Annotated in this window: 43 protein-coding genes, 2 tRNA genes, 3 rRNA genes and 1 pseudogene (2 of these 49 only partly in view); 17 read left to right on the top strand and 32 right to left on the bottom strand. The window is 62.7% G+C overall.

The window, feature by feature from the left end; translation table 11 throughout:
- From HWV67_RS25650 to radA, 3 genes are all read right to left on the bottom strand, one after another.
- Nucleotides 1–767, bottom strand: partial view of a FecR family protein gene (locus tag HWV67_RS25650; RefSeq protein WP_175653286.1) — the 5' portion only. The gene continues 238 nt to the left of window position 1, outside the view; the window shows 767 of its 1,005 coding nt (coding positions 1–767); its start codon is at nt 765–767; its stop codon lies off the left edge, out of view.
- 68 nt (nt 768–835) lie between these two features.
- On the bottom strand, nt 836–1,339 hold the full coding sequence (locus HWV67_RS25655) for an RNA polymerase sigma factor (RefSeq protein ID WP_175653287.1): 504 nt from the start codon (nt 1,337–1,339) through the stop codon (nt 836–838).
- An 83-nt stretch (nt 1,340–1,422) separates the two neighbouring features.
- Nucleotides 1,423–2,793 carry a DNA repair protein RadA gene (gene radA / locus HWV67_RS25660; protein WP_175653288.1) on the bottom strand — a complete coding sequence of 457 codons (1,371 nt, stop codon included), beginning with the start codon at nt 2,791–2,793 and terminating at the stop codon, nt 1,423–1,425.
- Between the two features lie 168 nt (nt 2,794–2,961).
- On the opposite strand from radA, the gene mscL reads away from it, so the two are divergent.
- On the top strand, nt 2,962–3,375 hold the full coding sequence (mscL, locus tag HWV67_RS25665) for a large-conductance mechanosensitive channel protein MscL (RefSeq protein WP_175653289.1): 414 nt from the start codon (nt 2,962–2,964) through the stop codon (nt 3,373–3,375).
- Nucleotides 3,376–3,612: 237 nt separating this feature from the next.
- Here the strand turns inward: mscL and HWV67_RS25670 are convergent, their stop codons facing one another.
- Complete coding sequence (locus tag HWV67_RS25670) at nt 3,613–4,389, bottom strand: ferredoxin--NADP reductase (RefSeq protein ID WP_175653290.1); 777 nt, start codon at nt 4,387–4,389, stop codon at nt 3,613–3,615.
- Between the two features lie 236 nt (nt 4,390–4,625).
- Here HWV67_RS25670 and HWV67_RS25675 point away from each other — a divergent pair, with 236 nt between their 5' ends.
- Together HWV67_RS25675 and HWV67_RS25680 are read left to right on the top strand one after the other, a co-directional pair.
- Nucleotides 4,626–5,330: an autoinducer binding domain-containing protein gene (locus HWV67_RS25675; RefSeq protein WP_175653291.1), complete on the top strand. Its 705-nt coding sequence runs from the start codon at nt 4,626–4,628 to the stop codon at nt 5,328–5,330.
- 99 nt (nt 5,331–5,429) lie between these two features.
- Complete coding sequence (locus HWV67_RS25680) at nt 5,430–6,554, top strand: methyltransferase (protein ID WP_175653292.1); 1,125 nt, start codon at nt 5,430–5,432, stop codon at nt 6,552–6,554.
- A gap of 48 nt (nt 6,555–6,602) precedes the next feature.
- On the opposite strand, the gene HWV67_RS25685 is transcribed toward HWV67_RS25680, so the two are convergent.
- Genes HWV67_RS25685 through HWV67_RS25695 form a run of 3 tightly spaced genes read right to left on the bottom strand, consistent with a single transcriptional unit; the run spans nt 6,603 to nt 9,216 of the window.
- On the bottom strand, nt 6,603–6,758 hold the full coding sequence (locus tag HWV67_RS25685) for a DUF2474 domain-containing protein (protein ID WP_095159914.1): 156 nt from the start codon (nt 6,756–6,758) through the stop codon (nt 6,603–6,605).
- Nucleotides 6,759–6,771: 13 nt separating this feature from the next.
- A complete protein-coding gene (gene cydB / locus HWV67_RS25690; protein ID WP_175653293.1) occupies nt 6,772–7,779 on the bottom strand; it encodes a cytochrome d ubiquinol oxidase subunit II in 1,008 nt (335 codons plus the stop codon).
- A 3-nt stretch (nt 7,780–7,782) separates the two neighbouring features.
- On the bottom strand, nt 7,783–9,216 hold the full coding sequence (locus HWV67_RS25695) for a cytochrome ubiquinol oxidase subunit I (protein ID WP_175653294.1): 1,434 nt from the start codon (nt 9,214–9,216) through the stop codon (nt 7,783–7,785).
- 380 nt (nt 9,217–9,596) lie between these two features.
- Between HWV67_RS25695 and HWV67_RS25700 the strand changes: the two genes are divergently transcribed.
- From HWV67_RS25700 to trmA, 3 genes are all read left to right on the top strand, one after another.
- The gene (locus tag HWV67_RS25700; RefSeq protein ID WP_175653295.1) at nt 9,597–10,829 is read left to right on the top strand and encodes an MFS transporter; all 1,233 of its coding nucleotides are present in this window, start codon (nt 9,597–9,599) and stop codon (nt 10,827–10,829) included.
- Nucleotides 10,830–11,008: 179 nt separating this feature from the next.
- On the top strand, nt 11,009–12,304 hold the full coding sequence (locus HWV67_RS25705; protein WP_175653296.1) for an NCS2 family permease: 1,296 nt from the start codon (nt 11,009–11,011) through the stop codon (nt 12,302–12,304).
- Nucleotides 12,301–13,386 (top strand): tRNA (uridine(54)-C5)-methyltransferase TrmA, encoded by a 1,086-nt coding sequence (trmA, locus tag HWV67_RS25710; RefSeq protein WP_175653297.1) that lies wholly within the window; start codon nt 12,301–12,303, stop codon nt 13,384–13,386. The genes HWV67_RS25705 and trmA overlap by 4 nt, the downstream gene beginning before the upstream one ends.
- A 35-nt stretch (nt 13,387–13,421) precedes the next feature.
- Here the strand turns inward: trmA and HWV67_RS25715 are convergent, their stop codons facing one another.
- Nucleotides 13,422–14,576: an alkaline phosphatase family protein gene (locus HWV67_RS25715; RefSeq protein WP_175653298.1), complete on the bottom strand. Its 1,155-nt coding sequence runs from the start codon at nt 14,574–14,576 to the stop codon at nt 13,422–13,424.
- Between the two features lie 163 nt (nt 14,577–14,739).
- Between HWV67_RS25715 and HWV67_RS25720 the strand changes: the two genes are divergently transcribed.
- Nucleotides 14,740–15,600: a shikimate dehydrogenase gene (locus HWV67_RS25720; RefSeq protein WP_371929339.1), complete on the top strand. Its 861-nt coding sequence runs from the start codon at nt 14,740–14,742 to the stop codon at nt 15,598–15,600.
- Between the two features lie 33 nt (nt 15,601–15,633).
- Here the strand turns inward: HWV67_RS25720 and HWV67_RS25725 are convergent, their stop codons facing one another.
- Complete coding sequence (locus HWV67_RS25725; RefSeq protein WP_095159922.1) at nt 15,634–16,302, bottom strand: TetR/AcrR family transcriptional regulator; 669 nt, start codon at nt 16,300–16,302, stop codon at nt 15,634–15,636.
- A gap of 168 nt (nt 16,303–16,470) precedes the next feature.
- Nucleotides 16,471–18,387 carry a 3-dehydroshikimate dehydratase QuiC gene (gene quiC, locus HWV67_RS25730; RefSeq protein WP_175653299.1) on the bottom strand — a complete coding sequence of 639 codons (1,917 nt, stop codon included), beginning with the start codon at nt 18,385–18,387 and terminating at the stop codon, nt 16,471–16,473.
- A gap of 289 nt (nt 18,388–18,676) precedes the next feature.
- On the opposite strand from quiC, the gene HWV67_RS25735 reads away from it, so the two are divergent.
- Complete coding sequence (locus HWV67_RS25735) at nt 18,677–20,017, top strand: MFS transporter (RefSeq protein ID WP_175653300.1); 1,341 nt, start codon at nt 18,677–18,679, stop codon at nt 20,015–20,017.
- A 67-nt stretch (nt 20,018–20,084) separates the two neighbouring features.
- On the opposite strand, the gene HWV67_RS25740 is transcribed toward HWV67_RS25735, so the two are convergent.
- The 3 genes from HWV67_RS25740 to HWV67_RS25750 form a co-directional block, all read right to left on the bottom strand.
- A complete protein-coding gene (locus HWV67_RS25740; protein WP_175653301.1) occupies nt 20,085–20,945 on the bottom strand; it encodes a DMT family transporter in 861 nt (286 codons plus the stop codon).
- Between the two features lie 88 nt (nt 20,946–21,033).
- Nucleotides 21,034–21,852 (bottom strand): sugar phosphate isomerase/epimerase family protein, encoded by an 819-nt coding sequence (locus HWV67_RS25745; protein ID WP_175653302.1) that lies wholly within the window; start codon nt 21,850–21,852, stop codon nt 21,034–21,036.
- Between the two features lie 130 nt (nt 21,853–21,982).
- Entirely contained in the window at nt 21,983–22,759 is a 777-nt protein-coding gene (locus HWV67_RS25750) for an IclR family transcriptional regulator (RefSeq protein ID WP_095159927.1), read from the bottom strand.
- A gap of 173 nt (nt 22,760–22,932) precedes the next feature.
- Here HWV67_RS25750 and HWV67_RS25755 point away from each other — a divergent pair, with 173 nt between their 5' ends.
- On the top strand, nt 22,933–24,648 hold the full coding sequence (locus HWV67_RS25755) for an FAD-dependent oxidoreductase (RefSeq protein WP_175653303.1): 1,716 nt from the start codon (nt 22,933–22,935) through the stop codon (nt 24,646–24,648).
- Here HWV67_RS25755 and HWV67_RS25760 read toward each other — a convergent pair whose 3' ends face one another.
- On the bottom strand, nt 24,649–25,053 hold the full coding sequence (locus HWV67_RS25760; RefSeq protein WP_095159929.1) for a VOC family protein: 405 nt from the start codon (nt 25,051–25,053) through the stop codon (nt 24,649–24,651). It lies immediately after the preceding gene.
- Between the two features lie 60 nt (nt 25,054–25,113).
- Between HWV67_RS25760 and HWV67_RS25765 the strand changes: the two genes are divergently transcribed.
- Nucleotides 25,114–25,419 carry a putative quinol monooxygenase gene (locus HWV67_RS25765; RefSeq protein ID WP_175653304.1) on the top strand — a complete coding sequence of 102 codons (306 nt, stop codon included), beginning with the start codon at nt 25,114–25,116 and terminating at the stop codon, nt 25,417–25,419.
- Nucleotides 25,420–25,555: 136 nt separating this feature from the next.
- Here HWV67_RS25765 and pcaG read toward each other — a convergent pair whose 3' ends face one another.
- Together pcaG and pcaH are read right to left on the bottom strand one after the other, a co-directional pair.
- Nucleotides 25,556–26,161, bottom strand: coding sequence for a protocatechuate 3,4-dioxygenase subunit alpha (gene pcaG / locus HWV67_RS25770; RefSeq protein ID WP_095159931.1), 606 nt, complete (start codon nt 26,159–26,161; stop codon nt 25,556–25,558).
- Nucleotides 26,162–26,174: 13 nt separating this feature from the next.
- The gene (gene pcaH, locus HWV67_RS25775; protein ID WP_110971008.1) at nt 26,175–26,894 is read right to left on the bottom strand and encodes a protocatechuate 3,4-dioxygenase subunit beta; all 720 of its coding nucleotides are present in this window, start codon (nt 26,892–26,894) and stop codon (nt 26,175–26,177) included.
- A gap of 206 nt (nt 26,895–27,100) precedes the next feature.
- Between pcaH and ypfJ the strand changes: the two genes are divergently transcribed.
- From ypfJ to HWV67_RS32285, 3 genes and pseudogenes are all read left to right on the top strand, one after another.
- Entirely contained in the window at nt 27,101–27,979 is an 879-nt protein-coding gene (gene ypfJ, locus HWV67_RS25780; protein ID WP_175653305.1) for a KPN_02809 family neutral zinc metallopeptidase, read from the top strand.
- A gap of 342 nt (nt 27,980–28,321) precedes the next feature.
- A pseudogene (locus tag HWV67_RS32280) lies at nt 28,322–29,251 on the top strand (methyl-accepting chemotaxis protein); the annotation flags it as partial.
- Entirely contained in the window at nt 29,243–30,106 is an 864-nt protein-coding gene (locus HWV67_RS32285; protein ID WP_371864354.1) for a methyl-accepting chemotaxis protein, read from the top strand. The pseudogene HWV67_RS32280 and the gene HWV67_RS32285, both read left to right, overlap by 9 nt.
- Nucleotides 30,107–30,181: 75 nt before the next feature.
- Here HWV67_RS32285 and ggt read toward each other — a convergent pair whose 3' ends face one another.
- The 3 genes from ggt to HWV67_RS25800 form a co-directional block, all read right to left on the bottom strand.
- A complete protein-coding gene (gene ggt / locus HWV67_RS25790) occupies nt 30,182–31,849 on the bottom strand; it encodes a gamma-glutamyltransferase (protein WP_175653307.1) in 1,668 nt (555 codons plus the stop codon).
- 98 nt (nt 31,850–31,947) lie between these two features.
- Nucleotides 31,948–32,844, bottom strand: a complete 897-nt coding sequence (locus tag HWV67_RS25795) for a LysR family transcriptional regulator (protein ID WP_175653308.1) — start codon at nt 32,842–32,844, stop codon at nt 31,948–31,950.
- A 65-nt stretch (nt 32,845–32,909) separates the two neighbouring features.
- The gene (locus tag HWV67_RS25800) at nt 32,910–33,500 is read right to left on the bottom strand and encodes an NAD(P)H-dependent oxidoreductase (protein WP_175653379.1); all 591 of its coding nucleotides are present in this window, start codon (nt 33,498–33,500) and stop codon (nt 32,910–32,912) included.
- A gap of 190 nt (nt 33,501–33,690) precedes the next feature.
- Between HWV67_RS25800 and HWV67_RS25805 the strand changes: the two genes are divergently transcribed.
- Complete coding sequence (locus tag HWV67_RS25805) at nt 33,691–34,005, top strand: putative quinol monooxygenase (protein WP_175653309.1); 315 nt, start codon at nt 33,691–33,693, stop codon at nt 34,003–34,005.
- Here HWV67_RS25805 and HWV67_RS25810 read toward each other — a convergent pair.
- Nucleotides 33,995–34,759, bottom strand: coding sequence for a sulfite exporter TauE/SafE family protein (locus HWV67_RS25810; protein WP_175653310.1), 765 nt, complete (start codon nt 34,757–34,759; stop codon nt 33,995–33,997). The genes HWV67_RS25805 and HWV67_RS25810 overlap by 11 nt on opposite strands.
- 117 nt (nt 34,760–34,876) lie before the next feature.
- Between HWV67_RS25810 and HWV67_RS25815 the strand changes: the two genes are divergently transcribed.
- Both HWV67_RS25815 and HWV67_RS25820 read left to right on the top strand, forming a co-directional pair.
- On the top strand, nt 34,877–35,764 hold the full coding sequence (locus tag HWV67_RS25815; protein WP_175653311.1) for a LysR family transcriptional regulator: 888 nt from the start codon (nt 34,877–34,879) through the stop codon (nt 35,762–35,764).
- Nucleotides 35,765–35,848: 84 nt separating this feature from the next.
- The gene (locus HWV67_RS25820; RefSeq protein WP_042124881.1) at nt 35,849–36,193 is read left to right on the top strand and encodes a cupin domain-containing protein; all 345 of its coding nucleotides are present in this window, start codon (nt 35,849–35,851) and stop codon (nt 36,191–36,193) included.
- 57 nt (nt 36,194–36,250) lie between these two features.
- Here HWV67_RS25820 and mmsB read toward each other — a convergent pair whose 3' ends face one another.
- Both mmsB and HWV67_RS25830 read right to left on the bottom strand, forming a co-directional pair.
- Nucleotides 36,251–37,138 carry a 3-hydroxyisobutyrate dehydrogenase gene (mmsB, locus tag HWV67_RS25825; protein WP_110971015.1) on the bottom strand — a complete coding sequence of 296 codons (888 nt, stop codon included), beginning with the start codon at nt 37,136–37,138 and terminating at the stop codon, nt 36,251–36,253.
- Nucleotides 37,139–37,148: 10 nt separating this feature from the next.
- Nucleotides 37,149–38,675: a CoA-acylating methylmalonate-semialdehyde dehydrogenase gene (locus HWV67_RS25830; protein ID WP_175653312.1), complete on the bottom strand. Its 1,527-nt coding sequence runs from the start codon at nt 38,673–38,675 to the stop codon at nt 37,149–37,151.
- A gap of 134 nt (nt 38,676–38,809) precedes the next feature.
- Here HWV67_RS25830 and HWV67_RS25835 point away from each other — a divergent pair, with 134 nt between their 5' ends.
- Nucleotides 38,810–39,757 (top strand): LysR family transcriptional regulator, encoded by a 948-nt coding sequence (locus HWV67_RS25835; protein WP_175653313.1) that lies wholly within the window; start codon nt 38,810–38,812, stop codon nt 39,755–39,757.
- 51 nt (nt 39,758–39,808) lie between these two features.
- Here HWV67_RS25835 and recD read toward each other — a convergent pair whose 3' ends face one another.
- From recD to HWV67_RS25885, 10 genes are all read right to left on the bottom strand, one after another.
- Nucleotides 39,809–41,890, bottom strand: coding sequence for an exodeoxyribonuclease V subunit alpha (gene recD, locus HWV67_RS25840; protein WP_175653314.1), 2,082 nt, complete (start codon nt 41,888–41,890; stop codon nt 39,809–39,811).
- A complete protein-coding gene (gene recB / locus HWV67_RS25845) occupies nt 41,887–45,576 on the bottom strand; it encodes an exodeoxyribonuclease V subunit beta (RefSeq protein WP_175653315.1) in 3,690 nt (1,229 codons plus the stop codon). The genes recD and recB overlap by 4 nt, the downstream gene beginning before the upstream one ends.
- Nucleotides 45,573–49,055, bottom strand: coding sequence for an exodeoxyribonuclease V subunit gamma (gene recC, locus HWV67_RS25850; RefSeq protein ID WP_175653316.1), 3,483 nt, complete (start codon nt 49,053–49,055; stop codon nt 45,573–45,575). The genes recB and recC overlap by 4 nt, the downstream gene beginning before the upstream one ends.
- A 154-nt stretch (nt 49,056–49,209) precedes the next feature.
- A 5S ribosomal RNA gene (gene rrf / locus HWV67_RS25855) occupies nt 49,210–49,325 on the bottom strand.
- Between the two features lie 146 nt (nt 49,326–49,471).
- Nucleotides 49,472–52,361: ribosomal RNA gene (locus tag HWV67_RS25860) — 23S ribosomal RNA — on the bottom strand.
- Between the two features lie 227 nt (nt 52,362–52,588).
- Nucleotides 52,589–52,664: transfer RNA gene (locus HWV67_RS25865), tRNA-Ala, on the bottom strand.
- A gap of 6 nt (nt 52,665–52,670) precedes the next feature.
- Nucleotides 52,671–52,747: transfer RNA gene (locus HWV67_RS25870), tRNA-Ile, on the bottom strand.
- Between the two features lie 84 nt (nt 52,748–52,831).
- Nucleotides 52,832–54,368: ribosomal RNA gene (locus HWV67_RS25875) — 16S ribosomal RNA — on the bottom strand.
- Together the 16S, 23S and 5S rRNA genes with 2 tRNA genes alongside form the textbook arrangement of a ribosomal RNA operon.
- Before the next feature lie 582 nt (nt 54,369–54,950).
- On the bottom strand, nt 54,951–56,444 hold the full coding sequence (locus tag HWV67_RS25880; RefSeq protein ID WP_110971318.1) for a CoA-acylating methylmalonate-semialdehyde dehydrogenase: 1,494 nt from the start codon (nt 56,442–56,444) through the stop codon (nt 54,951–54,953).
- A gap of 61 nt (nt 56,445–56,505) precedes the next feature.
- Nucleotides 56,506–57,671 carry the 3' portion of an aspartate aminotransferase family protein gene (locus HWV67_RS25885; protein WP_175653317.1) on the bottom strand. 181 nt of this gene lie beyond the right edge of the window, so only the last 1,166 of its 1,347 coding nucleotides appear in the window; the start codon falls outside the window, past its right edge — the gene reads right to left on this strand; it ends in the stop codon at nt 56,506–56,508.

Below are 57,671 nucleotides of genomic sequence, written 5' to 3' on the forward strand. Positions count from 1 at the left end.
AACGGGTCCTGCTCCGGCCAAGGGCGGATGCCCTGGGCATGGTCGTAGCGCAGGCTCTGGCCTTCTGTGAGCACCTGCTCCGCGATGCCTTTGAGTGGTCGCTCACCCAGGCTGACCCGGGTGCTGTGTTCGAGCATGCCGACCCAGCCGCCCTGTCCTTCGCCACCCACCACGAAACGCGTGCCCAGCGCCCGGGTGCTGGCACCGGCGTACTCGACCACGAATGGCCGTTTTTCCCGCTCACTGATCGGCGCCGCGTCGAACACCGCATCGCCCGCCAGCAGCTTCACCCGCCGCTCGCTGTCGCTGTAGGCCAGGCTGATAGCGCTGCCGCTGTCGAGATCGACCTTGCTGCCGTCGGGCAAGCTCACCTTGCGCACCTCGCCGACACCTGCCACGTAGTCGGCGCTCATGTGCAGGACCAGCTCCGGCCCACGATCGACGGCGAACACCGCCAGCAACAGCACCGCCGCGCTGTTGGCGACCCAGCGCAGACGCGAGCGACGCCGGCGCCCGCTGACCGGCCGCACCACGGCCGCAGCCGCTCGCGGCGCGCTGCTGGCAGGCCCGTCCAATGACCCCAACCGCCCCAGGTCGGCCCAGGTGCTGCGGGCAAACTCCAGCGCACGGGCATGGCGCGGATCGCTGTCGCGCCACTCGGCCAACGCCTGCATCTGTTCGGGGCTCAGGCATCCGGCATCCAGCAACACCGCCCACTCGGCGGCCTGCTCGCGAATTGCTTGCTCTGGCGGGATCTGGCTGGTCACACGGTTCTCTCGAATTCTGCTTATGTAAGGGCTGACGTCTGAAGGCGCATTTCCCAGTAAACCGTTCGTCATCCGGGCTCCTGCAAACACTGCATCACATAGGCCAACGCCTTGGAAAGGTGCTTCTGAACCGAGCTGTCGGAAATATCCAGGCGTTGGGCAACCTCGGCGTGGGTCAGGCCCTCCAGGCGATTGAGACGGAAGATTTCGCGGGTTCGCGGTGGCAACTCGTTCATGGCGGCACGCAACCGGCGCATGTGTTGCTCGGCAGCAGCGGTGTCCTCGACGCCAGGACTGTCTTCGACGATGCCTTCGAAGGCTTCGTGAGGCACCAGGTCAGTCTTGCGCCGCTGCTGCTGGCGCAGATGGTCGATCATCAGATTGTGCGCCGTGCGGTAGAGATAGGCCGGCGTGTTGTCGATGCGTTCAGTGCCCTGCTGTTCGGCCAGGCGCAGGAAGCTTTCCTGCACCAGGTCGGCGGCCAGTTGCGGGTCGCGAACCTTTCGCGTGAGCAGGCCCTGCAGGCTTTTCGCGTGCTTGAGGAACAGGCGCTTGAGATCGGACTCCGCCACGCGAACTCCAGGAGGCTATCGGGAAGGAGGCTGCATGCTACTCGTTGTTGAGAATCAGTTGCAAGAAGCCATCGCCCGATCTGTCACTCCTCGAACAGCGCGTCCAGTGCTTGCTCCAGGCGTGTCACTGCGATCACCTGCAGCCCTGGCGGAGACTCTTTCGGCGCGTTGCCCTTGGGCACGATGGCGCGCTTGAAACCGTGCTTGGCCGCTTCTTTCAGGCGCTCCTGGCCGCTCGGCACCGGGCGCACTTCACCGGACAAGCCGATCTCGCCGAACACCAGCAAACCATGGGACAACGGTTTGTTGCGCAGGCTCGACATCACCGCTGCCATCAGCGCGAGGTCGGAGGCGGTCTCCAGCACCTTCACCCCGCCGACCACGTTGAGGAACACGTCCTGGTCATGGGTAGGAATGCCACCGTGTCGATGCAGGACCGCCAGCAGCATGGCCAGGCGGTTCTGATCGAGACCAAGGGTGACCCGCCGCGGGTTCGCCAGGTGGCTGTCGTCCACCAGCGCCTGAACTTCCACCAGCATCGGCCTCGTACCTTCCCAGGTGGCCATAACCACGCTGCCCGGCACTTCTTCCTGGGCCCGGGTCAGAAAGATCGCCGAGGGGTTGGACACTTCCTTCAGGCCGCGATCGGTCATGCCGAACACGCCCAGTTCGTTGATCGCGCCGAAGCGGTTCTTCACCGCCCGCAGCAGGCGCAGGCGCCCGTCGGACTCGCCTTCGAAATACAGCACGGTGTCGACCATATGCTCCAGCACCCGCGGCCCGGCCAGCGCGCCCTCCTTGGTGACGTGGCCGACGAGGAAGATCGCCGTGCCGCTCTGCTTGGCGTAGCGCACCAGCAGCGCGGCGCTTTCGCGAACCTGGGCGACGCCGCCGGGGGCCGATTGCAGTTGCTCGGTGAAGATGGTCTGGATCGAGTCGATCACCATCACCTTGGGTTTCTCGACCCGGGCGGTGGCGATGATGGTTTCGATGCAGGTTTCGGTCATGACCCGCAGTTTGTCTTCCGGCAGCCCGAGGCGGCGGGCGCGCATGGCCACCTGCTGCTGGGATTCCTCGCCGGTGACGTACAGCGCCGGCATGCGCGTGGCGATATTGCAGAGGGTCTGCAAAAGGATGGTGGATTTGCCGATGCCGGGGTCGCCGCCAATCAACACTACAGAGCCGTCCACCAGGCCGCCACCGAGCACGCGGTCCAGCTCGGCGCTGGCGGTGGAGAAGCGCGGGATTTCTTCGACCGAGACTTCAGCCAGGGTCTTGATCTTCGCCTGCTCGCCGGCCCAGCCGCTGCGTCCGCTGGGGGCCGCGGCGCCGCCGCTTTCGATCATGGTTTCGGTCAGGGTATTCCAGGCACCGCACTCGCCGCACTGGCCAGCCCATTTCGGGAATGTCGCGCCGCACTCGGTGCAGCCGTACAACCGCTTGGCTTTGGCCATGGGGCAATCTCCTGGAAAAAGGAGCCATGATAGCCGCCGCACCGGGAAAGGTGCCAACGCGACCAAACCATTGGCTATGAGCGAGGTCATTTGCAAGCGGCGCAGCGCATGAAGCGAAAGGCTGATTTACACTGCGTTCACCCCTTCAATTGTTACAAGGAATAAACCATGGGCATGATCAATGAATTCAAGGCCTTCGCGGTCAAGGGCAATGTCGTGGACATGGCGGTCGGTATCATCATCGGCGCAGCCTTCGGCAAAATTGTTTCGTCTTTCGTAGGCGATGTGGTGATGCCACCGATCGGCCTGCTGATCGGCGGCGTCGATTTCAGTGATCTGGCGGTGACCCTGAAGGCGGCGGAAGGCGACATTCCGGCGGTGGTCCTGGCCTACGGCAAGTTCATCCAGACCATCATCGACTTCGTGATCGTGGCGTTCGCCATCTTCATGGGCGTCAAGGTCATCAACCGCCTCAAACGCGAAGAAGCCGTGGCGCCAAGCGCCCCACCCGCACCAACGCCGCAGGAAACCCTGCTGACCGAGATTCGCGATCTGCTCAAGGCACAGAACAACAAGCCCTGAATCCAGACGAAAAAAACGGCGCCCCACGGCGCTAATGCCAGTCAGTTAAACCCATTGGGGCCGCTTTGCGGCCCTTCGCGAGCAAGCTCGCTCCCACAGGATCTAGCCAAGGTGCCCGGTTGTGGGAGCGAGCTTGCTCGCGAAGGGCTGCAGAGCAGCCCCAATATAGGCGCTGGAACCCTAACTGACTGGCATTAGCGCCCCGAGGCGCCGTTTTTTATTGCCTGGCCTGATCGCTCACCAATAGGTTTCAACCGCCACCTGCCCTGGCCGCCGGCTCAGGCTCAGGTTCATCCCGCGGGCTTTCAGCACTTGCCGGGTGTCATCGATCATCTGCGGATTGCCGCACAGCATCACCCGCGAATGCTCCGGGGTCAGTTCCAGGCCGGCGGCGCGTTCCAGCTCGCCGTTTTCGATCAGCGTGGTGATGCGCCCGTTCAGCGCTCCCGGGTGCTGTTCGCGGGTCACCACCGGAATGAACTGCAACTTGCCGGCGTACTCGGCCAGGTACTCGCGCTGTTCCAACCCGGCGATCAACGACTGATAAGCCAACTCGCAGGACTCCCGCACTGAATACACCAGCTTGATGCTGTCGAAACGCTCCCAGGCCTCGAAGTCCTGCAGGATCGACAGGAACGGAGCGACCCCAGTGCCAGTGGCCAGCAGCCACAGATCACGCCCGTCGACAAAGCGGTCGAGGGTCAGGTAACCGAACGCCTGGCGGTCGATCAGCAACTCATCGCCTTCGCGCAGCCGGCTCAGTTCGCTGGTGAACTCCCCGCCCGGGACCACAATGGAGTAGAAGTCCAGGTGTTCGTCGAAGGGCGACGAGACCATCGAGTATGCGCGCCAGACCACACTGCCGTCGGCCTTGGTCACGCCAAGGCGGGCAAACTGCCCGGCGCGGAAACGGAAACCGCTGTCGCGCGTGGTGCGCAGGCTGAACAGGTTGGGGGTCAGCGGCTGGACATCGAGCAGGGTCTGGCGGGTGTATTTCTCCGCGCTGGCAGTCATGGTTGGCTCCGGAAATCAGGTGCGCCCAGTTTCGCGCAAAGCCGCAGGAATAAACACCGCCGGTTTGTGGTGACTTCCCTGAGGCACACCAAACATTGCGTTACGCCACTTAGCCTTTCGAAGCCATGACATACGTCAACTTATAGCGAAAAAAACCAATCGCCGTGTAGGACAATTCCTATACTCAGCGTGCACCATCGAGCAGTTGGATCCTTATATCAGGGAGCACCGTTGAGATGCCGCATTGGAAGCAGGATCAACTAGAACAACTGATCAGGGAGCACAACCCAGAACAATTGTTTCACCAGGCCCTGGCTCTGGCGCAGCAACTGGATATGGAATACCTGAGCCTGGTGGTGCAGAGCCAGGCCTCCGGCCTCACGCCGCAGACCCTCATGCTCAACAACTTTTCCGCCGAGTGGAACGACCACTACCGAGCCTGCAATTACCTTATCCAGGACCCGACCTTCACCCATTGCCGCCACTCGTTGATCCCGCTGCTGTGGGAAGACGAGGTGTTTCACGAAACCCCGCAACTGCGCATCGACGCCAAGGCTCACGGTCTGGTCTACGGCTGGAGCCAGGCGGCCCACGATATGCGCGGCAATAACAGTGTGCTGAGCCTGGTACGCAGCCGCGAGGCGGTCAGTGTCGCCGAGTTCTATGACAAGACCGGCCAGGCGCTGTGGCTGTGCAACGTCCTGCACACGCTGATGCTGGAACAGATCAACCCGCTCAAGCCCAACGGTTTCGGCTTGTCCGACCGGGAACGGGAGGTATTGAAATGGTCCGCCGCGGGCAAAACCGCCTCGGACATCGCCTGCATCCTCACCCTTTCGCAGAGCACCGTGAATTTCCACATCCGCAGCGTCATCACCAAAATGAACGCCAACAACAAGGCCGGCGCCGTGGCCCTCGCCGCGCTGCACGGTCTGCTCTGACCCCATTGGGCAATAAAGCCCTGTAGAATCGGCACCTGTCTGTCACCCCGCCTGCCCAGAGCAGCGCGGTGCACACCCATGCCCCAGAGCCCTCGTACCATGCCCCTGCTGAACAGCCCCTTTGCCGACCTCGACCTGATCCGCCAGCCCGAATACGCCAACGATCCCCTGCAAGCCTTCGACGCCGCCGACGAATACCTGCTGGAGCACCTGGCCGAACAGGCGCTGCCCGCCAGCACGCGGGTGCTGGTGCTCAATGACAGTTTCGGCGGACTGGCCATCAGCCTGCGGTCGCACTTCGCGGTGACCAGCAGCGGCGACTCATTCCTCGCCCGCCTGGGCCTGGAAAAGAACCTGCCGCGCAACGACCAGCCGTGGGACAGCGTGCCTTTCGTGCCGGCCAATGAAGCCTGGCAAGGCCCGTTCGATCACGTTCTGGTGCGCGTGCCGAAGACCCTGGCCCTGCTCGAAGAACAACTGATCCGCCTCCAAAGCCAGTTGGCGCCGGGCGCGCGGGTGGTGGCCGGGGCGATGATCAAGCACCTGCCACGAGCGGCCGGCGAATTGCTGGAAAAGTACATTGGCCCGATGCAGGCCTCGCTGGCCCAGAAAAAGGCCCGTCTGCTGATCGCCACCTACGAAGACAAGCCCCGCGCCGTCTCGCCTTACCCGAGCCGCTATCGCCTCGACAAACCGGCGTTGGAACTGCTCAACCATGCCAACGTGTTCTGCCGCGAAGGGCTGGATATCGGCACCCGCGCGTTCCTGCCGCACCTGCCGAAAAATCTCGGCAACGCCCGGGTCGCGGACCTTGGCTGTGGCAACGGCATCCTCGCCATCGCCAGTGCACTGGACAATCCACAGGCGCACTACACGTTGGTGGATGAGTCGTACATGGCGGTGCAATCGGCGCGGGAGAACTGGCAGGCGGCGCTGGGCGAGCGCGATGTGGAGGTGCGCGCGGCGGATGGTCTGGCCGGGCAGCCGGAGGATTCGCTGGATATCGTGCTGTGCAACCCGCCGTTCCACCAGCAGCAGGTGGTGGGCGATTTCATCGCCTGGCGGATGTTCCAGCAGGCGCGGGAAGCGCTGGTCACCGGCGGTTCGCTGTATGTCGTGGGTAACCGCCACCTGGGTTACCACACCAAGCTGGCGCGGTTGTTCCGGGGCGTGGAGCAGGTGGCGGCAACGCAGAAGTTCGTGGTGCTCAAGGCGCGCAAGTGATGCCGGCGATCGCGACGGTTCGCTGAACCGTCGCGAATAGCGGCAGGGCTAGTGCGTGGTCAATCCCGCCGCACTCATGAACATCCGCATCAACCACGCCACCACCGCGAGGGTCGCGACGCTGGCGGTCCAGATCAACGCCAGCCAGCCGAGCCGCTGCCACAGCGGCTTTTTCTCGGCGTCGAAGGTGTCTTTACCGGTCATGTCCTGAACCCTCCTAGTGGTAGCCGTCTTCGTGGGTCACCTTGCCGCGGAACACGTAGTAGCTCCAGTAGGTGTAACCCAGGATGAACGGCAGGATAAACAGCGTGCCTACCAGCATGAAGCCCTGGCTCTGCGGCGGCGCGGCGGCGTCCCAGATCGAGATCGACGGCGGGATGATGTTCGGCCACAGGCTGATGCCAAGCCCGCTGTAGCCGAGGAAGATCAGCACCAGGGTCAGCAGGAACGGCGTGTAGTGCGCATTGCGCGCCACCGCCCGAAGCAGGCCGTAGAACGTCACCATCACCAGCAATGGCACCGGCATGAACCACAGCAGGTTGGGCATGCTGAACCAGCGTTTGGCGATGTCCGGGTAGGCCAGCGGTGTCCACAGGCTGACCACGCCGATCACCGCCAGCAACACCAGCGCCAGCGGCCGCGCCAGGTTATGCATCTGCTCCTGCAGCTTGCCTTCGGTTTTCATGATCAACCAGGTGCAGCCGAGCAACGCGTAGGCGACGATCAGGCCCAGGCCGCTGAACAGCGCGAACGGGGTCAGCCAGTCCAGGGTGCCGCCGACGAACTGGCGGTCCACCACCTTGAAGCCCTCGATGAAGGCACCCAACGCCACGCCCTGGAAGAAGGTCGCCACCAGCGAACCGCCGATGAATGCCTTGTCCCACAGGTGGCGCTTGTCGGCCTTGGCCTTGAAGCGGAACTCGAAGGCCACGCCGCGGAAGATCAGCCCCACCAGCATCAGCATCAATGGCAGGTACAGCGCCGACAGCACCACCGCGTAGGCCAGTGGAAAGGCCCCGAACAGCGCCGCGCCGCCCAGCACCAGCCAGGTTTCGTTGCCGTCCCAGACCGGCGCGACGGTGTTCATCATCACGTCGCGGTCGCTTTCGCCCTTGACGAAGGGAAAGAGGATGCCGATGCCGAGGTCGAAGCCGTCCATGACCACGTACATCATGATCCCGAAGATGATGACCACAGCCCAGATCAGTGGAAGATCAATACCCATGATTCAGTGTCCTTTGTTCAGGCTGGCGCCTTCTTCGTGATCGTCGTCGGCAGCCGACAACGGCCGCGCCGGGGTGCGTGGCTGGCCAGGGCCGCCCGGATTGGTTTCCTCGCCTTCGCCGGTCTTCGGCCCTTTGCGCACCAGGCGCATCATGTAGCCGAGGCCCGCACCGAACAGGGCGAAATAAACCACCACGAACATCACCAGGGTGATCCCCAGTTGGGCGTAGCTGTGATTGGACGCGCCATCGGCGGTACGCATCAGTCCGTAGACCACCCACGGCTGGCGACCGACTTCAGTGGTGAACCAGCCCGCGAGAATGGCGATCAACCCGGACGGGCCCATCCACAACGTCAGGTAGAGGAACGGCCGCGAGCTGTACAAGGTGCCGCGCTTGCGCAGCCAGACACTCCACAGCCCCACCGCGATCATCAGCATGCCGAGGCCGACCATGATCCGGAATGACCAGAACACCACCGTGGAATTGGGCCGGTCTTCTGGCGGGAAGTCCTTCATCGCCGGCACCTGCTTGTCCAGGCTGTGGGTCAGGATCAGGCTGCCCAGCGCCGGGATTTCCAGCTTGAAGCGGGTGGTTTCGGCCTTCATGTCGGGGATGCCGAACAGGATCAGCGGGGTCGGCTCGTCGCCGACGTTCTCCCAGTGGCCTTCGATGGCGGCGATTTTCACCGGCTGGTGCTTGAGGGTGTTGAGGCCGTGGAAGTCGCCGATCACCGCCTGGATAGGCGCGACGATCAGGGCCATCCACATGGCCATCGACAACATTTTGCGGATCGCCGGGTTATCGCGACCGCGCAACAAGTGCCAGGCCGCCGAGGCGCCGACGAAGAACGCGGTGGCGACGAACGCGGCCGTGGCCATGTGCATCAGGCGGTAGGGGAACGACGGGTTGAAGATCACCGCCAGCCAATCCACCGGGATCACCCGGCCATCGATGATTTCGTAGCCCTGGGGCGTCTGCATCCAGCTGTTGGACGCAAGGATCCAGAACGTCGAGACCAGCGTGCCGATGGCCACCATGACCGTGGCGAAGAAGTGCAGGCCGCGACCCACGCGGTTCCAGCCGAAGAGCATGACGCCGAGGAAACCGGCTTCGAGGAAGAACGCGGTGAGCACCTCGTAGGTGAGCAAGGGCCCGGTGACCGCGCCGGCAAAGTCGGAGAAGCGGCTCCAGTTGGTGCCGAACTGGTAGGCCATCACCAGCCCGGAGACCACCCCCATGCCGAAGTTGACGGCGAAGATCTTCGACCAGAAATGGTAGAGATCGCGGTAGACGTTCTGGTTGGTTTTCAGCCACAGGCCTTCGAGCACCGCCAGGTAGCTGGCGAGACCGATGGTGATGGCCGGGAACAGGATGTGAAAGGACACGGTAAACGCGAACTGGATTCGGGCGAGATCGAGTGCCTCTGATCCGAACATAGTGCTTCCTCTTTCAGGTAATCCGGCGTCAGGGTCCGTTGCCTTGGCGCCAACTGCCCCTACGGTGGTTGAGTGCGGCAAGTTGGAATTGTTCTGAAAACTTTCGCACCACAGGGATTTCGGCCCGAAGGCCCATCGCTGACGCACCAATCGTTGCAAATACAACTATTGATCCAGATCAATGACAGGGAGAAAGGATAGTCGCGAAGACGCCGCCCGGTTGTGTGGTGCGTTGCCGCGTGACCGGTTGCCTCACCCCCCTTTACGAAAAGGTGAATCAGTGCGCTGACCGCACGACTACGGCGCACTCTGCAACCTTTTGTTACAGCCCGGTGTTAACCTGCAACGCCCCTCCCCTCATGAAGGCCCGGCAGTCCGTCATGTCAGCACACGCACCGTTGTTGCTTCGTCATCACCGTCCGTTTCTTTCGTTCTGGCTGGCCCGGGTGTTCACCGCCAGCGGTTTCCAGATGCTCACCGTGGCCATCGGCTGGCACCTCTACCAGTTGACCGGCAACGTGCTGGACCTGGGCCTCGTCGGTTTGGTGGAGTTCGCACCACGGGTGCTGTTCATGCTGCACACCGGGCATGTCGCCGACCGCTACGACCGCCGCCGCGTCGCCGCGCTGTGCCAGAGCCTGCAGGCGATGATCGCCCTGGCCCTGGCGATCGCCAGCAGCACCGACTCGGTGAGCCGCGAATTGATCTTCGTACTGGCCTTCCTGCTCGGCAGCGCCCGCTCCTTCGAGATGCCGGCGACCCAGGCGCTGCTGCCCAACGTGGTGCCGGCTGAGCTGTTCCCACGGGCGGTGGCGGCGTCGGCCTCGGCGATGCAGTCGGCAACCATCGTCGCGCCGGCAGCGGGCGGCTTTCTTTACGCCTTCGGCAGCGTCTGGGTGTACGGCCCGACGGTGTGCCTGTACGTGATCGCCTGCTGCCTGACCCTCGGCCTGACCTCGCGCCAGACCCCGCTGACCCAAGGCCGCGCCAGCCTGGAATCGCTGCTGGCAGGGATTCGCTTTATCCGCAGCCGCCCGGACATCCTCGGCGCCATCTCCCTCGACCTGTTCGCCGTGCTGCTCGGCGGCGCCACCGCGTTGCTGCCGGTGTTCGCCAAGGACATCCTGCTGACCGGGCCGTGGGGCCTGGGCTTGCTGCGCTCGGCGCCGGCGGTGGGCGCGCTGTTGATGTCGGTGTGGCTGGCGCGCTTCCCGGTGGAACGCAAAGTGGGCCGGGTGATGTTCACCGCGGTGGGCGTGTTCGGCGTGGCGACCATCGCCTTCGGCCTGTCCACCTCGTTCTGGTTCTCCCTCGCGGTGCTGGCCGTGCTCGGCGCGGCAGACATGATCAGCATGGTGATCCGCAGCTCCTTCGTGCAACTGGAGACCCCGGACGAAATGCGCGGGCGGGTGAGCGCGGTGAATGGCCTGTTCATTGGTGCTTCGAATCAGTTGGGCGAGTTCGAATCGGGGGTGACGGCGCACTGGTTCGGGACCGTGCCGGCGGTGGTGATGGGCGGTGTGGGAACGCTGCTGGTGACCGGGGTGTGGATCAAATTGTTCCCGACACTGGCAGGGCGGGACCATATGCACAGCCGGCGCTCGGACACCTGAGTCGAGATCGCCAAGCCCCCGCCCCGCCGGCGGTCCGGCGCATTACCCTCGGCCAATCATGCTGGTATGATGCGCGGCTTTTTTCCGACCAGTAAAAATCACGGAAAGGCCGGGAGCTTTGTGCTTTTCTGACTGGGTCGACAATTTTTGGCGCCACATCGCGCCACGGGGAGCAGGGCATGCTGGAAAGGCTGTTTCAACTAAAAGCACACAACACCAATGTGCGGACCGAGATCCTGGCGGGCGTCACCACGTTCCTGGCCATGGCCTACATTCTCTTCGTCAACCCGAGCATCCTCGGTGAGACCGGCATGGACAAAGGCGCGCTGTTCGTCGCCACCTGCCTGGCCGCAGCGATCGGCTCGACCACCATGGGCCTGATCGCCAACTACCCGATCGCCCTGGCGCCGGGCATGGGCCTCAACGCCTTCTTCACCTACACCGTGGTGCTGCACCTGGGCCACACCTGGCAGGTGGCGCTGGGCGCGGTCTTCATCTCGGCGGTGATGTTCTTCCTGCTGTCGATCTTCCGCATCCGCGAATGGATCGTGAACAGCATCCCGCTGCCACTGCGCTCGGCGATCGCCGCCGGTATCGGCCTGTTCCTGGCGCTGATCGCCCTGCATAACGCCGGCATCGTCGTCGATAACCCGGCCACCCTGGTTGGCCTGGGCGACCTCAAGCAACCCGCGCCGATCCTCGCCACCCTGGGCTTCTTCCTGATCGTTGCGCTGGAAGCGCTGAAGGTCCGTGGCGCGGTGCTGATCGGCATCCTCGCCGTGACCATCGCTTCCATCGCCCTGGGCGTCACGCCCTTCGGCGGCGTGGTGTCGATGCCGCCGTCGCTGGCGCCGACCTTCCTGCAACTGGACATCAAGGGTGCGCTGGACGTTGGCCTGATCAGCGTGATCTTCGCCTTCCTGTTCGTCGACCTGTTCGACAACTCCGGCACCCTGATCGGCGTTGCCAAGCGCGCCGGCCTGATGGGCAAGGACGGCCACATGCCGAAGATGGGCCGTGCGCTGATCGCCGACAGTACCGCCGCCATGGCCGGTTCGCTGCTGGGTACGTCGACCACCACCAGCTACATCGAATCGGCAGCGGGCGTCAGCGCCGGCGGCCGCACCGGTCTGACCGCCATCGTCGTCGCCATCCTGTTCCTCCTGGCCCTGTTCTTCGCCCCGCTGGCGGGTAGCGTGCCGGCCTTCGCCACCGCGCCTGCGCTGCTGTTCGTCGCCGTGCTGATGGCCTCGGGCCTGGCGGAAATCAACTGGGACGACATCACCGAAGCCGCACCCGTGGTGATCACCGCCCTGGCTATGCCGCTGACCTACTCCATCGCCAACGGCATCGCCTTCGGCTTCATCTCCTGGACGGCGATCAAGCTGCTGTCGGGCCGCCGTGGCGACCTGAACCCGGCGCTGGTGATCCTGTCCATTCTGTTCGTCATCAAGCTGGGCTGGTTCAACGCATGAGTGCTGTCTTCGACCCTTCCACCTACGACCAGCAACTCGCGGCCAAGGTCGAGCGCCTGCGCGAGTTGCTGGCGCCGTTCGACGCGCCGGAGCCGGCGGTATTCGATTCGCCGCGCGAGCACTACCGCCTGCGCGCCGAGTTCCGCCTGTGGCGCCAGGACGGCCAGCGCCATTACGCGATGTTCGCGCCAGGGGAGAAACACACGCCGATCCTGATCGACGACTTCCCCATCGCCAGCCTGCGGATCAACGAGCTGATGCCACGCATGAAAGCCGCGTGGCAGGCCAGCGAGGCGCTGAGCAACAAGCTGTTCCAGGTGGAATTCCTCACCACCCTGGCCGGCGACGCGATGATCACCCTGTGCTACCACCGCCCGCTGGACGCAGAGTGGGAGGCAGCGGCGCAGCAACTGTCTGCCGACCTGGGCGCGAGCATCATTGGTCGCTCCAAGGGCAAGCGCCTGGTGATCGGTCGTGATTACGCGGTGGAAGAACTGCAGGTGGCGGGTCGCGACTTCCGCTACCGCCAGCCGGAAGGCGCGTTCACCCAGCCCAACGGCCAGGTGAACCAGAAAATGCTGGGCTGGGCCTTCGATGCGCTGGGCGAGCGTGAAGATGACCTGCTGGAGCTGTATTGCGGCAACGGCAACTTCACCCTGCCGCTGGCGACCCGGGTGCGCAAGGTGCTGGCCACCGAGATCAGCAAGACCTCGGTGAACGCGGCGCTGCACAACCTGGACGACAACGGCGTGGACAACGTGCGGCTGGTGCGGCTGTCGGCCGAAGAGCTGACCGAAGCGCTGAACGAAGTGCGACCGTTCCGCCGCCTGGAAGGCATCGACCTGAAGAGCTACGCGTTCGGCAGCGTGTTCGTCGACCCGCCGCGCGCCGGCATGGACCCGGACACCTGCGAACTGACCCGGCGCTTCGACAACATCCTGTACATCTCCTGCAACCCGGAGACACTGGCGGCCAACATCGCCCAGTTGCAGGACACCCACCGGATCGAGCGCTGTGCGTTGTTCGATCAGTTCCCGTACACCCATCATATGGAAAGTGGGGTGTTGCTGGTTCGGCGGTAATCAAGGTCGGGCCTGCTTTGCAGGCCCGACAGCTATCAAGCCATCAACAACGGCACCAACTGGTCCGCATCGGTCAACGCCCCATGGTGCCCCTGCCAACGACTGGCATCGCGCTCCATCTCACTGCGAATGATCCCGCCGGCTCCGGTCGGAATCACGATCAGATCACCGATCCGCGCCTCCGCCTGGCTCAACACCACAGCGCCGAACAGGCCGCTGCCAATCGCATCGGCCTTGCTCAACACCTGATAACCGTCTCCCAACCGTCCGCGCCAGCGCTCCTGTACCCGATCCTGATGGGGCCCGCCGGTGTAGACATGCCGTGCGCGAATATCCCCGGCCAGCGCCAGCACATCCTCCCGCAACCCCGGCTCGCGGTCGAAATCCACCACTGCGACACTGTCCAGCGCCAGCATGCCGTGGTCAGCCGTCACCAGCAGTTGCGCGCCAGCAGGTAGCTGGCGGTAGATGCTTTCGGCCAGCCGGTCGGCATTGCGCAGTTGCACCAGCCACTGCTCGGTGCCAGGGCCGCAGAGGTGCCCGACAAAATCCAGGTCGCCGAAATAGGCAAAGCAGAACGACGCCGCATCCAGCGTCAGCGCCTGACGCACCAGCGCCGGGTAGGCCTCGTAGCTGGGCGCGCCGAGAATCTGCGCGCCTTTGTAGATCGCCCGGGTATAGGGGGAATCGGCAAAGCGCGCCGACATCACCGTACTGATCCGCACGCCCTGTTCGATGGCCTGTTCCCAGGCGGTCTGCGGAACGATGAACTGCTCCGGCGGCGGTGGCGCCGTGACCTGCCGTTCAGACGCGAAGGGCGCGCAGGTCCAGCTCAGCGGTGAAAACTCGCTGCCGGCATCCAGCGCAAAGCTGCAACCGACAATGCCATGAGCGCCGCTGCCCAGGCCCGAGGCCAACGCCGCCAGGCTTGACGCGGTGGTCGCGGGAAAGCCAACGCGGAACACCCCTTCCGGGCGCATCAACGAGGCAAGGAACGGCGCATGCCGGGCATGCTCTTGAAGCAGGTGCTGGCCCAGCCCGTCGATCAACAACAGGCAGGTGGCGGGCGACGGCGCCAGACCGAACGGATTGCGGAAACCCTCCGCCCCCAGCCCCGACAGGATCGACTGAGTCAGACTGGCCAGCCCTGGCCACGTCAGTTCGTCCGTCACTTGTGCTTGAAAAGCCATCCCTCGCCCCTCCTCCTCTGGTGAACCACAAGGTTTAGCACAGCCTGTTCGATCAGCGAACACTTATGACGCTGGCCGATTGATTCCTGTTAACCAACCGGTACATTTTAGCGGGACACTCCTCCCCGACTTTTTCCCAAGAACAACAACGGAGTCTTTACCGATGAATCTGGCCAAACCGCCCGGCATTCTCGCCGGCCTTATCGGCGCGGGCATCCAGGCCTCGCGCACCCCCGCGCTGCACGAGCACGAAGGCGCCGCCCAGGGTTTGAATTACCTTTACCGGTTGATCGACCTGGACCAGCTCAAGCTCGACAGCACGGCCCTTGAAGAACTGCTGACCGCAGCCCAGTACATGGGCTTCACCGGCCTGAACATCACCTTCCCGTGCAAGCAGGCGATCCTGCCGCTGCTCGATGAACTGTCCCCGGAAGCCCGCGGCATCGGCGCGGTCAATACCGTGGTGCTCAAGGACGGCCGCCGCATCGGCCACAACACCGACTGCCTGGGCTTCGCCGAAGGCTTCCGCCGCGGCCTGACGGATGTGTCGCGTCAGCGCGTGGTGCAGATGGGCGCCGGTGGCGCCGGCGCGGCAGTGGCTCATGCCCTGCTGAGCGAAGGCGTGGAACAACTGACGGTGTTCGATGTGGAAACCGAGCGCGCCCAGGCCCTTGTGGATAACCTCAACCAGCACTTCCCGGCGGCCCCGGCGAAAGTCGGCCACGACCTGGAAAGCGCCATGGCCCAGGCCTGCGGGCTGGTCAACACCACACCGATGGGCATGGCCAAGCTGCCGGGCATGCCGGTGCCCAAGGCGCTGCTGCGGGCGGAGTTGTGGGTCGCGGAGATCGTTTATTTCCCGCTGGAAACCGAACTGCTGCGCGAAGCCCGGGCGCTGGGCTGTCGCACGCTCAATGGCGGCACCATGGCGGTGTACCAGGCGGTCAAGGCGTTCGAGCTGTTCAGTGGCGTGCAGCCCGATCCAGAGCGGATGACCGGGCACTTCCACAGCATGGGTAACTGAGGACCATCGCGGGCTGCGCCCGCGATGAACACATCAGGCCTGCAGGTAACGCAGGACCGACTCGCAGATCATTTCCTTGTGCCGGGCCTTCACGGCCTGGTCCTCGAAATCGATCTGGAAGATTTCACCGAAGGTGTGGCGGTTCGACACCCGGTAGAAACAGAACGAACTGATCAGCAGATGCACATCCAGTGCATCCAGCCCCTCGCGGAACAACCCTTCGCTTGCCCCCCGAAGCAGAATCTCGTTCAGCGCCTTGAGCACCGTATTGTTCATCGAACGAATCGCCGAAGACTGCTTCACGAACTCGCCGTGGTGCATGTTCTCGTTGCACACGATGCGCACGAAATCGACATTGCGGTCGTGGTGATCGAAGGTGAATTCGATCAGCCGGCGGATGCCCTGGCGGGGCTCCAGTTCAGCAAGGTGGAGGTTGCTTTCGGTACTGCGGATATCGCCGTAAAGCTTCTCCAGCACCTCGACGTACAACTGCTCCTTGCTGTTGAAGTAGTAATAGATCATCCGCTTCGAGGTCTGGGTGCGCTCGGCGATGGCGTCGACGCGCGCACCGGCCAGTCCTTGATGGACGAACTCGGTGATCGCCGCCTGGAGGATGTTCTCGCGGGTTTTTTCCGGATTGTTCTTGCGACCTTTGCGTGGCGCGGTTTCGGGCGCGACGTAAAGTGCTGGAGTGGTTGTCATACGCAGCTCATGGCCTTCGATTAACCGCGCAATTATGGGCCTCGGTTGCGTCAGAAGAAAGCCTTGCAGGTGTAGGGGATTACCCATTGGGCTCATCGCGAGCAAGCTCGCTCCTACAGCCTTTATCCCTGTAGGAGCGAGCTTGCTCGCGATGAGCGCTCAATCGAATCAGAGCTTGGCGTGCCGCAACCCGCCCGCCCGGGCCTTGGCCATCGCCGCCAGACGCACCGCCACGTTCGCCGCGCCATACCCGGCATAACCATTGCGCCGCTGAATCACCTCGAAGAAGAAACGCTCCTCGAACGGTTCGGTGTAGACGTGGAACAGCTCGCCACCGTTGGCATCACGGTCATACAGCACGTTGTAGTACGCCAGCTCGCTGAGGAACTCGTCGTCGAAATCAAAACGCGCAGCGAGGTCGTCGTAGTAGTTCAGCGGAATGTCCAGCAGGGCCACGCCGGCTTCCTTGGCACGCTTGACCGCGGAGAAGATGTCCTCGCAGTCGAAGGCGATATGGTGCACGCCCGAACCACGATAGTTGGACAGCGCATGGGAGATCGCGGTGTTGCGGTTCTCGGAGATGTTCAGCGGCAGGCGAATGGTGCTGCACTTGCTGCGCAGAGCACGGCTCTTCACCAGGCCATACGGGTCGGGCAGCACCACTTCGTCGTCGGCGGTGAAGTCCAGCAGACTTTTGTAGAACAGCACCCAGTTGTCCAGGCTGTCGGCCGGCAGGGCCATGGCCATGTGGTCGATGCGGGTCAGGCCGAGGCTGATCGGCGCCGGCTGGCCGTTGAGGCTGAAGTCGGTGTCGTAGATGGTGCGGCCATCGACATCCTGATCCACCAGGTAGATCAGGCTGCCGTCCGGCGCGCGCACTGCCGCCAGCTCACGCTCGTTCGGGCCGACCAGGCCGCGATAGGGCTGGCCGTGATAAGCCACGGCGCGGGCCAGGGCCTTGGCGCTGTCCTTGACCCGGACGGCCGTGGCGCACAGCGACGGGCCGTGGCTTTCGAAGAAGTTGTGGGCGAAGGAATAGGGCTCGGCGTTGAGGATCAGGTTGATATCGCCCTGACGCAGCAGGCTGACGTTCTTCGAACGGTGCTGGCCGACGCGGGCGAAGCCCAGCTGCTCCAGCCAGTTGCCGAGCTTGGCGCCCAGCGCGTCGTCCACGGCGAACTCAAGGAATTCGATGCCGTCGTAGGCACCGACCGGCGGCGTACTGAACAGCAGGTCCGGCTCGACGGCCACTTCGGGCGCGACCTGAGCCAGACGCTCGCGGGTCTTCTCTTCCAGGTACAGCAACGAGCGCAGGCCGTCGGCGGCGTTGGCCCGTGGCGGCGCGGCGCGGAAGCCATCGTTGAAGATTTCCAGCGACAGCGGGCCACGATAACCGGCCTGCAGGATCGGCGCGAGGAACGCCGGCAGGTCGAATTCGCCCTGGCCGGGGAAGCAGCGGAAATGCCGGCTCCACTCCAGCACATCCATCGCCAGGATCGGCGCGTCGGCCATCTGCACGAAGAAGATCTTGTCGCCCGGAATCTTGGCGATGCCGCTCGGATCGCCTTTGATCGAGTAGGTGTGGAAACTGTCGAGAATCATGCCCAGGCTGCGGTGATCGGCCTCGCGCACGATGTCCCAGACCTGCTCCCACTGGTTGACATGACGGCCCCAGGCCAACGCTTCGTAACCGATGCGCAAATCACGGGCACCGGCACGTTCGGCCAGCAGGCGCAGGTCGTCCACCAGAATCTGCCTCTCGCCCAGGGCGTCGGCGGCGACGTTGCTGCAGACCAGCACCAGATCGGTGCCCAGTTCCTGCATCAGGTCGAACTTGCGCTCGGCGCGGTCGAGGTTGCGCGACAGACGGTCGCGGCGGCAGCCTTCGAAGTCGCGGAACGGCTGGAACAGGGTGATTGCCAGGCCCAGATCAGCGCAGCGCTGGCGGATTTCCCGGGGGCTGCCGTCGTAGTACAGAAGGTCGTTTTCGAAAATCTCCACGCCGTCGAACCCGGCGGCGGCAATGGCTTCGAGCTTTTCTGGCAAAGTGCCGCTCAAGGACACGGTGGCAATCGAACGCTGCATCTTCAGTCTCCAACGGGCAGGCAGTGCCCCAACTGTGACGAATTATTGGCCGGCGCGGAAAACACCTCAACCAAAAGGTACGAACCGGTTAGTTTTGTGTGCGATTATCGCCCGAAATGCGCTGTGACGAATTGACCCTTTTTTGAGCAGTGCGCACCATTTCCATCCATGAAGCGGGTACTCATCGGCCACCTGACCGGGACGATCCTGCCAAGTAAATCAACATGCACTACGTTTTCTTGCGTCACCCAGGCTCGACCCATAAACATAAAAATACGGGTAACCCACGATGATACAAAGCTCCAGCAATCCCATTGCCCAGCCTCTGGGCAACACCCCGCACGCAGGAATGGGCGACAAGATCCGCGGCGCCATGGCCGTGGGCAAGACCCGTTGGGTCATGCTTGCCCTGGTGTTCTTCGCCACCACCCTGAACTACATCGACCGCGCCGCCCTCGGCGTCATGCAGCCCATCCTGGCCAAGGAAATGAGCTGGACGGCGATGGACTACGCCAACATCAACTTCTGGTTCCAGGTCGGCTACGCCATCGGCTTCGTGCTGCAGGGCCGCTTGATCGACAAGGTCGGCGTGAAGAAGGTGTTCTTCTGCGCCGTACTGCTCTGGAGCCTGGCTACCGGCGCTCACGGCCTGGCCACCTCGGCGGTCGGCTTCATGGTCTGCCGGTTCATTCTCGGCCTGACCGAAGCGGCCAACTACCCGGCCTGCGTCAAGACCACCCGCCTGTGGTTCCCGGCCGGTGAACGCGCCGTCGCCACCGGTATCTTCAACGCCGGCACCAACGTTGGCGCCATGTTCACGCCGATGCTGCTGCCGCTGATTCTCACCGTGTGGGGCTGGCAGGCCGCGTTCATGGCCATGGGCGCACTGGGCCTGGTCTGGGTCACCTTCTGGGGCCTGAAGTACTTCAACCCTGAAGATCACCCGACCGTGAGCAAAGCCGAACTGGCTTACGTCCAAGGCGAAGCCGAACCTGAGCAGAAAGGCGTGCCGTTCTCGCGCATCCTGCGTATGCGTGGCACCTGGGCCTTCGCCCTGGCCTACTCGATCACCGCGCCGGTGTTCTGGTTCTACCTGTACTGGCTGCCACCGTTCCTGAACCAGCAATACAGCCTGGGCATCAGCGTTACTCAAATGGGTATCCCGCTGATCGTGATCTACCTCAGTGCCGACTTCGGCAGCGTCGGCGGCGGCATCCTCTCCTCGTTCCTCATCGGACGCGGCGTGGCACCGGTCAAGGCGCGCCTGATGTCGATGGCCCTGTTCGCTGCCACCATCATCGGCGTGATCTTCGCCGCTGGCGCCAGCAGCCTGTGGGTCGCGGTACTCGCCATCTCCCTGGCAATCGCCGCGCACCAGGCCTGGACCGCCAACATCTGGAGCCTGGTGATGGACTACACGCCCAAGCACATGATGAGCACGGTGTTCGGCTTCGGCGGCATGTGCGCAGCCATCGGCGGTATGTTCATGACCCAGATCGTCGGCTACGTGCTGACCGTCACCAACAACAACTACAGCATCCTGTTCACCATGATCCCGGCGATGTACTTCATTGCCCTGACCTGGATGTACTTCATGGCACCGCGCAAAGTGCCTAAAGTCGACGTCTGATCCTACCGCTACATGACGCGGGGCCTGCCCTCTCCGGCAACGGAGCGGGGCCGGCCCCGCGGTCGTTTCAGCGCCGCCGCTGCAACCAGGCCGCCGCCAGCCCGCTCAGGCAGACCACGGCGATGCCGGTCATGCCCCACAGGTCCGGTCGCTGGCCGAACAGCACGATGCCCATCAACCCGGCAAACACGATCTGACAATAGCTGAACGGTGCCAACATCGCCGGTGGTGCGTGGCGGAACGCCTGGGTCAGGAACAGGTGGGCGAGCATGCCGAAGGTGCCCAGGGCCAGAGTCATAAGGCCGTGGGTGAAGCTCGGAACGGTCCAGAAGAACGGCACCAGCAGGCTCATCACCAAGGTGTTGAACACACCGGTAAAGAAATTGCTGGCGGTCGGGCTGTCGATGTCGCTGAGCTTGCGGGTAAGGATCTGATAGAAGCAGAAACAGGTCGCCGAGCCGAGTGGCAGCAACACCGCCGGGGTAAACAGCGCACCACCGGGGTGCACGATCACCAGCACGCCGATAAAACTCGCCAGCACCGCCAGCCATTGCCCGCGCGTCACCCGCTCCTTGAGCAGCGGCATCGACAGCGCCGTGACCATCAGTGGCGCAAGGAAGTTGACCGCCGTCGCCTCGGCCAGCGGTAGGTACTGCAACGCCTTGGTGAACAGCAAGCTGCAACCGAGCAGACACAACGCCCGCGCCGCCTGCAGACCCGGTCGACGCGTGCGCAAGCCGCGCAAACCGGCCCGCGGCAGGAAGATCCCGAGCATCAACAAGGTGTGTACGAGGTAGCGCGCCCAGACCACCCAGACAATCGGGTAGAACCCCGAAAGGTACTTGGACATGGCGTCGTGGCTGGAAAACAGAAAGGTCGCGACAACGACCAGGAGGATGCCTTTGAACGGCTGGCTGAGAGGGGGCATGGACGGGCTCGGGTCGATGATTTCGCGAAGGGCTCGGCCGAGCAAGGGTCAGGCCAGGCGGCGCCCGACCTCACCGATGCGCGGGTGACTACAGCACCTGACTGAGAACCTGGCGCGTCTTGTCCAGCGCCCACTGCGCGCGCTCCAGCGCCGAGACGCCCTGCTCCAGCAACTGCCGGGTGGGGATTTCCAGGCTCAGTGGAATGTCGGGGGAAACGCTGGTCAGCAGCCCGCGCAGGTCGCAGTCGCCATCACCGGGGAACCGCCGCTCGTTACGCGCCTGGCGCAGGATCTCGGCCATATCGTCCGGCCGCGGCCCAGCCACGTCGCACAGTTGCAGGTAGCGCATGCGCGAGGCCGGCACCTGGCGCAGGTCTTCCAGGCGCGAGGCGGAACGGTCGAAATGGAAGGCGTCGACCAGCACGCAGCCGTTTTCACGCCCGGCGTTCTCGACGATGCGCAGCGCCTCGGTGAGATTCTTGGCGTCGGTCCAGGGCATGAACTCCAGGTGCGGGTAAATGCCGTATTTCGCGGCCAGGTCGCAGAGGGCGGCGAAGTTTTCGGTCATCCGCGCCGGGTCCGGGTCATTGCCGGCCACCAGCAGTTCGGTGGCGCCGAATTCGGCTCCGACCGCCAGCAGCGCATCGAAATCAGCGACGCGGGTTTCCGGCTTGAGGCGGAGGATTTCCACGTCCATCACCTTGATGCCGGTGTCGCGCAGGCGCTCGGCGGTCTGCCGGCGCAGGTCGGCATCGCGGACCAGCGGGAAATGATGTTCTTCCGGCGTGGCCGGCTCCAGGCGCAGGCCGACATGGCTGTAGCCAGCGCGGGCGGCGACCTCGACCATTTGCGGTGGCGACAGTTCGAGGACAGTCAGGGCGGCCAGGGACAGGACTCGTTGACTCATTGGCGGGCATCTCTTGGGGTTGTTGTTCTGGATGCGAATATTTAGAACTTGGTTCCAGTTTCAATGCAAGCAGAAAAAAGCCCATGAGCGCCTGAACAGGTCAGGTGGTTTGTATGGCCCTAAGTAGAAATTAGACGAACAACTCAGATGCCGGACTCGCCGCCGACAACTCCTGCGTCGTCGCCAGCAGCGCCGCCGACAGCTCATGCATCCGCGCTTCGGTCATCCGCGCCGTCGGCCCGGCAATGCTCACCACGCCCACCGCATGCCCGTCGCGCGGATCCGCCACCACCGCCGCCAGCGCCGACATGCCCACCGCAGAACTCTCCACCACCCAGGCGTAGCCATGCTCACGCGCCACCCGCAGGCGCTCCAGCAGCTCGGCATTGGACTTCGGCGCGCCCGGCCCGAAGTCTTCGCGCGGCCCCACGCCCTGGCGCTCCACCAGCAGCAGCGCCTGGGCATCGCTGAGGCTGGCCAGCCATGCATGCCCCGATGCGCTGTAGAACAACGGCGCATCACGGCCCATATCCGGGTCGTAGCGCAGCCCGGAGCGGGCGCCCTGGGACTTGGCGATCCAGGTCTGTCGCTCGCCGTCGATCACGCCAAGGCGCACCAGCTCGCCGCTCTGCCGCGCGAGCTCGTCGAGGATCGGCTGGACGATGTCCGCGCCGCTGTTGGCAAGATAGCGAAAGCCCTGGGCCACCAGCCGGGTGCTCAGCAGGTAGCGGCTGTTCTCCGGGTTCTGCCGTACGTAACCCAGGCGGATCAGCTCGGCGAGCATGCGGTGGGTCGCGCTTTTCGGAATGTCCAGTTGCTCGGCCAGGGCCTGCATCGGCAACCCGCGAGGTTCGCTGGTAAGGCTTTCGATAAGGCTGAGCGCGCGTTCGATCTGACTGCCGGCCATGGTCATGGTCCCTGAAAATGTTGCCGAATTCTAAAGAGCGCCGGACAAAGCGCAAACCACTGTTCGATCTTCGCCCAACTTCGCGACACAACGCTTGGCAGCGCCGAGGCGATCAGAGAATATGGAATCATGTTCCAAAAACAACAATCCAGCCTTTTCTCCGAGGACGCTCCATGACTGCCCTTCCCTCACACGCCCGCACAGTGGACTGCGATGTCCTGGTGATCGGTTCCGGCGCCGCCGGCCTCAGCGCTGCGGTAACTGCCGCCTGGCACGGGCAGAAGGTCATCGTGGTGGAGAAAGACCCGGTCTTCGGCGGCGCCACCGCCTGGTCCGGCGGCTGGATGTGGGTGCCGTGCAACCCGCTGGCGCGCCGTGCCGGCATCGTCGAGGACCGCTCGGCGCCGCGCACCTACCTGGAACACGAACTCGGCGAGCGCTTCAACGCGCCGCTGATCGACGCCTTCCTCGAAGCCGCGCCGAACATGGTGAGCTTCTTCGAGAAACACACCGCGCTGCAGTTCGCCGACGGCAACGGCATTGCCGATATCCACGGCGACACGCCCGGCGCCGGCACCGGCGGTCGTTCGGTGATCGCCGCGCCCTACGACGGGCGCAAGGCCGGCAAGCTGCTCAAGCGCCTGCGCCGGACCATGCGCGAAACCTCGTTCTGGGGCATGCCGATCATGGCCGGCAAGGATCTCGGTGCCTTCCTCACCCTGACCCGCTCCTGGCGCTCGCTGCTGCACGTGACCCGGCGCATCGGCAAACACCTGATCGACCTCGCCACCCACGGCCGCGCCCTGCACCTGGTCAACGGCGTGGCCTTGATTGCGCGCCTGGCGAAATCCGCCGAAGACCTCGGCGTGCTGCTCTGGGAGTCGGCGCCCGCCCGGCGCCTGTTGCATGAGAATGGCCGGGTCAGCGGCGCCGTGGTGCAGACCGCCAGCGGCGAAGTCACCATCAACGCCCGCGCCGTGGTCCTCGCCGCCGGCGGCTTCCCCAACGACATCGAACGCCGCAAGGCGATGTTCCCGCGCACGCCCAGCGGCCACGAACACCTGGCCCTGCCGCCACTCGCCGCCAATGGCGACGGCCTGCGCCTGGGCGAGAGCGCAGGCGGCCGGGTCGCCGACGACCTGCACTGCGCGGTGGCCTGGGCGCCGGTGTCGAAGGTGCCATACAAGGACGGCAGCGCCGGCCATTTCCCGCACATCATCGAACGCGGCAAGCCGGGAATCATCGGTGTGCTGAGCAACGGCCAGCGCTTCGTCAACGAAGCCGGTGGCTACTACGACTACGTCAGCGCCATGGTCGCCGCCGCGCCGGGCGAGAAGGTCGAGTCCTGGCTGATCTGCGACCACACCTTCCAGCGTCGCTATGGCCTAGGCATCGCCCGCCCGTTCCCGCTGCCGACCTCGGCGCTGGTGCGCAACGGCTACCTCAAGCGCGCGGACAGCCTGCACGACCTGGCCAACCAGTGCGGCATCGACGCCCGCGGCCTGCTCGACACCGTCAGCGAGTACAACCGCCACGCCGAACGCGGCGAAGACCCGCAATTCGGGCGCGGCACCACCCTCTACAACCGCAAACAGGGCGACGCCCTGCACGGCCCCAACCCGTGCGTGGCGCCCATCGAGAAAGGCCCGTTCTACGCGGTCAAGGTCGAGCCCGGTTGCTTCGGCACCTTCGCCGGGCTGCGCACCAACGAACACGCGCAAGTGCTGGACGCCCGTCAGCAGCCCATCGAAGGTCTCTACGCTGCGGGTTGCGACATGGCCAGCATCATGGGCGGGCATTACCCCGCCGGCGGCATCAACCTCGGCCCGGCGGCGACCTTCGGCTACATCGCCGCACGCCATATCAGCGGCGTCAGCGCCTACGAGTGATCAGTTGAAGCGCTGCCCGGAAATCGCCGGGTGATAGATCGGCTGGACCTTGTTCCCCGCAGGGTCCAGCAGGTGGAAGCTCCAGGTGCCATCGCCATGGGCGAACGGCGTGTCCAGCAAGGTCACGCCGCATTCCTTGAGATAGCCGTACCAGGCATGCAATTCGTCCAGGCTGTCGACCACGAAACCATAATGATCCACCGCCTGCGCCCCGCTGCTGGGTGCGAAGGCGCGGCCCAGCGACAGGTTGTCGTTGCCGCAGGTGAGGTAGACCAGGTCTTCGTGGGCACGGTGCAGCACCTCCATCCCCAGCACATCCACATAGAAGCGCTCACAGACTTCAAGGTTCGGCACCAGGATCGCGATATGACGCAGGCCGTTGAGGCGGCTTGGACGAACAGGCATGGTTTCGGCTCCGTTTTTGTATACAATTTTTCGCAAATATAAGACAAAACGGAGTTCGACGTGTACAGCCTTCTACTCAAGACCCAGCTTCAGCCCGGTAGCCTGGAGCAATTCATGGATGCGATGAGCGTCAATGCCGCCAGTTCGGTACGCGACGAACCGGGGTGTCTGGTGTTCGATGTGGTGCGGGACAGGAGTGCGCCGGATCTGGTCTGGCTGTATGAGGTGTATACGGATGAGGCGGCCTTCGAGGCCCATCTGCTGACGCCGCATTTCCTCGCCAGCCGGCCACTGGTGGACCCGCTGATCGTGCGGCAAGAGGTAATCGAGGGGGATGTGCTGGCGTTCAATGCCACGCGGGGATGACAGGTATTTGGGACCATCTTGTGGCCCTTCGCGACGGTTCGGCGCCCGATAAGCTCGCTCAGGATTCTGAGGATACCGTGGGAGCGAGCTTGCTCGCGAAGGACCGCAAAGCGGTCCCAAACAAAGACGACTCCGATCAGAAGTCGAAGAACACCGTCTCACCCTCACCCTGAATCCGGATATCAAAGCGATACGCCGTCTTCCCGTTCAACTCGCAACGCTTGGCCACCAGGGTGGCGCGACGCTGTGGCTGCTCGATCAGGTTCAACACCGGGTCCTTGGCGTTCGCCTCGGCTTCGTCATCGAAGTACAGGCGAGTCTGCAGGTGGATGTTGATCCCCCGGGCAAACAGGCTGACGTTGATGTGCGGCGCCATCGGCACGCCGGCGGCGTTGTTCGCTACGCCCGGCTTGACGGTGTGCATGGTCCACTCGCCTTCATCGAAGGTGGTGGCGGTGCGACCGAAACCGTTGAACGCATTTTCCACGTTGTAATCGGTGTTGTAGGCGCCGGTGTGGTCGGCCTGCCAGAACTCCACGAAGGAGTCGCGGACCAGGTGGCCATTACCGTCATAGACGTTGCCGAACACCACGATGTGCTCGCCCGGCGCGCCTTCGCGGGCCATCTGGCTCCAGATTTCCTGAGCGCGGGGCGGGTTACCGGCGGCCGCCAGGGCCAGGCCGATGTGGACGTAAGGGCCGGCGGTCTGCGAAGGGGTTTCCGGCAGCAGTTCGATAGGCATGACTGGACTCCTCTCAGCGGTTTTCGAAGTGGGTCTTGCGCTCGCCGCGCAACACGATGTCGAAGCGGTACGCCAGGCAATCCATCGGATTGGCGTTACCCATGTCCAGGCGCGCGATCAGACGCTGGATGGCGTCCGGGTTGGCGATGGACTTGACGATCGGGCACAGCGGGATCAGCGGGTCGCCTTCGAAATACAGCTGGGTGATCAGACGCGTGGAGATCGACGGGCCGCTGATCGACACGTGAATGTGCGCCGGACGCCAGTCGTTCGGGCCGTTGCGCCATGGGTACGGGCCCGGCTTGATGGTGCGGAAGCTGTAGAAACCTTCGCTGTCGGTCAGTGCACGGCCGACACCACCGAAGTTGGGGTCCAGCGGCGCCAGGTAGCGGTCGTTCTTGTGGCGATAGCGACCGCCAGCGTTGGCCTGCCACATTTCAACCAGCGTGTTGGGAATCGGCTTACCGTATTGATCGAAAACACGACCAGCAACGATGATGCGCTCGCCGACAGGCAGGCCGCCGTTGTTGAAGTTCAGCAGCAGGTCGTTGTCGTGCTCACCGAAACCCAGGTGGGAAAAGTTCGGGCCGGTGCTTTCGCTGATGGACTGCGGAATGCTGACCAGCGCCTGACTCGGCGAGCGGGCGATGGAGGTTTTGTAGTCCGGGGTGAAGGCTTTTGGATGCCAGTTTCGATCACGGATAACGAAGCGACTGGTGTCTGTAGCAGACATGCCGTTCTCCTGTTCTTGGATTTATGGAGAGCCCGATCAGGACGGGCGAGGTGGTGTGACAAAGTGTCTCGCGGACCCGCCCCGGCGAATACTGAAAAGAACACTGACAGACATAACCATTTGGTTATGAATAGCGACAAGGCTCCCTCGACCAAGGGTCGTGGGCTAACCTTTCATGGCGATAAATCCACCGGGAGACACAACCCATGCAATGGCGAAAAGGCAGACGCAGCGACAACGTGGTCGATGCACGGGGCGACAGTCCGGGCGGCGCGCGCTTCGGCGGCGGCAAGGGCCTCACCCTCGGCGCGGTGGTGCTGATCGTCGGTATCGGCCTGCTCACCGGGCAAGACCCGATGCAGATCCTCGGCCAGCTCGCCGGACAAATGGAACAAGGCGCCCCGACACAAACCCAGACTGGCCAGAAGCCGGCGGCCAATGACGAAGGCAGCCAGTTCGTCGCCAGCATCCTCGGTGACACCGAAGACACCTGGCGGGCGCTCTTCGCCCAGGCCGGCAAGCAATACAAGGACCCGAAACTGGTGCTGTTCAGCGGCCAGGTGAAATCCGCCTGCGGCTTCGCCACCTCGGCCACCGGTCCGTTCTACTGCCCGGCGGACCAGCAGGTGTACCTGGACATGAGTTTCTTCCGCGAAATGGAACAGCGCTTCGCCGCCGCCGGCGACTTCGCCCAGGCCTACGTGATCGCCCACGAGGTCGGCCACCACGTGCAGACGCTGCTGGGCGTCTCGGCCAAGGTCGACGCGGCGCGGCGCAGCGGTCAACGGGTCGAGGGCGCCAACGGTCTGCTGGTGCGCCAGGAATTGCAGGCCGACTGCCTCGCCGGCGTCTGGGCCTATCAAGCGCAACAACGGCACAACTGGCTGGAACCGGGCGACATCGAAGAAGCCCTCAACGCCGCCAACGCCATCGGCGACGACCGCCTGCAGCAACAGGGTCAGGGCCGTGTGGTCCCCGACTCGTTCACCCACGGCACCTCGGCGCAGCGAGTGCGCTGGTTCAAGGCCGGGTTCGGCAAGGGTGATATCAACCAGTGCGACACCTTCAACGCCAAGGCGCTCTGATATCCCTGCGCAAATACCCCTTCTTTTTCCATCCACAGCCCCGCACTTGCGGGGCTTGTCACATTTTGTTGAGTGTTTTTGTCGGTTTTACTGAAAAAGCGTTTCAGCTCCCCGTCTTATCGCCGATAAAAGCTCCTCAACATCCGCTGGCCTCCAAGAAAAACAAATCATCAGCGACCCGATTACACCTTTTTCTGGAGGGAACCCATGAATAGTTGGTTTGCCAACATCAGCGTCAACCTGAAACTCGGCCTGGGCTTCGGCCTGGTCCTGCTGCTGACCGCCTTGCTCGCACTGACCGGCTGGAACAGCCTCGACAGCCTGACCCAGCGCAGCAACTGGATGAGCGACATCCCCCGCCTCAACAGCGACCTGACCAACCTGCGGGTCGCACGCCTGCAATACATGCTGGCCAACGGCGACGACGACGCCGCCGGCAATGTGCAGGTCAAGCTCAATGAGTTCAGCCAGCAACAGCAGCGCCTGCTGAAGACCTTCAAGAGCCCGGAAAACGTCAAGCTGCTGGAAGAGCAGGCGCAGATCATCAGCGCCTATCAGGTGTCGCTGAACAAGATGCGCGCCACCTACAAGGCCAGCGCGAGCGCCCGCGGCGACCTGGAAACCACCGCCGCCACCGCCCTGCAACTGATCGAGGGCATCAACCGCGACGTGCTCACTCAGTCGGACAGCGATTCCGCCCGCCTGGAGCAATACCGCGCCGCCAGCGCCGCCAAGGAGCAACTGCTGCTGGTGCGCCTGGAAGTCCGCGGCTACATCGCCGACAACACCGCGCAAAGCGAACAGACCGCCTTGCGCCAACTGGACAGCGCGCTGGACCAGGCCCGCCAGTTGAGCCGCGCCCTGCCCAACGAAACCGCGCGCATCCAGCAGTTCGAAGCGGCCTTGAGCGGCTATCGCGATGCCCTCAACCGCTACAAAAACGCCATTGCCGACATCGGCGTGGCGCGCCAGGAAATGACCGCGCAGGGCTACGACATCGTCAATCGCAGCGAAGCCCTCTACAAGATCCAGCTCGATCGCCGCGACGCCGAAAGCGCCCAGGCCAGCACCCTGCAACTGATCGCGACCCTGCTGGCACTGCTCACCGGCATCGTCGCTGCGGTACTGATTACCCGCCAGATCACCCGTCCGCTGCGTCAGACCCTGGACGTGGTCGAGCGCATCGCCGCCGGCGACCTGACCCACGAACTGCGCGTCACCCGCCGCGACGAAATGGGCGTGCTGCAACAAGGCATCCAGCGCATGGGCACAACCCTGCGCGAGTTGATCAGTGGTATCCGTGATGGCGTCACGCAAATCGCCAGCGCCGCCGAAGAACTCTCCGCAGTGACCGAGCAGACCAGCGCCGGCGCCAACAACCAGAAAGTCGAGACCGACCAGGTCGCCACCGCCATGCACGAAATGGCGACCACCGTGCAGGAAGTCGCGCGCAACGCCGAGCACGCTTCCGAAGCCGCAACCGACGCCGACAAGCAGGCCCGGGCCGGCGATCAGGTGGTGTCGCAGGCCATCGCCCAGATCGAAAAACTCGCGGGCGAAGTGGAACGCTCCACCCAGGCCATGGCGCAGTTGCAGCAAGAAAGCCAGAAGATCGGCAGCGTCATGGACGTGATCAAGTCGGTGGCCGAACAGACCAACCTGCTGGCTCTCAACGCCGCCATCGAAGCGGCCCGTGCCGGCGAGGCCGGACGTGGTTTCGCGGTGGTCGCGGATGAAGTCCGCGGGCTGGCCCAGCGCACCCAGAAATCCACCGAAGAAATCGAAGAACTGGTCGCCGGCCTGCAGAGCGGCACCCAGCAGGTGGCCAACATCATGCTCGGCAGCCGCAGCCTGACCGACAGCGGCGTCGAACTGACGCGCAAGGCCGGCACCTCACTGGAAAGCATCACCCGCGTGGTGTCCGACATCCAGTCGATGAACCAGCAGATCGCCGCAGCGGCCGAACAGCAGAGCGCCGTGGCCGAAGAAATCAGCCGCAGTATCTTGAGCGTACGGGATGTGTCGGAACAGACAGCGGCGGCGAGTGATGAAACGGCGGCGTCCAGCGTCGAGCTGGCGCGGCTGGGGAATCAGTTGCAGTTGATGGTGAGTCACTTCCGGGTGTGAGTCACAGGGGCCGCTTTGCGGCCCATTTGCTGCGGCTCGACCCTGAAACCAACGCTGATTTCAGGGCCTTTGCGCTTACTTGACCACCTGCCCCACCCCTCTCCCGCGCGGATCCGAAGCCGTCTCCAGCTTGCTTCCGATCACCCGGATCGCCTGCACATCGCCCATCTCCCAACCCTGGTCCTCAAGGGTGTAGCCCATCTTCTTCAGCTCTTGCGCCACCTCACCGGTGAGCGGTGCATAAGCATCGAAATAGATGGTGTCCTTGGGCAGCAACTGGTGATGCACGCGCTGCGCCGCGACGGCTTTTTCCAGCGGCAAATTGAAGTCGTACAGGTTGTTCAGCACCTGGAAGATCGAGGTGAAAATCCGCGAACCACCCGGCGTGCCCAGCACCAGCGTGACCTGTCCATCGCGGGTCACCAGGCTCGGGCTCATGGACGACAGCATGCGCTTGCCAGGCTCGATGGCATTGGCATCGCCGCCCACCACGCCAAAGGCGTTGGCCACCCCCGGCTTGGAGCTGAAGTCGTCCATTTCATCGTTGAGCAGGAAGCCCGCGCCCTTGACCACCATGCCGCTGCCGTAGTCCCAGTTCAGGGTGTAGGTGTTGCTCACCGCGTTGCCCTGGTTGTCGACGATGGAGAAGTGGGTGGTCTGATGCGGCTCCAGCCCCGGACGGACTTTCTCGGTCTCGGAAATCGCATTCGGATTGACCTCCTTGGCCCGCCGCGCCAGATACTCAGGCGCCACCAGTTCCGCCACCGGCACCTTGGCGAAGGCCGGGTCGCCGAGGTAATCGGCGCGGTCAGCGAACACCCGTTTTTCGATCTCGGCCAGCAAGTGGATATAACGCGCCGAATTCAGCTCGACGCCTTTGAAGTCCGCCGCACGCTGCTCCTTGATGCCCAGCAGTTGGGCCAAGGCGATACCGCCCGAGCTGGGCAGCGGCGCGGTGTAGACCGTGTTGCCGCGCCAGTCGATGCGCATCGGCTCGCGCCACACCGCCTTGTAATCCTTGAGGTCGTCCTTGCTGATCAGGCCGTTGCTGGCCTGCATCTGCGCCACCAGCAGGTCGGCGGTCTTGCCCTGGTAGAACTCGCTGACGCCCTTGTCGGCGATACGTTCCAGGGTCTGCGCCAGCTCCGGCTGCTTGAAGGTTTCGCCGACTTTCATCTGGCCGAAGTAGTCGTTGAAGTTGGTGCTGTCCTTGAACAATCCCAGCGCGTCTTCGCGGTACTGGTATTGCTTGGCCGCGACCTTGAAGCCGTTCTTCGCATAGCCCACCGCCGGGGTCAGCAGTTCGGACCAAGGCAACTTGCCGAACTTCTGGTGCGCCTCCCACAAGCCCATCACCGTACCCGGCACACCAGCAGCGCGGGCGCCGACCAGGCTCAGGTTCTCGATGATTTCGCCTTTCTCGTCCAGGTACATGTTGCGCGTGGCGGCCTTGGGCGCCACTTCGCGGTAGTCGAGGAAATACGCTTTGCCGTCCACATACAGGGTCATGAACCCGCCGCCGCCGATATTGCCGGCTTCGGGGTAAGTGACCGCGAGGGTGAAGGCCGTGGCGACCGCGGCGTCCACCGCATTGCCGCCCTTCTTGAGGATTTCGGCGGCAACCTGCGCGCCATATTGATCGGGAGCGGCAACGGCGCCGCCTTCCAGGGTGACTGCATAAGCCGATGCGCTGGCGAGAATCGCCGCACCGAGGCCCAAGGTTCGAAAAATCACAACGCGCATAAAACGTCCTTGGTGTTGTTTTCGTTGAACAACCAGTAAGGACTATGCAGGAAGAGTTTTCAAACGCGGACTGACGTTTCTTCGGCAGGCGTCACGCTTCAGCAAGCGTAGGCCGCCAGCTTGCGCTGGATGAAATCGAGGAAGCACTGGATGCGCAGCGCCAGTTGCGAGTTGCGGTAATACACCGCGTTGATCGGTTGGCGATAACCGCTGTTGAAATCGCTCAACAGCACCTGCAGGCGACCGTTGCGGATGTCCTCATGGGTCATGAAATGCGACAGGCAGGCAATGCCATCACCGGCCAGCGCCAGCGCACGCAAGGTTTCGCCGCTGGAGGCGGACAGGTCCGGGCGGATCAGCAAACGGTCGCCTTCGACATGACGCAGCGGCCAGTGGTTGAGGGTTTCGGTCTGGGTGAAGCCGAGCAGCGTGTGTCCGGCGAGGTCCTCAACGCGCTGCGGTGTGCCGTGGCGTTCGAGGTATTCAGGACTGGCCAGCAGGTTCAGCGGGCTGCAGCCGAGCGAACGGGCATGCAGGCTGGAGTCGGCCAGGTCACCGATGCGGATCGCCACGTCGGTGCTCTGCTCCAGCAGGTCGATGATCAGGTCGCTGGTGTTCAGCTCCAACTGGATCTGCGGGTAGAGCGCGCGAAACTCCGCCACCCACGGCACGATGGCATGCAGCATGAACGGCAGCGCGGCATTGATGCGCAGGCGCCCGGACGGGGTCTGCTGGTGCCGGGAAAGGTGGTCTTCCAGATCATCCATCTGTTCGAGAATGGACTTGGCCCGCTCGAAGAAATACCGCCCCTCTTCGGTCAGGTCCATGCGCCGCGTGGTGCGGTTGATCAGCGTGGTGCCGAGCTTGGCTTCCAGCCGCGACAGCGTGCGGCTGATCGCCGAGGGCGTCTGCCCGCCCTGCTCGGCGGCGGCGGAAATCGAGCCGCACTCGATCACCGAGACGAACACCTGCAATTCATCGGACCTGGCTTTCACGGGACTACCTCACGACACACGACGCGCAGAGTGATAGCCCTTCGCAGCCGGCGACGCAAGTCGCATCAGGCCGCGACGCCAAACACCTTCGCCAGGTGCGCTTCATACGCGGCGACCGCGGCCGGCACGTTCGGGCGCTTCATCACATCCACCGCCAGGTAGGTCGGCAGGCCGCTCATGCCGAGGAACTGGTTGGCCTTGTGGAACGGGAAGTACACCGCGTCCACGCCCTTGCCTTCGAAGAAGTCGGCGGGATCATCGAACGCCTGCTGCGGCGCGTTCCAGGTCAGCGAGAGCATGTACTGCTTGCCCTGGATCAGACCGCCGCTGCCGTACTTCTGAGAGGCATCGGAGCGGGTCCGGCCATCGCTGGCGTAAAGGCTGCCGTGGCCGGCGGTGAAGACTTCATCGAGGTACTGCTTGACGGTCCACGGCGCGCCCATCCACCAACCGGGCATCTGGTAGACGATAACGTCGGCCCAGAGGAATTTCTCGACCTCTTCCTGATTGTCGTAGCCGCCGTCGATATAGGTGGTCTTCACGTCGAAGCCGGCGCGGTCGAGAAAGGCCAAGGCCGTCTCATGCAGGGTTTCGTTCAGGCGGCCATCGGAGTGGGCGAATTTCTTGCCACCGTTGAGCAACAGGACCTTTTTCATCATTTGCCTCATCTGTCGGGGTCCTGCCGGGCGTCTGGCCTGGGGACCGGGATAACTGGATGGCGGCAGATTAATGAGGCCGGGGCTACGGAAAAACCCACGCGCGGGCAAAATACTTTTGCCTTAAAAGCACGAGTTGACCGCTTATTAATGAAATAAAATCAGCATCACATTCAACGGAGGTCACCTCATGAGCGAACCCTACGGCTTTATCCTCAAAGCCAAGACCCGTCCGGAAAAAGCCGAGGCTTTCGAGGCGTTGTTCCGTGGTTACGTCGAGCCAAGCCGTGCCGAACCCGGCTGCATCGAGTACCACATGCTGCGCGACAAGGAAGACCCGAGCCTGTTCGTGTTCTACGAAATCTGGGCCAGCAAGGCGGCGCTGGACGTGCATTCGGCGCTGCCGCACATGCAGCAGTTCGCCGAGCAGCGCATGGACTACCTGGAGCGGGATTTCGACATCCAGTTGATCGAGATGCTCAGCGAGTCTTCGGCTAACCGTTGACCATCAGGTGCGCGCCGAGCAGCCCCAGGCCAATGAAGAAGCAGCGCTTGAACAGCGCTGCGCTGATGCGCTGCCGTAACCATTGGCCGAACAGCATGCCGAGCAGCGCCGGCGCCAGCACCAACAACGAGGCCCCCAGCGCCTCGCCGCCCAGCGCATCCTGCCCGGCCAGACCAATGGCCAGCGCCACCGTGGACACCGTGAACGACAGGCCAAGGGCCTGGACCCGCTCATCGCGGTCCAGGTCCAGCGCTTGCAGATAAGGCACCGCCGGAATCACGAACACCCCGGTCGCGGCGGTGATCACCCCGGTCACTGCGCCACACAGCGGCCCCAGCCAGCGCTCCTGACCCGGTTTCAGACTGAACGGCGGCAACCACAGCCCGACCAGCGCATAGAGCAACAACGCCCCGCCCAACGCATGCGCCGCCCACGCTCCGCTGCTGATGCCCAGCCAGGCGCTGCCCAGCAGCGTGCCGAAAAACACCATCAACAGCATCGGCCACAGCCGCCGCAGCAACGCACGCAAATGTCCGCCGCTCGCCAGTTGCCAGACGTTGGTCACGGTCGACGGCACGATCAGCAACGCCGCAGCCTGCGCCGGCGCCATAGCCAGGCCGAGCAGGCCCATGGCGATGGTCGGCAGGCCGAGCCCAATCACGCCCTTCACCGCGCCGGCCAGGAGGAAGGTTGCTATCACCAGCAGTGATAGGGCTGGGCCGATGTCTTGGTAGAAGCCGATGAGTGTGTTCATGAAGCCATGTTGCGTTGGGTGAAACTCGTTGAATAGTCGCGATTAGTTGAGCCAGCCTATCGCTAGACAATAGGCTGAGCGTTCTATACTTCGCCAACCTTCACGTTGGCCCCGCCCATGCATTTCGACCTCATCGACCTCCGCCTTTTCCTCCACACCGTCGAGTGCGGCAACATCACCGCCGGGGCTCAGCGCAGTCACCTGTCGCTGCCGGCGGCCAGTGCGCGGATCCGGGCGATGGAAAGCTCGCTCGGCATCGCCCTGCTGGAGCGCAATCGTCGTGGCGTGCAGCCGACTCCGGCCGGGCAGGCGCTGGTCAATCATGCGCGGCAGATTGGCCAGCAGGTGGAGCGCCTGCAGTTCGACCTGACGCAGTACGCCAGCGGCTTGCAGGGCCAGGTGCGCCTGCTGTGCAACACGGCGGCGCTGACCGAGTACCTGCCGGAACTACTCGCCGACTTCCTGCGCCAGCGCCCGCACATCGATGTGGATATCCAGGAGCTGCCGAGCCTGCGCATCGTCCAGGCCCTCGGCAAGGGCATCGCCGACCTCGGCATCGTTTCTGACGCGGTGGTCACCGCAGACCTGCAGACACGCCCTTTCCGCGACGATCCGCTGGTGCTGATCATGGCCCCGGACCATCCGCTCGCGGCTGTGGATAACCTCGACTTCGCTCGCTCGCTGGAGCACGGTTACGTCGGCCTCGGCGCCGCCAGCGCGCTAGCGTTGCACCTGGAAGAACAGGCGCTGCACCTGGGCCGGCGGATGCAGGTGCGGGTGCGGGCGGAAGGTTTCGATGGGGTGATTCGCATGGTCGCCCACGGAGCAGGGCTGGGCATCGTGCCGCTCGCCGCGGTGCAGCGCTGGCAGGGCGTGTTGCCGCTGCGCAGCGTGGCGTTGCGCGAAGTCTGGGCCGAGCGCCGGCTGCTGCTCTGCGCGCGGGATTTCGCCGCGTTGCCGGGTCAGGCCACGGCATTGCTCGATGCACTGGCGCCGCGCGTTTAGACAACTCGACGTCGAGTACAGGCAATTGCCGGATGGACGGGCTCGCTAGGCTGCGGGCTCTTTCTTCTGTCTGCCGGAGCCTGTATGTCCAAGCCAATCGTCGTCCTTCGCGATACCCATCCGCTGCCGGTCCTCGACGCCTGCAAATGGGAAAAACTGGCGGGCGACCCGCACACCGTCAACCTCAACGCCTACACCAGCGAAGACGGCAGCAAGATCATGGGCACCTGGATCTGCACCCCGGGCAAATGGCGGGTGAACTACGAGAAGTGGGAGTACTGCCATTTCCAGGAAGGATACTGCGTGATCACGCCGGATGGTCAGGAGCCGATTCATCTGCGGGCGGGGGATATCTTCATCGTCGAGCCGGGGATGAAGGGGACCTGGGAAGTGGTTGAGACGGTGCGCAAGTATTTCGTGTTTGCCTGATTTTCAAAACCCAACCGCTGCGGTTCGGCGCCCCGAACCGCAGCGATTGTTTCAACATCACTCCGGCTTGCGATAACTCTCCACAATCGCCGAAAAGTCTTTCCCGCCATCCCCACGCAGGCTCATCGCCTGATACAACTGCTGCGCCACCGCGCCGAGGATCACCGGCTGGTGCGCCTGCTTCGCCGCTTCGGTCGCCAGGCCCAAATCCTTCAGCATCAGCTCCGCACCAAAGCCACCGGTATACCCACGGGCCGCCGGCGCCGTTTCGATGATGCCCGGCCATGGGTTGTAGGTATCAGAACTCCAGCAGCGCCCAGTGGAACTGTTGATGATCCCCGCCAGCACCTTGGTGTCGATGCCCAGCGCGTTACCCAGGGCCATGGCCTCGGACACGCCGACCATGGAGATCCCCAGCAGCAGGTTGTTGCAGATCTTGGCGATCTGCCCGGTACCCACGCCCCCGCAATGCACGATGTTGCGGCCCATCTGCGCCAGCACCGGCTGCAAGGTGGCGAACAGTTCGTCACTGCCGCCGACCATGAAGGTCAAAGTGCCCGCCGCTGCGCCGCCGGTACCGCCGGACACCGGCGCATCGCCCATGTCCACACCCTGCTTCGCCGCCGCGGCGGAAACGTCGCGGATGGTCTGCGGGTCGATGGTGCTGCAATCCACCACCGGCGTACCGGCGCGCACGCCGGCCAGCACGCCGTTCTCGCCGAGGTACACGCCGCGCACATGCGCTGCGGCCGGGAGCATGGTGATCACCAGTTCGGCGTTGCTCGCTGCATCACGCGGCGAGTCGCTGATATGCCCGCCCAGCTCGGCGAGCTCGGCCAGGATGGTGGTGTTGAGGTCGAACAGGTTGAGGCTGTGGCCGGCCTTGATCAAGTTGCGCGCCATCGGCGCGCCCATGTTGCCAAGACCCACGAATGCAATACGCATGATCAACTCCTTAGCGCAGGCTGATGGTGGTGTTCACGCCATCGTTGACGCTGTCGTCATCGAACCAGCGAGCGGTGACGGTCTTGGTCTGAGTGTAGAACTGCACCACCTGCTTGCCGTACGGACCGAGGTCGCCCAGCTTGGAACCGCGCGAGCCGGTGAAGCTGAAGTACGGGACCGGCACCGGAATCGGGATGTTGATACCGACCTGTCCGACATCGATTTCAGACTGGAACTTGCGCGCCGCCGCACCGCTCTGGGTGAACAGGCCGGTGCCGTTGCCGAAGGGGTTGCGGTTGACCAGGGCGATCGCTTCGTCGAGGGTGTCGACTTCCAGCGTCACCAGCACCGGGCCGAAGATTTCCTGGGTGTAGATCTGCATGTCGGTGGTCACCCCGGAGAACAGGGTCGGGCCGACGAAGTTGCCGTTCTCGTAGCCCGGCACCTTCACGTCACGGCCGTCCAGCTCCAGTGTGGCGCCTTCGCGAATACCGCTTTCGATCAGGCCCAGCACACGCTCCTTGGCGCGCTTGGAAATCACCGGGCCCACGTCGGTGCCCGGCTCGCTGCCGGCATTGACCTTGAGTTTCGAGGCCAGCTCTTTCAGTTCCGGCAGCCACTCGCGGGATTTGCCCACGAACACCGCCACCGAGGTCGCCATGCAACGCTGGCCTGCCGCACCGAACGCGGCACCCGCCAAGGCGTTGAGGGTCTGGGTGCGGTTGGCGTCGGGCAGGATCACCGCATGGTTTTTCGCGCCCATCATCGATTGCACGCGCTTGCCGTGCTTGCCGGCCAGGTCATACACGTGAGTGCCGACTTCCGTGGAGCCAACGAAAGACACCGCCTTGATATCGGTGTGAGTGCACAGGCCGTCCACTACCTGCTTGCCGCCGTGCACGACGTTGAGCACACCGGCCGGCACACCGGCCTCGATCGCCAGCTCCACCAGCAGCATGGTCGACAGCGGATCCTGCTCGGACGGTTTGAGGACGAAGGTATTGCCGCAGACGATGGCCATCGGGAACATCCACAGCGGGATCATCGCCGGGAAGTTGAACGGGGTGATACCGGCGCAGACGCCGATCGGCTGGCGCAGGGTGTAGGTGTCGACGCCGCCGGCGACGTTCTCGGCGAACTCGCCCATCTGCAGGGTGCCAATGCTGCACGCATGCTCCACCACTTCCAGGCCGCGGAAGATGTCGCCCTCGGCATCAGCGATGGTCTTGCCCTGTTCGGCACTGAGGGTCACGGCGATGCGTTTGGAGTGCTCACGGATCAGCGCTTGCAGACGCAGCATGATGCGCATCCGCGCGCCGATCGGCGTGTCTTTCCAGGTCTTGAAGGCGCGTTGCGCAGCGGCCACGGCGGCATCCAGCTCTTCGGCGGTGGCGAAGGGGACGCGGGCCAGGACTTCCTGGGTCGCCGGATTGACCACGTCACGCCACTCGCTGGTTTTCGACTCGACCCATTGGCCGTCGATCAATAGGCGGACCTGATCGACCTTGGTCTGGCCGGGGGTAAGGGATGCGTTCATGGGGCTTCTCCTGGAAATTGTTTTTAGCGAGAGAATTGCCGGCGCGGCAGCCGCGACGGGGCTTGGGGCCTGGGCTGTTTTCGAGTATAGATGTGCAAACTTCCAACAAAAACGCACATAAAAGCCGGTCCAACATGCAAAAAAACATCACCTCCCTGGGTTCTCTGAACTGGGATGACCTGAAGTTCTTTCTTGAAGTGGCGCGGACCCGCAAGGCCAGCAGCGCGGCCAAGCGCCTGAATGTGGATTACACCACCGTGTCGCGGCGCATCAGCTCGCTGGAGCAGGCGCTGGGCACCTTGCTGTTCGAAAAGTCCCGGACCAACGGCTTCGTCCTGACTACCGAGGGCCAGCGCCTGCTGAGCTACGCCGAGTCGATCGAAAGCACGCTGCACATGGCCTGCGAACAGGTTTCCGGCTCCGGCGTGGCCCTTTCCGGGCATGTGCGCATGGGTTGTACCGAAGGCTTCGGCAGCTTCTTCATCACCCCGCAGCTGAGCCACTTCGTCGACACCTGGCCGGCCATCTCGGTGGACATCCTCCCGCTGCCGCACTTCATCAGCCTGTCCAAGCGCGAGGCCGATATCGTTATCGCCCTGGAGCGCCCGGAACACGGCCCCTACGTGTGCTGCAAACTGTGCGCCTACCGCCTGCGCCTGTACGCGACCCAGGACTACCTCGACCGCCACCCGCCAATCCGGCGCAGCAGCGACCTGGGCGAGCACCCGTTCATCAGCTATGTCGACGACCTGGCGTTCAGTTCCGAACTGCTCTACCTCAACAACCTGCTGCCCAACGCCACCGCGCACCTGCGCAGCACCAGCGTCATCGCCCAATACGTCGCCGCCCAGCAGGGCCGCGGCCTGGCCATCCTGCCCTGCTTCCTCGCCGCCCAAGACCCGCGTCTGGTGCCGGTGCTGCCGGACGAAGTGAGCATCACCCGGCAGTTCTGGATGTACTGCCGGGAGGATTTGCGCAAGTTGAAGCGGATTACCTTGTTGTGGGATTACATCCGCGACGTGACGGAGAAGAACAGGCCGCTGTTGATGGGGGAATCGCGGGAGATGGTGTTTCCGGAGTGACGGCCGGGCCTCATCGCTGATGAGCGAGGTGTCCGGCCGTCGCGAAGCGACCTACACCGTTTCCAGCATCAACCCCGAAATCCGCTTCACCTTCCTACCCACCGCCTCTTCCAGCACTCCCTGGCGCGGTTCGATCAGGCTGAACCAGTCCCGGGCCCGGGTAATCCCGGTGTAGATCAGTTCCTTGGTCAGCACTGGATTCAATGCATCCGGCAGCACCAGCGCGGTGTGGGCGAACTCCGAGCCCTGGGATTTGTGCACAGTCATCGCGTAGACGGTTTCCACCTCGCTGAGGCGACTCGGCAACACGAAGCGCACGCCGCCGCGGCCATCGTTGCGCGGGAAGGCTACCCGCAGCGGCGCGATCTCTGATTGGCCGTCCGGCACCCGCAGGGCGATGCCAATATCGCCGTTCATCAGGTTCAGGCCATAGTCGTTGCGGGTCACCAGCACGGGGCGACCTTCGTACCAGGGCTGGTCGCCGTCGATCAGGCCGGCAGCAGTCAGCACCCGGCTGACGCGCTGATTGAGCCCCTCCACACCCCAAGGCCCCTTGCGCACGGCGCAGAGCAACTGGAAGCGCTCGAAGGCTTTCAGTACCTCAAGCGCCCACTCGCTCCAACGCGGATCATCAGCCGGCAGGTCCGCCGCCGGACGGCCCTGGCGGATAGCATGCAAATAATCGCGATAGCCGAGCGGACCCTTCGGCCCACGCTCCAGGCCGTCGAGCACCAGCTTGTCGAGGGCGCGATCCTGCTCGCCACGCAGGGTCAGGCCGAACACGTCGGCGTATTGCCCTTCGCGCAACAGCGCACGCGCATCGCTCGCCAACTGGCGATTGACCAAACGCGCCAACTGGCCGATACCGCTGCCTTCGCCAAAGCGCCGCGAGCGCCGCAACATCACCACTTGCTGCGCCAGCGGATAACGCCCGGCATCGCCCGCCTGCAAGCCACTGGCGCTCAGAGACTCGCCGCTGACCTGCTCCAGCCAGGCTTGAGTCTCGTCACTGTAACGGCCCTCCTCTGCGTCGCGGCACAGGTCGCCGAGCACCGCACCGGCCTCCACCGAGGCCAGTTGGTCCTTGTCGCCCAGCAGGATCAGCCGGGCATTTTCCGGCATTGCCGCCAGCAGGTTGGCCATCATTTCCAGGTCGATCATCGACGCTTCGTCCACCACCAGCACATCCAGCGGCAGCGGGTTGCCGGCATGATGACGGAAGTGCCGCGAGTTGGGACGACTGCCCAGCAAACGGTGCACAGTGGAGACGTCGCAGGGAATCTGCGCCCGTACTTCTGCGCTCACCGACAACCGCTCGACCTGTTGACCGATGGACTCGGTCAGGCGCGCCGCGGCCTTGCCGGTGGGCGCCGCGAGACGAATCCGCAGCGGACGCCCGACCTCCACCGCGGGCGCCTGCAACAACGCCAGCAGTCGCACCACGGTGGTGGTTTTGCCAGTGCCGGGGCCGCCGGTGATGATGCTGAACGCCGCACGAGTGGCCAGGGCACAGGCGAGTTTCTGCCAGTCGATCTGCCCGGCTTCGGCGCCGTCCTTGAACAGGTTGTCGAGACGCGCACGCAGGTCCGTGGGCGTCGCTTCGGTCTGCTGTAGTCGCTGGCGCAGGGCGTCATCGATTTGCCGTTCGTAGGTCCAGTAACGACGCAAGTAAAGTCGCCCGCCGCTCAATACCAGCGGCCGCGACGTGTGCTGCGGCTGGTCGCCCGCAGCCACCAGCGTGCTGCGTTCCAGGCGCTCCAGCCAGGTGTCGCCGGTGAGTCGTTCAAGCAACTGCGAAGGCAGTAACAACGGCCCGGCCAAGGCATCGCCTTCCGGCGGCAGCGACAGGGCGAAGTCCGGTTCGGCGAGGGTCTTTTCCAGGTCCAGGCAGACATGCCCGTGCCCCAGTTGATGACTGGCCAGGGCCGCGGCCAACAGCACCAACGGATCGCCGCCCGGTTCCCGCTCGCGCAGGAAACCGACGAAGGCGCGGTCCAGCGCCCGCAGCCAGCCTCGCTCGACCCAGCGATCGAGCAACGCCAGCAGGTCGGCGCTATCGCTCAAGGGCGCGAGGGATGCCAGGTGCTCGGCGTCCAGCGGCGTCGGCAGCAAATCGTTGAACGTGCGGATCATTGGACTTCTCCCGAGAACAGGTCCTGCTGCGTCACCTGTGGAACACCGCGGAACAGCGCGTCGAGTTGCTCGATCAGCGCCCGCGGCGGCTTGGCGAAATACACGCCCTGAGTCGATGAATGCGCACCGCGCAAGAAGATATACACAGCGCCGCCGACGTGCTGGTCGTAGTCGTAGTCGGGCAGGCGCGCGCGCAGTTGCCGGTGCAGGGCCAGCAGGTAGAGCACGTATTGCAGGTCGTAGCGGTGTTCGAGAATCGCCGACTCCATGGCCGCTTCGCTGTAGGCCAGGTCATCAGGGCCAAGCCAGTTGGACTTGTAGTCGGCCACGTAATAACGGCCGTCGTGCTCGAACACCAGGTCGATGAAACCCTTGAACATGCCGTTGAGCAGCGCCGCCTGAGCGGCCGGGCGCGAGGCGCCCTGGTGGGTATGCTGGGCCACCAGCCGGTCCAGGCGCTGCACATCGACGCGATGACTGGCGAACCAGAATTCCATCTCGATCTGGTACTGGCTCAGCCCACCGAGGGCCACCGGCGCGCTGTCGTCACCCAGCCGCAGTGGCGACTGCAACAGGTGCTGCAACCAGTCACTCAGAGTGTTGATCCAGCCTTTCCAGTCGCGGCGGTTGCAGCGCTGGCCAACCATATCGCGCAACTCTTGCGGCGCGGCGACCACCCGTTCGAAACCTTGCTGCCCAGCCCACTCCAGCAGGCCGTGGAGGAAGGTGCCGGGATTGGGGCCGCGTGGGAAGCGGTGGATGTCTCCGGCGATCGCCGCGACTTCGCGCAGGGCATTCGGATCAGGACGTTCGTCATCGAGCAATTGCTGGGCCTGGGGCACATCGGCGTCCAGCTCCAAAGCATCCTCGCCGATGCGCAGAGCACTGTAGGAGGCGATCCACCAATTCTCGGCAGCGCGGCGCTTGGGCTCGCGCGCGGCAAGCAATTCGGCGGTCTGCCGGGGCGCGACGTAAAGCTGTTCGTCGGCCTCCGGCAGCGCCTGGCTGTGGATGGCGTCGCAGTCTTTTTGCAGGGCATCGAGCCAGCTCGTCAGCGCCGCGGACTCCGCCAGCCGCTGGCCACCCCCCAACAGATACCCAAGGGCGCTGCGGTGCAGCAGCGAGTCCTTGCCGGTGCCGCGCTTGAGGTCGGCCACACCCAGCCAGCAGGCGTGCCGCGCCCGGGTCAGGGCGACATAGAACAGGCGAAGGTCTTCGGCGAGGCGCTCGTCATCGGCCTTGGCGATTTGCTCGTCGGTGGGGCTCAGGGTGAGGTGCGCGGCACCGCTTTCATCGTGCCAACCCAGCGGCAGGCGCTTGCCGTCCACCGGTTTGGCGGTGCAGATGAAGGGCAGGAACACCAGCTCATACTCCAGGCCCTTGGATTTGTGGATAGTCACCACCTTGACCAGTTGCTCGTCGCTTTCCAGGCGCAGGATTTGTTCCTCACCCGCTTGTCCGGACGCGGCGAGATGCTCGCCCAGATGACGGATCAGCGCCTGCTCGCCATCCAGTTCAGTGGCGGCCTGCTGCAGCAGCTCGGCGAGATGCAGCAGGTTGGTCAGCACCCGCTCACCATCGGTGCGGCCGATCAGCACCTGGGGTAGCTCGAAGTCGTGCAGCAGGCGTCGCAACATTGGCAGCACGCCCTGGATTCGCCAGATCAGCCGGTACTGACGGAACTGCATGACCCGGCCTTCCCAACGCATTTCGTCTTCATTCAGTCGCGCCAGTTCGCGCAGTGGCTGAGCGAGGGTGCCGCTGGCCAGCGCCGCCTTGAGCAGGCGCTCGTTGTCCGGCTCGGCGCAGGCCTTGAGCCAGGCCAGCAGGTCGCGGGCTTCCTGGGCGGCGAACACCGAATCCTTGTCCGAGAGGTACACGCTGCGCACGCCGCGCGCCGCCAGTTCGGCGCGAACAAGCTGTGCCTCACGGCCATCACGCACGAGGATGGCGATATCCGATGGTTGGCAGCCGCGCAACTGCTCGCCCTGGACGAAGCCGCTGCGGCCCTGCTGCCCGCCGTTGAGCAAGGTGACGATAAGGCTCGCGCAACTCGCGGCCATCTTCTGCCGGTAGACGGTGTTCGACACCGGCTCATCGCTCGCCAGGTGCCACAGGTTCAGCGCTGGCACCGCCTCGCCATCGACCTGCAACTGCTCTTTGTGCCCACGCGCATGTACCGAAACGAAGGGCACCGGGTTGTCGCCGTCCTTGTCGCGAAACAGGAAGGCACCACGGCCGGCCGCACGCTGCTCGGCCTGCTCGAACACATGATTGACCGCAGTGACCATTGGCTGGGTGGAGCGGAAGTTGGTGTCGAGGCTGTGCAGGCGCCCGGTGGTGGCGCGACGGGCGCCGAGGTAGGTGAAAATATCGGCGCCACGGAAGGCGTAGATCGCCTGCTTCGGGTCGCCGATCAAGAACAGGCCGGTATCGCGCACATTTTCTTCGATACGGTAGATGCACTCGAAAATGCGGTACTGCACCGGATCGGTGTCCTGGAATTCGTCGATCAGCGCGACCGGGAACTGCTCGCGGATCAACCCGGCCAGTCGCTCGCCGGCAGGCCCGCTCAGGGCGCTGTCGAGGCGTTGCAGCATGTCGTCGAAGCCCATTTCCGCGCGGCGGCGCTTCTCTTGTTCGAAGCGCTGAGAGACCCAGGCGGCAGCGTGTTCGAGCAGTTGCGCGTCCGGCGTCGGCAAGCTTTGCAGTTGCTCGCGCAAGGCGACCATGGCCTCCAGTGCCGGGTGACTCGGCGGGTCGACTTTCCAGGCGACCGCCACGCCTTCCGGGGTCAGGCGGGTGAAACCGGTGCCGATATCCAGCTCTTGCGCCTGCTCGTCCTCGGCCCAGTTGCGCAGCTTCTCGCACCAAGGTTTGAAATAACGCTCCTGGATCATGCTGCCGTTGACCTGCTTGGCCTTCACGCCCTCGCGGCAGAGTTGCAGCAGTTCATCCGACCATTGCGCCCAAGGCGCTTTCAGTTCGCGCAACTGCTCGGCACGTTGGCGCAGCACGTCGGCGATAACCTCTTGCGGCTCTTGCGTGCGCACCTCTCCGGCATGCCGGCCAAACAGTGCGCGTACCCGCGGCAGCAGGTCGTCCGGGTTGCCCCAGTTGTTACGCACCCAGGCCAGCGCCTCGTCTTCCATGCCGTAGCAGAAGCGCCGCCAGTAATCGCGCATGACCTGGCCGAGCAATTCGCTGTGGTCGGTTTCCAGGGTCTGGGTGAACAGACTGCCGCTGTCAAAGGCGTGCTCGCGCAGCATCCGCTGGCACCAACTGTGGATGGTCGAGACGGCCGCCTCGTCCATCCACTGGGCGGCGACTTCCAGGCGATTAGCGCAGGTCGGCCAATGGGCAGGGTCGTATTGCTCGCGCAGTTGGGCGAGCAGCGGGTCCGCTTCGGCCAGGTCACCGCGGAAGAACCGCGCCGCCTCGGCCAGACGGGTGCGGATTCGCTCACGCAGCTCCTTGGTCGCGGCGTCGGTGAAGGTCACCACCAGAATCTGCGGCGGCAACAGTTCGCGACCAAAGCCCTGCTCGCCCCCGTGGCCGAGCACCAGGCGCAGGTACAGGGCGGAAATGGTGAATGTCTTGCCGGTGCCGGCACTGGCTTCGATCAACTGGCTGCCATGCAGGGGAAAGGTCAACGCCAGTGGCGCCTGGGTTACTGCAACGCTCATGGACGCACCTCTTCGCTGGCCAGTGTCTGCCATTTGGCTTCGAACATCGGCTTGTACAGGGCTTCGCACCAGCCCTCGAATTCTTCGCTCGCAGTCATCGCCGCGAAATCACTGAACTGACGCAGCAACGCCGCGCTCTCGCTGCGCTCGCCGTCTCGCTGGCCGTCGCCATCGTAGGTTTTGGCGGCGTCGGCCAAGGCCCGTTCCGGGTCTTTCTCGTGTTGGGCGAGCCAGGCAAAGGCGGTCTTGATCGCTACTGGCAGCGGCGCGTTCATGCCGGTCTGACGCGACAGCAGCAGGTGGGTCAGCAGCTCGGCTGCCTCCTCTTGCGGCAGAGGCTCCAGCATCAGCGTGATGTCAGTGGCGACCACGGCGCTGTGCAGCGGATGGCCTACCGCACACGCGGCAAGGTGCATGACCCAGGTGGCCGTCAAGCGATGCCACTTCAGCGAGCGACCACTGCTGATGCCGTTGGGCAAGGTGGTGATGCTCAGCAGCGCCTGGTCGGTACGTTGCTGGACACGACCAAGCCAACCTTCGAGCTTGAGCGCGCCGGCCTCGAAACGAATCGGCAAGGCGCTGTCGATACGGGTCGGCCACTGTTGCAACAACTGGCGGTGGCGCTGCAGCAGGTCCGGTAGCGGTTCAATCAGTTCTTCGCGCAGGCACTCGCCAAAACCGGCCAGCGGCAACAGGCCGCTGCCCTGCAAGCGATGCGCCTGGCCGAGCAGCGCCGCATCGCTTTGCGCGGGATCGACCAGCGCAGCGTTGAGCAGGCTTTCGCTCAGGCTGTAGCGTTGCAGGGCATCGAGCACGAAGGGTTCATCATCGGCCAGTGGCGCTTCGACCGCCTCGAAGAACACCTTCAGCCGATGTCTGAAAAAGTGCCGGACCGGGTGACGAACAAAGTCCTGAAGCAGCGCCAGAGTCAGCGGTTCGTCGGGTTCATAGCGCTCAAGTTGATCGTACTCCGGCGTAGTGGCCTCGGCCGGCAGGTGCAGGCTACGCCACTCGCGGGCGTAACTGAACAGGTCGCTGCCGCGGTGGTAGTAACGGGCACTGAAGGGCTGCAACGGGTGTTCGGTGGTGAGCTTGTGCAGGAGTTGTTCGCCGGCGTTGTGCTTGCTGTCGCTGGCGGCGCCTTTGAGTCGCCAACCCGCGGCGATATGGTCGCGCAGTTGGCCAATCAACACCGACGCCGGGCGATCGCTGTTGTCACGAATGCTGCGACCAACCCAACTGACGTAAAGCTGCGCCCGGGCCGACAGCAACGCTTCGAGCAGCAGGTAGCGGTCGTCCTCACGACGGGAGCGGTCGCCGGGGCGGTAGTCGCTGCCCATCAAGTCGAAATCCAGCGGCGGCTGGGCGCGGGGGTAGTCACCGTCGTTCATGCCCAGCAGGCACACCACCTTGAACGGAATTGCGCGCATCGGCATCAAGGTGCAGAAGTTCACTGAACCTGCGAGGAAACGCTGCGAAAGACGGCCTTGATCCAGGCCGGCCAACCAGGCTTCGCGGACCACGGTGAGCGGCAGCAGGTCTTGCAGACCGACCGATTCGCAAGTCCCCAGCCAGGTGTCGCAAAGGGTCTGCAACTGGACCAGCAGGTAGTCGTCATGCTCGCTTTCAGCCAGGAAAAACACCTGCAACAGGGCGTTGAGGCGCTCGCCCCATTGCGCTGCGGGGGCGGGACGGGACAGTTCGGCGTGGGCCACTTCCAGAGCGTCGAGTAAGGCAACCAGCGGGCCAATCAACGCGGCATCGAGGCCGCCGATTTCGTCGTACGGCTCAATGCCGTCGCAGCTCTCGCCCGCTCCCACCGCATAGCCCAGCAACATCCGACGCAGGCCGAAACGCCAACTGTTCTGTTCCAGGTCATCCGGCAAACCGAGGCTGGCACGCTGCTCGGCATTCAGGCCCCAACGCACGCCGGCACCTTCGATCCAGCGATGCAGGGTCGGCAGGTCGCTTTCCTTGATGGCGAAGCGGGCGCGCAAGGCCGGCACGTCGAGCAGGTCGAGGATTTCGCTGACCGGGAAGCGGCTGTCGGGCAGTTTGAGCAGGTGTTCCAGGGCGATCAGCAACGGGTCGCGACCGCGTTGACCCTGGTCGGTGAGGGTGAACGGGATATAGCGCGTTTCGCCGCGATCGAGCTGGCCAAATACCGCGCGGATGTGGGGCGCGTAGGCGTTGATATCCGGGACCATGACGATCACATCGCGCGGGCGCAAGCCGGGGTCGGCGCTGAAGCGGGCGAGCAACTGATCGTGAAGAATCTCCACTTCGCGCTGGGCGCTGTGGGCGATATGGAAGCGCACGGAACGGTCTTTCGCCGGGTCGACGTCGGGCCAAAGCTCGCGGGTTTCGTTCAGGGGGCGCAGTTCGAGAATGTCGTCCTGCAATTGGCCGAGCAGGTGCTGGGGCTCGTCTTCGCTGAACAGGTCGATGCGACCATCACTGAAAGCGGTGCGGTAACTAGACGGGTCATCGTAACTGTCGAGCAGGTTGATGTAGTCGCGCCCCTGCTTGCCCCAAGCGGCGAGCAACGGGTGAGCATGCTGGTGCAGGCTTTGCGCATCGATCGGGCCGGCCATGCCTTGCTTGCGCTGCTGGCGCTTGTACTGGTGGCGGAGCAGGTCCTTGTCGGCAACGATATCGGCCCAGTGGTGGCGACAGGGGTTATGCACACAGAGCAATACCTGACTGAAGCGAGCCAGGCCGGCCAACGCCTCGAGGGCCTGGGCCGGCAGGGAAGAAATACCGAAGACGATGACGCGGGATGGCAGCCCGGTCGGGGCCTGCGCCAACCCGTTGATGCGCTCGATAAAGCGCTGATGCACGCCGGCACGGCTTTGCGCCATTCCAGCTTCACCAACATCCAGCAACAATGCTCGCCAAAGCTCGGCCTGCCAACAGTTGGCCGGGGACAGCGGGCGCGACTCACCGCGAGCGTTGATCAGCACATGGCGACCGGCGGCCCACTCCTTGAGCCAGTCGGCGCGATAGACCTGATATTGGTCGAACAGGTCGGCCAGGCGTTCGGCCAATTGATAGCGCTTGCGCAGGTCGCTGTCATCGAGAAGGAAGCGCTGCAGCGGTTCGAAGTGGGGTTGATGGATCAGCTCGGGGAGCAGGCGCATCAGGCGCCAGGTCAGCGGGGCTTTGTCGAGGAGCGACGTTTCCGGAATTTCTTCGCGGCCGAGGACTTTCCGGTAGAGCTGCCACATGAAACTGCCAGGGAGCTGTACCTCGATGGCTGCGGCGATACCGCTGCCGCCCGTATCGTCTTCTTCAGGGTCTTCAGCCAGAGCGAGCTTCAGCCACTGGGCGATGCCGTTGCTCTGCACCAGGACGATCTCGTTCTCCAGGGGTGCCAGGGGATAACGCCGCATCCAGCTCACCACCAGGCTTCGCAGCTCATCCAAACGGTTGCCGTGAACAACCATGAAACCTGGAAGAAGCGTGCTTGCATGCGACATAAGGCATCCCTGTGGCAGTCGAGAAAGGAGAGGAACATAGCACGGCGCCTGCGTCGAACGACAAGGCTGAATCCGTGAAAGTGAGACCGTTATTTTCGGACGCGAAAAGACAAAACCCCTACCTGCATACGCAGATAGGGGTTTCGGAATTTAATCTTGACGATGACCTACTCTCACATGGAGAAGCTCCACACTACCATCGGCGATGCATCGTTTCACTGCTGAGTTCGGGATGGGATCAGGTGGTTCCAATGCTCTATGGTCGTCAAGAAATTCTGTGTGCTCGTCCGCCTTTCGACGTCCGTGCAAATCGGGTATGTGATGTTTTGTGGGTTCACGAATTTTCGAGCGTTTCGTCTTCACCACCACAATTCGGTGCCCTGTCTCCAGAAGCAGTCAAATTGCTTGGGTGTTATATGGTCAAGCCTCACGGGCAATTAGTATTGGTTAGCTCAACGCCTCACAGCGCTTACACACCCAACCTATCAACGTCGTAGTCTTCGACGGCCCTTCAGGGAGCTCAAGGCTCCAGTGAGATCTCATCTTGAGGCAAGTTTCCCGCTTAGATGCTTTCAGCGGTTATCTCTTCCGAACATAGCTACCCGGCAATGCCACTGGCGTGACAACCGGAACACCAGAGGTTCGTCCACTCCGGTCCTCTCGTGCTAGGAGCAGCCCCTCTCAAATCTCAAACGTCCACGGCAGATAGGGACCGAACTGTCTCACGACGTTCTAACGCCAGCTCGCGTACCACTTGAAATGGCGAACAGCCATACCCTTGGGACCGGCTTCAGCCCCAGGATGTGATGAGCCGACATCGAGGTGCCAAACACCGCCGTCGATATGAACTCTTGGGCGGTATCAGCCTGTTATCCCCGGAGTACCTTTTATCCGTTGAGCGATGGCCCTTCCATACAGAACCACCGGATCACTAAGACCTACTTTCGTACCTGCTCGACGTGTCTGTCTCGCAGTCAAGCGCGCTTTTGCCTTTATACTCTACGACCGATTTCCGACCGGTCTGAGCGCACCTTCGTACTCCTCCGTTACTCTTTAGGAGGAGACCGCCCCAGTCAAACTACCCACCATACACTGTCCTCGATCCGGATAACGGACCTGAGTTAGAACCTCAAAGTTGCCAGGGTGGTATTTCAAGGATGGCTCCACGCGAACTGGCGTCCACGCTTCAAAGCCTCCCACCTATCCTACACAAGCAAATTCAAAGTCCAGTGCAAAGCTATAGTAAAGGTTCACGGGGTCTTTCCGTCTAGCCGCGGATACACTGCATCTTCACAGCGATTTCAATTTCACTGAGTCTCGGGTGGAGACAGCGCCGCCATCGTTACGCCATTCGTGCAGGTCGGAACTTACCCGACAAGGAATTTCGCTACCTTAGGACCGTTATAGTTACGGCCGCCGTTTACCGGGGCTTCGATCAAGAGCTTCGCGTTAGCTAACCCCATCAATTAACCTTCCGGCACCGGGCAGGCGTCACACCCTATACGTCCACTTTCGTGTTTGCAGAGTGCTGTGTTTTTAATAAACAGTCGCAGCGGCCTGGTATCTTCGACCGGCATGGGCTTACGGAGCAAGTCCTTGACCCTCGCCGGCGCACCTTCTCCCGAAGTTACGGTGCCATTTTGCCTAGTTCCTTCACCCGAGTTCTCTCAAGCGCCTTGGTATTCTCTACCCAACCACCTGTGTCGGTTTGGGGTACGGTTCCTAGTTATCTGAAGCTTAGAAGCTTTTCTTGGAAGCATGGCATCAACCACTTCGCGCTCTAAGAGCGCTCGTCATCAGCTCTCGGCCTTAAGATCCCGGATTTACCTAAGATCTCAGCCTACCACCTTAAACTTGGACAACCAACGCCAAGCTGGCCTAGCCTTCTCCGTCCCTCCATCGCAATAACTAGAAGTACAGGAATATTAACCTGTTTTCCATCGACTACGCTTTTCAGCCTCGCCTTAGGGACCGACTAACCCTGCGTCGATTAACGTTGCGCAGGAAACCTTGGTCTTTCGGCGTGGGAGTTTTTCACTCCCATTGTCGTTACTCATGTCAGCATTCGCACTTCTGATACCTCCAGCAAGCTTCTCAACTCACCTTCACAGGCTTACAGAACGCTCCTCTACCGCATCACCTAAGTGATACCCGTAGCTTCGGTGTATGGTTTGAGCCCCGTTACATCTTCCGCGCAGGCCGACTCGACTAGTGAGCTATTACGCTTTCTTTAAAGGGTGGCTGCTTCTAAGCCAACCTCCTAGCTGTCTAAGCCTTCCCACATCGTTTCCCACTTAACCATAACTTTGGGACCTTAGCTGACGGTCTGGGTTGTTTCCCTTTTCACGACGGACGTTAGCACCCGCCGTGTGTCTCCCATGCTCGGCACTTGTAGGTATTCGGAGTTTGCATCGGTTTGGTAAGTCGGGATGACCCCCTAGCCGAAACAGTGCTCTACCCCCTACAGTGATACATGAGGCGCTACCTAAATAGCTTTCGAGGAGAACCAGCTATCTCCGAGCTTGATTAGCCTTTCACTCCGATCCACAGGTCATCCGCTAACTTTTCAACGGTAGTCGGTTCGGTCCTCCAGTCAGTGTTACCTAACCTTCAACCTGCCCATGGATAGATCGCCCGGTTTCGGGTCTATACCCAGCGACTAAACGCCCTATTAAGACTCGCTTTCGCTACGCCTCCCCTATTCGGTTAAGCTCGCCACTGAATATAAGTCGCTGACCCATTATACAAAAGGTACGCAGTCACCTAACAAAGTAGGCTCCCACTGCTTGTACGCATACGGTTTCAGGATCTATTTCACTCCCCTCTCCGGGGTTCTTTTCGCCTTTCCCTCACGGTACTGGTTCACTATCGGTCAGTCAGTAGTATTTAGCCTTGGAGGATGGTCCCCCCATATTCAGACAAAGTTTCTCGTGCTCCGTCCTACTCGATTTCATTGATAAGAGATTTTCGTGTACGGGGCTATCACCCACTATGGCGGCACTTTCCAGAGCCTTCCACTAATCTCAAATCAACTTAAGGGCTAGTCCCCGTTCGCTCGCCACTACTAAGGGAATCTCGGTTGATTTCTTTTCCTCAGGGTACTTAGATGTTTCAGTTCCCCTGGTTCGCCTCTTACACCTATGTATTCAGTGTAAGATAACCATCTTATGATGGCTGGGTTCCCCCATTCAGAGATCTCCGGATCAAAGTCTGTTTGCCGACTCCCCGGAGCTTATCGCAGGCTACAACGTCTTTCATCGCCTCTGACTGCCAAGGCATCCACCGTATGCGCTTCTTCACTTGACCATATAACCCCAAGCAATCTGGTTATACTGTGAAGACGACATTCGCCGAAAATTCATGATTAAACTCACAAATTTTACCTTAGCCTGAACAAACACCAGTGAAAGTGCCGTCCAGTCTATCTTTCTATCACATACCCAAATTTTTAAAGAACGATTCTGATAAAGTTCAGAAATCAATATTCGATGCGAATATTCATTTCTAAGCTTTGACATAGGTGCAAGAGGGGGTGGTGGAGCCAAGCGGGATCGAACCGCTGACCTCCTGCGTGCAAGGCAGGCGCTCTCCCAGCTGAGCTATGGCCCCAGCAATTGGTGGGTCTGGGCAGATTCGAACTGCCGACCTCACCCTTATCAGGGGTGCGCTCTAACCAACTGAGCTACAGACCCAATCGAAGGTTGCTAACCTAATCGTCTTCTTCAATGAATCAAGCAATTCGTGTGGGAGCTTATGAAGCGGCTGATGTCGTCGATTAAGGAGGTGATCCAGCCGCAGGTTCCCCTACGGCTACCTTGTTACGACTTCACCCCAGTCATGAATCACACCGTGGTAACCGTCCTCCCGAAGGTTAGACTAGCTACTTCTGGTGCAACCCACTCCCATGGTGTGACGGGCGGTGTGTACAAGGCCCGGGAACGTATTCACCGCGACATTCTGATTCGCGATTACTAGCGATTCCGACTTCACGCAGTCGAGTTGCAGACTGCGATCCGGACTACGATCGGTTTTGTGAGATTAGCTCCACCTCGCGGCTTGGCAACCCTCTGTACCGACCATTGTAGCACGTGTGTAGCCCAGGCCGTAAGGGCCATGATGACTTGACGTCATCCCCACCTTCCTCCGGTTTGTCACCGGCAGTCTCCTTAGAGTGCCCACCATTACGTGCTGGTAACTAAGGACAAGGGTTGCGCTCGTTACGGGACTTAACCCAACATCTCACGACACGAGCTGACGACAGCCATGCAGCACCTGTGTCAGAGTTCCCGAAGGCACCAATCCATCTCTGGAAAGTTCTCTGCATGTCAAGGCCTGGTAAGGTTCTTCGCGTTGCTTCGAATTAAACCACATGCTCCACCGCTTGTGCGGGCCCCCGTCAATTCATTTGAGTTTTAACCTTGCGGCCGTACTCCCCAGGCGGTCAACTTAATGCGTTAGCTGCGCCACTAAAATCTCAAGGATTCCAACGGCTAGTTGACATCGTTTACGGCGTGGACTACCAGGGTATCTAATCCTGTTTGCTCCCCACGCTTTCGCACCTCAGTGTCAGTATGAGCCCAGGTGGTCGCCTTCGCCACTGGTGTTCCTTCCTATATCTACGCATTTCACCGCTACACAGGAAATTCCACCACCCTCTGCCCTACTCTAGCTCGCCAGTTTTGGATGCAGTTCCCAGGTTGAGCCCGGGGATTTCACATCCAACTTAACGAACCACCTACGCGCGCTTTACGCCCAGTAATTCCGATTAACGCTTGCACCCTCTGTATTACCGCGGCTGCTGGCACAGAGTTAGCCGGTGCTTATTCTGTCGGTAACGTCAAAACACTAACGTATTAGGTTAATGCCCTTCCTCCCAACTTAAAGTGCTTTACAATCCGAAGACCTTCTTCACACACGCGGCATGGCTGGATCAGGCTTTCGCCCATTGTCCAATATTCCCCACTGCTGCCTCCCGTAGGAGTCTGGACCGTGTCTCAGTTCCAGTGTGACTGATCATCCTCTCAGACCAGTTACGGATCGTAGCCTTGGTGAGCCATTACCTCACCAACTAGCTAATCCGACCTAGGCTCATCTGATAGCGCAAGGCCCTAAGGTCCCCTGCTTTCTCCCGTAGGACGTATGCGGTATTAGCGTTCCTTTCGAAACGTTGTCCCCCACTACCAGGCAGATTCCTAGGTATTACTCACCCGTCCGCCGCTGAATCGAAGAGCAAGCTCTTCTCATCCGCTCGACTTGCATGTGTTAGGCCTGCCGCCAGCGTTCAATCTGAGCCATGATCAAACTCTTCAGTTCAATACTGCTTGGGTTTTGAGAAAACCCTAAACTTGGCTCAGCAATCTCAAAATGAACTATTTCGATTTCTCGTATAGTCACTTGTGATGCTGATAATCTTGCTGACTATCAGTCCGAATTCACAAGCACCCACACGAATTGCTTGATTCAATTGTTAAAGAGCGGTTGGTTAAGAGCTTTTCGTCTCAACCGAGGCGCGCATTCTACGCTTTCCTCTCAGCCTGTCAAGGGTTTATTTTGAAGTTTTTCAGAATTTCTCTTTCAACTTCAAACACTTGACTCGCTGCGATCTCTCGTCAGCGGGAGGCGAATTCTACAGCGTTACAACCTGCTGTCAACTGCCTTTTTTCACCGCTTTCGGTGGAGACCGAAACACTTCCTACGCCACCTGAAACTTCTAACTCGTTGAATCTCAAGGAGTTTTCCGTTCCGACTGCGCCGGAAGTGGGGCGAATTATAGACAGATTGAACGGGGCGTCAAGCACTTATTGCAACAAAGTTGTCATCACGGTCAAAAGCGCTGAAAAGCGAAGAAGGGAGGCCTTGCGGCCTCCCTTCTTCTATATAGCTATATAGCTAGCCTTACAGACTCGGGAACGCGAACTGCGAAGCCTCATGGCTGGCACGCTGCGGCCAGCGCTGGGTGATCGCCTTGCGCCGGGTGTAGAAGCGCACGCCGTCCGGGCCATACGCATGCAGGTCGCCGAACAGCGAACGCTTCCAGCCGCCGAAGCTGTGGTAAGCCACAGGCACCGGCAGCGGCACGTTGACGCCGACCATGCCCACTTCGATCTCGTCGCAGAACAGCCGCGCCGCTTCACCATCACGGGTGAAGATGCAGGTGCCGTTGCCGTACTCGTGATCGTTGATCAGTTGCATGGCCTCTTCCAGGCTGCCGACGCGGACGATGCACAGCACCGGCCCGAAGATCTCTTCTTTATAGATGCGCATTTCCGGCGTGACGCGATCGAACAGCGTACCGCCAACGAAGTAGCCGTCTTCATGACCGGCCACGCGATAACCACGACCATCCACCACCAGCTCGGCACCCGCCGCCAGGCCATCGTCGATATAGCCAACGACCTTGTCCCGCGCAGCCGCAGTTACCAGCGGCCCCATGTCCAGGCCACAGGAAGTACCAGCGCCAATCTTCAGCCCCTTGATCTGCGGAACCAGCTTGGCCACCAGCGCATCGGCAACCTGGTCACCCACGCACACGGCAACGGAGATGGCCATGCAACGCTCGCCACAGGAACCATAAGCCGCGCCCATCAGCGCGCTGACCGCGTTGTCCAGATCCGCATCCGGCATCAGCACCGCATGGTTCTTCGCGCCGCCCAGCGCCTGGACGCGCTTGCCGCGCTTGGTGCCTTCGGAATAGATGTACTCGGCAATCGGGGTCGAGCCCACGAAACTCAGCGCTTTAACTTCCGGCGCTTCGATCAGTGCGTCCACAGCTTCCTTGTCGCCATGCACGACGTTCAGCACGCCCTTCGGCAGCCCGGCTTCCTGCAGCAGTTGAGCGATCAGCAGGGTCGAGCTCGGATCACGCTCCGATGGCTTGAGAATAAAGGTGTTACCGCAGGCGATCGCCAGTGGATACATCCACAGCGGCACCATGGCCGGGAAGTTGAACGGAGTGATGCCGGCAACCACGCCCAGCGGCTGGAAGTCGGACCAGGCATCGATGTTCGGACCCACGTTGCGGCTGTACTCGCCCTTCAGCACCTCAGGAGCGGCGCAGGCGAACTCGACGTTCTCGATCCCGCGCTTCAGCTCACCGGCGGCGTCTTCCAGGGTCTTGCCGTGCTCTTCGCTGATGAGCTGGGAGATGCGTGCTTCGTTCTGTTCCAGCAATTGCTTGAAACGGAACATGACCTGGGCGCGTTTGGCAGGCGGGGTATTGCGCCAGGCCGGGAACGCAGCCTTGGCTGCATCGATGGCCTGCTGCACGGTAGCGCGGCTGGCCAGCGACACTTTATGGATCGCCTGGCCGGTGGCCGGGTTGAAAACGTCGGCGCTGCGCTCGTTCGGGGAAACCAGTTCGCCATTGATCAGGTGTGCAACGGTGCTCATGCAAAACTCCAGAATTCGGGTTCGGGCAGGCGCAAGACCGCGCCCGCCCCGGAAGAAGAAATCAGTCGATGGCGTTCAGGGCTTCGCCCACGGCGTCGAACAGGCGGTCCAGTTCTTGTGGCTTGGTATTGAAGGTCGGGCCGAACTGCAGGGTGTCGCCGCCGTAACGGACATAGAAGCCGGCTTGCCACAACTTCATCGCCGCTTCGTAAGGACGCACGATGGCGTCGCCGTCCCGCGCGCCGATCTGGATCGCGCCGGCCAGGCCGTAGTTGCGGATATCGATAACGTTCTTGGTGCCCTTGATGCCGTGCAACACGTTCTCGAAGTGCGGCGCCAGTTCGGCGGCGGACTGCACCAGGTTTTCTTTCTGCAACAGGTCCAGTGCGGCGATACCGGCCGCACAGGCCACTGGGTGCGCCGAGTAGGTGTAGCCGTGGGGGAATTCCACCGCGTACTCAGGCGTTGGCTGATTCATGAAGGTCTGGTAGATCTCGCTGCTGGCGATCACCGCGCCCATCGGGATGGCGCCGTTGGTGACCTGCTTGGCGATGCACATCAGGTCCGGGGTCACGCCGAAGGCGTCGGCACCGAACATCGCGCCCATGCGGCCGAAGCCGGTGATGACTTCGTCAAAGATCAGCAGGATGTTGTGCTGGTCGCAAATTTCCCGCAGACGTTTCAGATATCCCTTAGGCGGCGGCAGGACGCCGGCGGAGCCAGCCAGCGGCTCGACGATCAGCGCGGCGATGTTGGACGCATCGTGCAGCTCGATCAGCTTGAGCATCTCATCGGCCAGGGCGATACCGCCCTCTTCCGGCATGCCTTTGCTGAAGGCGTTGCCCGGCAGCACGGTGTGCGGAATGTGGTCGACGTCGAGGAACTGGCCAAACAGTTTACGGTTGCCATTCACACCGCCCAGGCTAGTACCGGCGATGTTCACGCCGTGGTAACCACGGGCACGGCCGATCAGTTTGGTCTTGGTGGCCTGGCCTTTCAGGCGCCAGTAGGCACGGACCATCTTCACCGCAGTGTCACAGCACTCGGAGCCGGAGTTGGTATAGAAGACGTGATTGAGGTTGCCAGGCGTCAGGTCGGTGATCTTCTCGGCCAACTGGAACGACAGCGGATGACCGAACTGGAACGCTGGCGAATAGTCCAGCACGCCCAGCTGACGAGAAACGGCTTCCTGGATTTCCTTGCGGGTGTGACCGGCGCCGCAGGTCC

It is taken from the genome of Pseudomonas sp. Marseille-P9899 (assembly GCF_903166565.1).
Classification (GTDB): domain Bacteria; phylum Pseudomonadota; class Gammaproteobacteria; order Pseudomonadales; family Pseudomonadaceae; genus Aquipseudomonas; species Aquipseudomonas huaxiensis.

Excerpts from the sequence above, each read along its gene's own strand:
- HWV67_RS25715 (WP_175653298.1), bottom strand. The coding sequence starts at position 14,576 with ATGGCTTTTCAAGCACAAGTGACGGACGAACTGACGTGGCCAGGGCTG.
- HWV67_RS25720 (WP_371929339.1), top strand. The coding sequence starts at position 14,740 with ATGAATCTGGCCAAACCGCCCGGCATTCTCGCCGGCCTTATCGGCGCG.
- HWV67_RS25700 (WP_175653295.1), top strand. The coding sequence starts at position 9,597 with ATGTCAGCACACGCACCGTTGTTGCTTCGTCATCACCGTCCGTTTCTT.
- HWV67_RS25810 (WP_175653310.1), bottom strand. The coding sequence starts at position 34,759 with ATGAACACACTCATCGGCTTCTACCAAGACATCGGCCCAGCCCTATCA.
- radA (WP_175653288.1), bottom strand. The coding sequence starts at position 2,793 with ATGGCCAAAGCCAAGCGGTTGTACGGCTGCACCGAGTGCGGCGCGACA.
- HWV67_RS25805 (WP_175653309.1), top strand. The coding sequence starts at position 33,691 with ATGAGCGAACCCTACGGCTTTATCCTCAAAGCCAAGACCCGTCCGGAA.
- trmA (WP_175653297.1), top strand. The coding sequence starts at position 12,301 with ATGAGTGCTGTCTTCGACCCTTCCACCTACGACCAGCAACTCGCGGCC.
- recD (WP_175653314.1), bottom strand. The coding sequence starts at position 41,890 with ATGATCCGCACGTTCAACGATTTGCTGCCGACGCCGCTGGACGCCGAG.
- ypfJ (WP_175653305.1), top strand. The coding sequence starts at position 27,101 with ATGCAATGGCGAAAAGGCAGACGCAGCGACAACGTGGTCGATGCACGG.
- pcaH (WP_110971008.1), bottom strand. The coding sequence starts at position 26,894 with ATGTCTGCTACAGACACCAGTCGCTTCGTTATCCGTGATCGAAACTGG.
- HWV67_RS32285 (WP_371864354.1), top strand. The coding sequence starts at position 29,243 with ATGGGCACAACCCTGCGCGAGTTGATCAGTGGTATCCGTGATGGCGTC.
- HWV67_RS25835 (WP_175653313.1), top strand. The coding sequence starts at position 38,810 with ATGCAAAAAAACATCACCTCCCTGGGTTCTCTGAACTGGGATGACCTG.
- HWV67_RS25750 (WP_095159927.1), bottom strand. The coding sequence starts at position 22,759 with ATGGCCGGCAGTCAGATCGAACGCGCGCTCAGCCTTATCGAAAGCCTT.
- HWV67_RS25745 (WP_175653302.1), bottom strand. The coding sequence starts at position 21,852 with ATGAGTCAACGAGTCCTGTCCCTGGCCGCCCTGACTGTCCTCGAACTG.
- HWV67_RS25695 (WP_175653294.1), bottom strand. The coding sequence starts at position 9,216 with ATGTTCGGATCAGAGGCACTCGATCTCGCCCGAATCCAGTTCGCGTTT.
- recB (WP_175653315.1), bottom strand. The coding sequence starts at position 45,576 with ATGAGCGTTGCAGTAACCCAGGCGCCACTGGCGTTGACCTTTCCCCTG.
- HWV67_RS25830 (WP_175653312.1), bottom strand. The coding sequence starts at position 38,675 with ATGAACGCATCCCTTACCCCCGGCCAGACCAAGGTCGATCAGGTCCGC.
- HWV67_RS25880 (WP_110971318.1), bottom strand. The coding sequence starts at position 56,444 with ATGAGCACCGTTGCACACCTGATCAATGGCGAACTGGTTTCCCCGAAC.
- mscL (WP_175653289.1), top strand. The coding sequence starts at position 2,962 with ATGGGCATGATCAATGAATTCAAGGCCTTCGCGGTCAAGGGCAATGTC.
- HWV67_RS25705 (WP_175653296.1), top strand. The coding sequence starts at position 11,009 with ATGCTGGAAAGGCTGTTTCAACTAAAAGCACACAACACCAATGTGCGG.
- HWV67_RS25740 (WP_175653301.1), bottom strand. The coding sequence starts at position 20,945 with ATGCCCCCTCTCAGCCAGCCGTTCAAAGGCATCCTCCTGGTCGTTGTC.
- quiC (WP_175653299.1), bottom strand. The coding sequence starts at position 18,387 with ATGCAGCGTTCGATTGCCACCGTGTCCTTGAGCGGCACTTTGCCAGAA.
- HWV67_RS25735 (WP_175653300.1), top strand. The coding sequence starts at position 18,677 with ATGATACAAAGCTCCAGCAATCCCATTGCCCAGCCTCTGGGCAACACC.
- HWV67_RS25680 (WP_175653292.1), top strand. The coding sequence starts at position 5,430 with ATGCCCCTGCTGAACAGCCCCTTTGCCGACCTCGACCTGATCCGCCAG.
- HWV67_RS25760 (WP_095159929.1), bottom strand. The coding sequence starts at position 25,053 with ATGCCTGTTCGTCCAAGCCGCCTCAACGGCCTGCGTCATATCGCGATC.
- HWV67_RS25670 (WP_175653290.1), bottom strand. The coding sequence starts at position 4,389 with ATGACTGCCAGCGCGGAGAAATACACCCGCCAGACCCTGCTCGATGTC.
- HWV67_RS25755 (WP_175653303.1), top strand. The coding sequence starts at position 22,933 with ATGACTGCCCTTCCCTCACACGCCCGCACAGTGGACTGCGATGTCCTG.
- HWV67_RS25725 (WP_095159922.1), bottom strand. The coding sequence starts at position 16,302 with ATGACAACCACTCCAGCACTTTACGTCGCGCCCGAAACCGCGCCACGC.
- HWV67_RS25675 (WP_175653291.1), top strand. The coding sequence starts at position 4,626 with ATGCCGCATTGGAAGCAGGATCAACTAGAACAACTGATCAGGGAGCAC.
- cydB (WP_175653293.1), bottom strand. The coding sequence starts at position 7,779 with ATGGGTATTGATCTTCCACTGATCTGGGCTGTGGTCATCATCTTCGGG.
- HWV67_RS25800 (WP_175653379.1), bottom strand. The coding sequence starts at position 33,500 with ATGAAAAAGGTCCTGTTGCTCAACGGTGGCAAGAAATTCGCCCACTCC.
- HWV67_RS25820 (WP_042124881.1), top strand. The coding sequence starts at position 35,849 with ATGTCCAAGCCAATCGTCGTCCTTCGCGATACCCATCCGCTGCCGGTC.
- HWV67_RS25685 (WP_095159914.1), bottom strand. The coding sequence starts at position 6,758 with ATGACCGGTAAAGACACCTTCGACGCCGAGAAAAAGCCGCTGTGGCAG.
- HWV67_RS25815 (WP_175653311.1), top strand. The coding sequence starts at position 34,877 with ATGCATTTCGACCTCATCGACCTCCGCCTTTTCCTCCACACCGTCGAG.
- recC (WP_175653316.1), bottom strand. The coding sequence starts at position 49,055 with ATGTCGCATGCAAGCACGCTTCTTCCAGGTTTCATGGTTGTTCACGGC.
- ggt (WP_175653307.1), bottom strand. The coding sequence starts at position 31,849 with ATGCGCGTTGTGATTTTTCGAACCTTGGGCCTCGGTGCGGCGATTCTC.
- mmsB (WP_110971015.1), bottom strand. The coding sequence starts at position 37,138 with ATGCGTATTGCATTCGTGGGTCTTGGCAACATGGGCGCGCCGATGGCG.
- pcaG (WP_095159931.1), bottom strand. The coding sequence starts at position 26,161 with ATGCCTATCGAACTGCTGCCGGAAACCCCTTCGCAGACCGCCGGCCCT.